Source organism: Pseudomonas sp. UBA4194 (assembly GCF_002379585.1).
In the GTDB taxonomy this organism is placed as follows: Bacteria; Pseudomonadota; Gammaproteobacteria; order Pseudomonadales; family Pseudomonadaceae; genus Aquipseudomonas.
This window is the reverse complement of record NZ_DFUE01000016.1, coordinates 68,316-124,298: the sequence shown is the minus strand read 5'-3', so window position 1 is coordinate 124,298 and position 55,983 is coordinate 68,316. Positions and strand designations below refer to the sequence as shown.

The window sequence follows — 55,983 nt, the reverse complement described above, 5'->3', positions numbered from 1 at the left end:
AGGTCTCGATCAGGTCGTTCAGTACCTTAATGGTTTCTTTATGAACATCAGTCATTTCAGTTCTCCATAGGGTCGGCCCGGCTCAGGCCCAAGAGGCAGCCATATCGTTGCGTGAAATTCGTACGCAGGTTTTAGGTGGCGTTGGAGGACCGAAGGTTCACATTTTCGACGATAAAGTCGTAACAGACCGTGGCGGCGAACAACGCGATCCTCCCCCAAGCCCCGTATTGCGGCCATCTCAGGGCCGTTCTTTGATATCGAATGCCAGATCATTGAACGTCATGCTGCTTGCTTCGACCGCCTTGATGGTTGTGGAGGCGTCTTTCCACAGGGAGTCGGAAACCGAATCGGAGAAAATCTCCAGGACGTAATCCCCCTCATAGCCTGTCTCCACGACTCGACGCAATATTTCCAGCAGAGGGATCTTGCCGTCGCCCAACGCGCGCCGGTCGTGCAGTGACCGCGGCCGGCGCCAGTCGGCGAGCTGCACGAGAAACAGTTTCTCTGCCGATATGGACGTCAGCAGGCCTGGGTCCTGCCAACTGTTGTACAGATCCAGGCACAGGCCGAAGCACGCTCGGTCTACGCTGCTGGCCAACTCTTGTGCCTGGCTGTAGGCAAACAGAATGGAATTCTTGTTCATCAGGGACGGCCCCAGTGCCTCCAGGGCAATCTTCATGTTTCGCTGCTGCGCGTGTTCGGCCAATGTCCGGTAATGCGCGACGCAGCCCTCCCACACTTTATGCTCGTTGCCCTGGGCATCCGCTCCGGTGTTGGACACCAGCGGGATATCCGTCCAGTACTCACTGAACAGGTCCACTGAGGCGATCAGATTCTCCAACCGTGCTTCAGGGCATTCGGGTTTCGGCGCCGACTCGGATGGGAAGATCGTCAGGGTTTTCGGCTGGATGGAGGTGATGCGCACGCCGCTGTCTTTGATGGAAGCCAGCTGATCGCGTGCTTCACTGGGATCGGCAGAAAGTTTTTTCTCGGCGATTTCCAATGCGCAACCGAGCCGCTTGCACAGCGATAGATCTTCTTCGAGGGTCAGTGGGGTGGTGGTGATCTGACTGATAGCCAAGCTTTGCATTACGACCTCTGGGCTGTCGGTTTGGATATGGGCATTCAAAAGCGCTGTTGGTATCTCTGATCAGCACCCTGCAGCTGAGGTTCAGATGGATCGAGATGAGCCAAACCGTTGATCTAGAGCTGCGCCGGCCAAGGGGGCGAGGCAAACTTCGTTGAAAGCTGGGGAGGGGGGGTATGCAGGCAGGAGAGGGGGCGTTTACCGAAGGCGCTAGGGCGCGATGCCCTAGCGGCCAGCACTTCTTACTTCTTCTTTTTCGCAGGCTTGTCAGCCTTCTCGGCCTTGTCTGATTTCTTGGCCTTTTCTGGCTTGCTGTCAGCTTTCTTCAGCGATTTCTTTGGCTCGGCATCTTTCTTCTTGTCCTTCTTGTCGGAGGACTTGGAAAGAGCCGAAGCAGCGGCGGATTTTTTCTCCGGCGATGCTTTCTTGTCTTTCATATCCTTGCTGGCTTTCGAAGCTGCGCCCTTGTCTTTCTTGTCGTCTTTAGCCACGTTGACCACCTCATGATAGATGCCGTTATTGGCAAGTCGCCCGTGGAAATATCCACACGCTGATCATTAGGTGAGCGCCGATGAAGGCGGTTCAGATTTTTTTGTGGGCACAGACAAGCGTGAGCTATTGCGTGACGGGCCTGAAGACTGGGCGAGCCCAGTCTGGCCTTTGAGCCGGCTTTGCGATCAAGCCCTATACGGTGGGTAGTCGATATAGCCCTGGCCATCACCGCCGTAATAGGTCTCGCGATTCGGGACGGTCAGCGGCCAGCCGTTTTTCAGCCTGGCGACCAGATCCGGGTTGCCGATGAACGGCTGACCGAACGCGGCCAGGTCTATCAGGTTCGCCTCCAGCAATTCCTCAGCCCGCTCCCGGGTCATGTCGCCAGCCAGAATGAGCGCCGTGTCACCCAGTTCGGCCTTGCATTGCTCAAGCAACGCGCGCAATGCCTGCTCCTGAGCTGCCGAGCTTTCGCCCGCCATGAAGAAGTGGGTCTGATCCATCACATGCACATACGCGATGCCCCGTTGGCGCATGCCCGCGCAGAGCGCCGCATAGGTTTCATCGATCTGTGGGTAGATCGGCATATCGAACAACTGGCCATATGGAGAGATGCGAATGCCGACGCGGTCAGCACCGATACTGGCGCAGGCCGCGTCCACCACTTCAAACACAAAACGCAGCCGGTCCTGGAGAGTGGACGCGCCATAGCGGTCGCTACGGTCGTTGACCAGAGGGTTGAGGAACTGCTCGAGCAGATAGCCGTTGGCGCCGTGAATTTCCACACCGTCAAAACCGGCATCCACTGCATTTTGCGCCGCCTGGGCGAAGTCCTCGACGACACGGGCAACTTCCTCGGTGGTCAATGGACGGGGTACTGAGGTCGGTACGAAACCTGGCTCGCCGTTCTCGCCATAGGCGAACGCCACCGCACCCTGGGCGGCTTTGCTGGTGGCGCTGACCGGGGCCTTGCCGTCGGTCTGGATCGAGGTATGAGACACCCGGCCCACATGCCACAGCTGGGCAAACATACGCCCGCCAACACTGCGTACCGAATCGGTCACGCGCTTCCAGCCCTGGATCTGCTCCGGGGTGTAGATGCCGGGGTTGAACAGGTAGCCCTGGCCTTCGCGGGAGATCGGCGTGCCTTCCGAGACGATCAGGCCAGCGGTAGCACGTTGGGTGTAATGCAGGGCAATCTGGTCGGTGGCGATGTCATCCGGGGCGCGGGAGCGGGTCATGGGTGCCATGACGATGCGGTTGCTCAGGTGTGTCTCGCCGAGTTTGAATTCGTTGAATAGCGTCAAGAGAGTGCTCCTGTAGTGGGAATCGAGGACGGGCAGCGCGCTTGCAACGCCGCTGCCCAGGTCGTTACGGGCGACGCATCAGCAGCAGCGCGACGATCACCGCCAGTGCCGCGATGAGGGTGGCGATGACGCCGATCGAGCCCAGACCAAAGTGGCCAATGCCGATGCCGCCGAGGATGGCCCCCAGGCCGATGCCGGCGTTGGCCGCAGAGATGTTCATGGTCGCGGCCAGAGACTGAGCCTGCGGACCGGCCTGCATCACGCGCACCTGGCACACCACGAACAGCGCGGTATAGCCGATGCCCCACGCCACCAGGGCGACGATCAAGCCAACAAGGTGACTGGCAAGCGGGACGGCGGCCAGCATGCCGGCACCGGCCAGCACCAGGAACAGCACCATCGCGGCCAGCGGCTTGCGGTCGACCATGCTGCCGCCCAGGTGGTTACCGACCATGCCGATGGCACCAAAGCCCATCAGCCACCAGCCCACCTGGCCTGCAGGAATACCGCCCAGACGCTCGAGAATGTCGGCCAGGTAGGTGTAGGCCGTGAACAACGAGGTAAACGTCAGAATCGACAGCAGCAGGTGAGCGAGGAAGCGCGGTTGGCGCAGGATCGCGGTTTGCTTCTGATCAGGGTGCGAGCTGGCGGACACCGGCAGCTTGGGCATGACCAGGTGCATCAGCACACCGATGAAGAAGGAGATCCCGGCCAGGATCCAGAAGCTCCCACGCCAGCCCACCGAATCGGCCGCCAGGGTGCCCAGTGGCACACCGAACACCAGCGCGGCAGTGATACCCAGGTAGACCCGGCCCACGGCCTTGCCGGATTGTCCCGGACCTGCCAGCTGACCCGCCGTTTCGCTGGCAGTACCCCAGAACACCGGCAATGCCAAGGCTGGGATGAAGCGTGCCAATGCCAGCACCCAGATATTGGTCGACACAGCCGCCAGCACGTTGGAGGCTGCGAATACCATCAAGATCCAGGTGAACAGTTTCTTGCGTTCGACGTGCGCCAGTTTGGCGGTGAGTATCGGCCCGAACAGCATGACCGTGAAGGCGAACAGGGTAACCACCTGGCCTGCCAGGGCGATCGAAATGTTCAGCTCACGCGACAAGGCCGGCAGCAGGCCGACAATCAGAAACTCGGTAGTTACGATGATGAAGGCCGCAACGGCCATGATCAGGATCTGAAGCCCTGAACCGGCGATTGCAGGGGAGGCCAATGGGGCACTGGCCGTAGATGGGGACTGCATGGTGCTTAACTCCAAACGGGTTTTGGCATAGCCTATTGGAGAAATCCTGTTTTATCTTGGCTCGTTCCGACCGAGTGAATGGAACCAGATTCATCAATTGGAGTGCCGATGTTTTCTTCAGAACGCCTCAAAGGGATCGACGTGTTCGTGATCGTTGCCGACATGGGCAGCTTTACGGCTGCGGCCGAACGTCTGAACCTGACCAACTCCGCCGTGAGCAAGAGCATCGCGCGGTTGGAAGCGCGCTTGGGCGTTCGGCTGTTCCAGCGCACCACCCGGCGCTTGTCCCTTACCGAAGCGGGCGAAACGTTCTACCGCACCTGCACCACCGTGCTGTCGGATCTGGAAGAGGTCGAGATTGCTCTGACCTCCACCCAGACCGAGCCCCAGGGCAAAGTGCGCATCGATCTGCCCGCGTCCTATGGGCGTCTGCATGTGCTGCCGCTGATTCTGGAGTTCATGAAACAGCATCCGCGGCTGTCCCCCCATGTGTCGTTTTCGGATCGCTATGTGGACCCGGTGCACGAGAACATCGACATCGTGGTGCGCATCGGCGGATCGGATGCTTGGCCGGCCTCTATAGGGCACCGCTACTTCGGCACCCAGAAACTGATTTTCTGCGCCGCGCCCGACTATCTTGAGCGCTATGGTCAGCCGGCTTCGGAAGCCGACCTGGACCGGCACCTGTGCGTGGGTTATGGCCTGAACGACGGCATGGCCATCCCCTGGTATTTCAAGGGCCGGCAGGGCGACAGGGAGCGTCGAATCATCCACCCCCACATTGCTGTGGGGGATGGCGAAGGGGAGGTGATGGCGGCGCTGGCGGGAATGGGTATTGCACAATTGCCGACCTGGTTGGTGCAGGTGCATCTGAACAGCGGCAGGTTGGTGGAGGTTCTGCCTCATCGGGCCACCGACGGTCTGCCCATGAATCTCATCTGGCTCAAGAGCCGCGAGGGGCAGCCCAAGGTCAGTGCCCTGGTGGAATATCTGGGAGCCAACCTGACCACTGCGGGGCGCCGCTAGCGAAGCCCCAGACTCGCGCCGCGCTATGCGGCGGTTACGGCGAAGTGCGGTAGAACATGCTCCTGAAGCTCATCGATGAGTTCCAGGGCGGGACGCCGGGTCGGCTTGAGATTGAGCGCGACATGATTGATACCAGCCTCCCGTTGACGCATCAGAAAGTCCTTCATGGCATGCCGCCCGCCGCGAAGAATCCGTCCCGTTTGCAGCGGCGCATTGGCATCGACATCCAGATCGAACATCGCCCCGTAGCCGAATGGAACGAACCCTCGCGAAGCGGTCACCTCACGCCAGTGTGGCACTACCTCCCCCATGCGCTGTGCATCGCCATGCCAGATCCATGCATCGACATGCTGCGCCAACCACTCGAGGGTTTGCCCGGCCCGCCCGATGGCCACGATGGGGATATGCGGCGCTGCTGGCTTGGGCACCAGATCGATATCGCCACGCAGTTCACCGAAGTGCTGGGTCTTCAGCCGTGGGAATGAGGTGGAGGTGAGCGTCTTGAGCAGCGTCACCGCTTCCTGGTAGCGCTCTACCCGTGTCCCGAAATCGACACCGAAAGCGGGGTATTCGGTCGGGCGATCGCCTGACGCCATGCCCGCCAGGAACCGACCGGCCAACAGCTGATCGGCCGTGGCGATCTGCTTGGCTGTGATCACCGGCTCGCGCAGTGGCGTCACGATGCCCGCCGTGCCAATGGCGATCCTGCTGGTCAGCGCCGACAGCCACCCGGCATAGACCATCGGGTCCAGCACCTGGCCGGTGTCGCCAAATGACGGATCGTAGAAGGGCACATCGCGCAGCCACAGCGCTGCGGCGTCGCTCCGGTCGAGGCGCTGAACGATCTCCGCCTGATCGGCCAGGCTGGGAAACGGGCTGTCGGGGTAGCCACGTGCGGGGGAAATGAAGCCAATGGTCAATTGGCCTTCCTGAAAGGTCTGGTTGAACGTGGTGTGGTTCGTCAGGTCGTGGGATGGATTGTCCTGCGTCATCGTTCGGGCACCGGTGTGGAAAGCGGGCTGTTCAGTCTAATGGTGAACCGGCGGCTGATCGCTGATCTTTCGGATCATCAATGTGGAAAAAAATTCTCGAGTCGGGATGTGGCCCACCACGCTGCGTCTGTTTCGCGCCCAAGGTTGAGATCACTTGCCTCAACGGACATGCCCCCAGCGATACCCACCAACTTACCCCAACTGCGCCTTGTTCGAATTCAAGCGTTGCCAGCGCTTGGGCGTCACCCCGACCAGCTTGCTGAACATCCGGCTGAAATGCGACTGGTCGGCGAAGCCGCATTCCTGACTGATCTGCGCCAGCGGTAGGTGATCCGCCTTCAAGCATTCCTGGGCTTTGCGGATACGCACGTCCAATGCCCACTCTTGAGGTGACATGCCTGTGGTTTTCTTGAAGGCACGGGAGAAGTGGCTGCGCGACATGGCGCACTGCCTGGCGACGTCGGCTATGAACAGCCTGGTACACAGGCTGCCAGCGAGCATGGCTTTGGCCTTGCGCTCCTGCCACGGCGTCAACGCAACACTTGGCCGCGGGGAAGGCAGCGCGGGGTCTTCTGAATCGGCAGCGCAGGGGAGGAGGGGGGGAAGGCCTGAATGACTTCGACAGCATTGACGATCAGCTCGCGCCTCACCTGCCGCGCATGGATCGAGTCGCCAAAAAACAGCGCGTTCGGGCTCGAGCCTGTCCAATGAGATCCAGATATTTCCTGACTGAATCATAAAACGCACTCGCCGGTAATTAATCATTAACTACTGAAGCGATGATCGCGTTATCGGGCGCGCGGGCCTACCGCCGATTGGGGGCGTACACCGCCAAATTGCGGCGCAAAACGGACAGATCAGCCAAATTGATGCCGATACTGAGACGGGCTGAGTCCCAAACGCTCGCTGAACAGCATCCGCATGCAGCGTTCATTGCGAAAGCCACTGCGGTAAGCCACGGTCTTGAGCGGTAGCTCGCTGTTTTCCAGCAGGCTGCGCGCTTGGTCCAGGCGTGCGCTGTGGACGAAAGCCATGGGCGTCATGCCGATGTCGCGTGCGAACACGCGTGAGAAGTGCCGAGTACTCATGCCCGCCACCGCAGCGAGATTTTCGACGCTCAGATCCTCGGTAAGATGCGCGAGCACGTGCTGCTGAGCGCGGGCAATCGGTGAATCTTCATTGGCCACTTCGGCCAGCAGCGGGCTGAATTGCGATTGGCCACCCTGACGCTTGGTGGCGACCAGCAGCACTTTGGCCACGGATACGGCGATCTTCTTACCGTGGTCCTGGGCGAGCATTTCCAGCGCCATGTCGATGCCGGCGGTAATGCCTCCTGAGGTAAACAGCGTGTCGTCCTGAATGTAGATCCGCTCGCTGCTGACTTTGGCCGCCGGAAAGCGCCGCGACAGTTGTTCGATATAGCCCCAATGAGTGGTGACCTGGCGGCCATCGAGCAGTCCGGCCTCCCCCAGGATGAACGCGCCTGTGCAGATCGAACCATAGCGTCGTGACGCCCTGACTGCCTCTTGCAACCACGGCTTGAGCGCCTCGTGCTTTTCATTGTAGGCACCGGGGCCGCCGGGAATCAGCAGCAGATCGAAGGCCTTCGGGGCGTCGCTCAACAGGTGGTCTGCCAACAGCCGCGTGCCGTTGGAAGTCCGTACATCGTGAGCCGTCGTGCTGATCGTCAGCAGCTGATAGCGGTCGTCGGCCTCCAGGTAGCGGTTGGCCATGGAGAACACCTCGAGCGGCCCGGCCACGTCCAGCATCAGTACATCCGGATACACCAGTATCGCTACGGTTCTCATGTCTGCGGTTGCGCCAATGGGAGGGAAGAGGTGAAGAATAGCAACTATTCCCATTTTGCATCGCTGAGTTCATGTCGCAGCCAGGGCCTCCATAGCTGCAGGAGGCCCGGTGCGAGTCAGGCCTTGATGAAGGCCAGCAGGTCTTCGTTGATAACCTCCGGATGCGTGGTGCACATCCCATGCGGATACCCCTTGTAGATCTTCAGGGTGCCATCGGCAACCAGCTTGATCGACAGCTCGGCCGAGTCGCCGATGGGGACTATCTGGTCATCGTCGCCGTGCAGGATCAGCACAGGCACGGCGATTTCTTTCAAGTCCTCGGTAAAGTCGGTTTCCGAGAAGGCCTCGATGCAGTCGTAATGGGCCTTGGCCCCGCCCATCATGCCTTGACGCCACCAATTCTCGGTCACGCCTTCCGAGATTTTCGCATCCGTACGGTTGTACCCATAGAACGGAATGGCGACTTCCTTGTAGAACTGCGCGCGGTTTGCGCTCAGTGCCGCCCGAAAGCCATCGAAGACCTGGATGGGCAATCCACCTGGGTTGCTTGCAGACTGGACCATGATGGGTGGAACCGCGCCGATCAATACCGCCTTGGACACTCGACCCTGGTCGGATCGAGCCACGTAGCGGGCTACCTCACCGCCGCCCGTGGAGTGGCCGACATGCACGGCATCCTTCAAGTCCAGGTGCGTAGCCAGGGCGATGACGTCCGCAACGTAGGTGTCCATGTCATTGCCATGGGCGGTCTGGGTCGAGCGCCCATGGCCGCGGCGATCATGCGCGATCACGCGGTAGCCCTTGGCGACGAAGAACAGCAGTTGTGCGTCCCAGTCGTCCGAGCTCAATGGCCAACCATGGTGAAAGACGATGGGCTGACCGCTGCCCCAGTCCTTGTAGAAAATCTCGGTACCGTCGTCAGTAGTAAAATAGGGCATTGGATCAGTCCTTATGAATGGTCGGGGCGCCGTAGCTGTTCATCAGATTGCGATAGTCAGGAATGGGCCGTGTTCAAGCGATTGCATTTTGGAGCGGTCATGGGTGTATCCCTATGCGATGGGCGAGTTGACGTGAAAGAGCATCAAAAGGCGAAGCAGGAGCAGCCGAATGCGCCCCAGAAACCCTGGAAATCACTGATGGGTGCATTGGACAGGCGGGCTTTCTCATGACCGTGGGCGTGCACCGCGCAGGGCCCGCTGCACTGGTGCACCTGGGCAAGCATCGGTGAGGCAGGCTTCCAATGCCCCGGCACCTTGGCCACCGGCGACCAGTCCGGCAGCACGGGGACCCGTTTGGGCGCCAGCGGCTCGAAATCATCCGCGCCGTACACCACCTTGCCATCCACTACCGTCAGCACCGACTCGATCCACTTGATCGCCTCGGCATCCACGCTGAAGAAATCCGCCGACAATGCCGTCAGGTCCGCCAACTGACCCACCTTGATCTGTCCCTTCTTGCCCTGTTCGGAAGAGAACCAGGCGCTGCCGTGGGTAAACAGTTCCAGCGCCGTAGCCCTGGGCAGCCCTTCCGGGTACAGCTCCAGCCCGCCCACCGTACGTCCACTGACCATCCAGTACAGCGAAGTCCACGGGTTGTAGCTCGACACCCGCGTGGCATCGGTACCGGCCCCCACGGGCACACCTTCGGCGAGCATGCGCTTGATCGGCGGGGTCGCCTCGGCGGCCTTGGCGCCGTAGCGCTCGACGAAGTATTCACCCTGGAACGCCATGCGATCCTGGATCGCGATACCGCCGCCCAGCGCCCGTACCCGCTCGATATTGCGCGGCGTAATGGTTTCGCAGTGGTCGAAGAACCACGGCAAGCCGTTGAACGGAATATCCCGATCGACCTTCTCGAAGACATCGAGCATGCGGCTGATGGACTCGTCGTAGGTGGCGTGCAAGCGGAACGGCCAGCGCTGCTCTACCAGGTGACGCACCACCGGCTCCAGGTCGTTTTCCATCGCGCCGGGCAGGTCCGGGCGCGGCTCGCGGAAGTCTTCGAAGTCGGCGGCGGAGAAGGTAAGCATCTCGCCGGCGCCGTTGTGGCGCAGAAAATCATTACCCTGATGCAGCTTCACTGAGCGGGTCCAGTTCTCGAAATCCGCCAGCTCTTCCTTGGGTTTCTGGGTGAACAGGTTGTAGGCAATGCGCACGGTCAACTGGTTTTCCTGGTTCAGTTGCTCGATCACCGCATAGTCATCCGGGTAGTTCTGGAAGCCGCCACCGGCATCGATGCAACTGGTGATGCCCAGCCGGTTCAGCTCACGCATGAACTGACGGGTCGAGTTGACCTGATATTCCAGCGGCAGCTTTGGCCCCTTGGCCAGGGTCGCGTAAAGAATCATGGCGTTGGGCTTGGCCACCAGCATGCCCGTGGGATTGCCATTGGCATCGCGCACGATCTCGCCGCCAGGCGGGTTTGGCGTATCCCGGGTATAGCCTGCCACCCGCAGCGCGGCGCGGTTGAGCAGGGCCCGGTCATACAGGTGCAACAGGAACACCGGCGTGTCCGGCGCCGCCTGGTTGATCTCTTCCAGGGTGGGCATGCGCTTCTCGGCAAACTGGAACTCGTTCCAGCCACCCACTACCCGCACCCACTGCGGCGTCGGCGTGCGATCGGCTTGGTCCTTGAGCATGCGCAGGGCATCGGCCAGTGACGGTACACCTTCCCAGCGCAACTCCAGGTTGTAGTTCAAACCGCCACGGATCAAGTGCAGGTGCGAGTCGTTGAGGCCGGGAATCACGCAGCGACCCTTGAGGTCGATGATCTGTGTGCGGTCACCGCGCAGTGCCATCGCCTGGGCATCGGTACCCACCGCCACAAAGCGCCCGTCCTTGATCGCCACGGCACTGGCGCGGGGGTTCTCGCGGTCGACGGTATGCAGTTGCCCATTGAACAGGATGAGATCGGCGTTCATTGATGTTCCTTCCGGATCTATAGCAGCGAAGGACAGGCGAGGGAGCAGGGTGGCCGCCGCGGTCAGCAGCGAACCTTTGGCCAACAGCCGCCTCCGCTCCGGGTCAGTGTGATCATCGTGCGTCGCCATGGTTTTCACCTCTCGCCTGTCATCGAGTGATTCTGGAGTGGCTGACACTGGGAATATTGAACCGATGTGCTCAATGCTGAGGTGCGCGCGGAAACAACTCGACTCACAGCCAGATGGGCAAAAAACACAACTGGAGTACCTGCAGCGCGAAGCCATGGAGCCTGCCCCGTTCCTTTCGCCTATCGGGCCAGCCTTCAGCGGCCCTCTACCAATGAACTGAACGCTTGTCGCGGGCCTCACTCCAACGCTTACCCAGGCGATTTGCATCAGCTTGTCGCCTACGGGACTGTTCGAATTCTCTGCCTAATCAAGGAACGCTCATGACCGATCCACGTAACGTCGCCCACGACAAGAAAGTGCAGCAGGAGAAAAAGAATCATGGCGAAGAAATCGCCCCCAATGCCGAGCACGCTCCGCAGCCTGGGTTGAAGCCTGCGCTCAAGCACAACGATGATGAGCAAGACGAGCAGGCTTGAGCCTTTACCGGCCCATCCTGAAATTGCCATTCAGCGGCGTTGGCGCCAGCCAGCGGCCGCTTGGTGCACGTTTCCTATAATGCCCCTCACCTGTTGACCGGCTGGCTCACCGCTGAGTAGCCGCGTTGTCCCCACGCCGCTCCAGCAATGTCGAGATCGCCTTGATGGCCAGCGGATACCCCTGCGCACCGAGCCCACAGATCACCGCATCGACCGCGCCCGACATGATCGAATGACGGTGAAGTTCATCCCGCGCGTGGATGTTTGATAGATGCAGTTCGATCAACGGGCTATCGATGAGCTTCAAGGCATCCAGCACCGGAATCGAATGGAAGGATAAGCCTGCTGGGTTGATGATCAGCGCGGCATTATGCTCATACGCTTCCTGAATCCAGTCGACCATCACGCCTTCGTGGTTGGTCTGGCGAAAGTCACAGTCCAGGCCCTCGGCATCAGACGTCTTCAGGCAGGCCTGCCGAATCTGTTCCAGCGTGGTGTGGCCATAGATATGGGGCTCACGACGGCCCAGCAAATTCAAATTGGGGCCGTTGAGTATGAAAACTGTGGGCATCATGGGTGTCCTGTGACGTTATTTGATGAGCAGGGCCGAAGGTACGGTTTCGGGCGAGGAGGGCGCGGCGACGGCGTTCAAGTCCACGCCACGGGTCTCCGGACCAATGACGATCATGGCCAGCGACACCAGATTGATTGCTGCGCACAGGGAAACCAGCGGCCAGGGCGAATTACCCGATTGGCTCATCAACCAGACAGCGATCATCGGCATCGGACCGCCTACCAGCAGATTGGCGCCGGTGTAGGCCAGTGCGGAGCCGGAGTAGCGGACCTGAGTCGGAAAAGCCTCCGCAAATGCGACCGGCTGGATGCCGCTCTGGAACTGAGTGAAGCCGAGGAACAGCCCCATGATGGCCATGATCGCAGCGACGTTTTGCGTGTTGAGAATCGGGAAGTACACCGTCAGGATCAGCAGGGTCATGCACGATCCCAGCATGAGCGCTTTCTTGCGGCCCCAGCGATCGGAGAGATAGCCGCCGGCCAGAGCGCCGAAGATTGCGCAGACATTGGCCACCATCAACGACATGAAGCCTGTGGATTGGCTCATGCCCAACTGTTTGGTGAGGTAGCTCAGAGAGAAGATGACGATCAGATAAAACAGCGCGGCGGGTGAACAGAAGAACAGCATCAGCCTGAGGATGGTCCGGTGATGGCTGCGCACCGCTGATTTCAGTGGACTCTTTGGTTGTACCACGGGCGCTTTTTTCAAGGCGATGAACGCTGGGGTCTCATCGACCTTGAGGCGGATGAAGATGGCCACGATCACCAGAACGAAGCTCATGATGAAGGGGATTCGCCAGCCGAAGCTTTCGAACTGCTGGGTCGACAGCACTGCCGCCAGCCCCAGCAGCACCCCGTTGGCGAGGATCTGGCTCAGTGGCGAGCACAGCCCCAGAAGGCCGGAGTAGCGGCCGCGGCGATCGGGCGCCGCGTGCTCCAATGCCATCAGTTGCGCGCCAGTGGACTCTCCGCCCAGGGCAAAGCCCTGAATGATGCGCAGCAGTACAAGCAGGATAGGCGCCCAGATGCCGATCTGTGCGTAGGTGGGTAGCAGGCCCATGAGCACCGAGGCCAGTCCCATCATGGTGACGGTTGCCAACATCAGGTTACGTCGCCCTAGCTTGTCCCCCAGATAGCCGCAGGTGATCGCGCCCAGCGGGCGCGCGGCCAGACCAACGCCAAATGTGGCCAGGGAGGCGAGCAGGCCCGCCGTGGGCTCCATGGCAGGGAAAAACAGTTTCGGCAGAATGGTCGCCGAGATAGCGCCATACAGGGTGAAGTCGAACCATTCCAGGGCCGTGCCGATGGTGGCAGCTGTGACGGCCTTGCGCGGCATGCGCAGATCATCGCCGGCGGTGTCTATCGTGCTCATGGGGACGCTCGTCATTGTTGTTATGGTGAATGAGGTCTCCGCAGATCTGCTATATAACGGCTTGCCGGTTCGCGGGACTGAGTAGACGTTAGCCCATTGCGAACTCGAAATAATTATCCAGAATTGCACGAATGCATAAGCTGAACTTATAGAAGGCCACTATGGAACTGCGACACCTGCGAGCGTTTGTGGTGGCGGCTGAGTTGCAGAGTTTCAGTCGTGCCGCCCAAACGCTGGGGATTGCCCAGTCTGCCCTCAGCCAGTTGATGCGCACGCTGGAGTCGGAGCTTGGCATGCCCCTGTTCAGGCGCGCGAACCGCAGTGTGGCACTGACCGCCGCCGGCCTCGCGTTCCTGCCGCATGCGCGCCAATCGGTCAGCGCCAGCGAACTCGCCGCATCGGCCGCCCGGCGCGCCAGACGCGGAGAAGCGGGCGAGATCAATATCGGCTATCACTCTGCGTTGTTCGAGGCGAACCTGCCGCTGCTGCTGCGCCATTACTTCAGTACGTTTCCCGAAGTGAAGCTGACGCTGGTGGATGCAGGCATCCGTGCGCAACTCGACATGCTGCTGGAACACAAGCTCGATCTGGCCTTCGCCAGGGTGTTCAAGGATCATCTTCCGGAGCGCCTGCGCACCCATCATTTCAGCCAGTCCCGGCTTGTCCTGTTGATGCCGGACAATCACCCGCTGGCCGTCCAGTTCACCGGTGATCTTGGCTCATTACGTCACGAAACCTTTGTGTTCCTGCAGGACCCGGCAGGTATCGGATTGACCTCGCACACCCTGCACGTGTGCCGGCAGCATCAGTTGCATCCCGAAAACATCATGCACGTGCCATCGTTGATGAGCATTCCCGGCTTGGTCGCAGCGGGTATCGGGCTCAGCATCGTGCCTGAGCCGCTGGCGAGATTGTCCATGCCGGGGCTGCGGGTGATACCCCTCGCCCAACCGGAAATGCTCAGCGAGCTGTCATTGATTTCCCGCATCGACGAACGCTCCACCGCCGTGTTGCACTTCATCGAGGAGGCCAGAGACTGGTGTTGAGGGGTATGTATTTGCACTGAGTTCGATTGGCCACACAGAGCACTGCCTTCAACGAAGCCTAGAGCCAGTGCGCGTCATGGTTGAACTCAGTCAAGCCGGGCCCTGGACCGGCAAAGTAACGTTCGGCACCTGAGCCGCCATCACCTCCACCACCCAATCCATGAACACCCGCAACTTGCGGCTCACATGACGATTCGGCGCATAAGCCAGATACAACGGCATCGGCGCAATCGCCCAATCGTCGAACAACTTCACCAGTTCGCTGCCAATCGGCGAGTCGGTCACCATGAACCTGGGTAGCCAGAGTATCCCCAGCCCCGCCTGACCGGCTGCCAGGTAGGCGTTGCCATCGTCCACCGCCAGCTTGTAGCGACCCTGTACACGCAAAGCCTCGCCTGCACGGTTCATGGCATAGGGCAGGGCCTTGCCCGTCCGCGCCCAACGAAATGCCACCACATGGTGATCGCCGTCCTGCAGCTCACGCGGGTGCGCCGGGATGCCGTAGCGGGCCAGATAGCTGGGCGCTGCGTACACTCCCAACGGCAAGTCAGCGATGTGGCGGGCTATCAGCGACGTATCGGTGATCTCGCCACCTCGAATCACGCAGTCGACGCTCTCGTCGATGATGCTCACCGGGCGATCACTGACGCCCAGGTCGAGCTGGATATCGGGATAGCGTTCCTGGAATTGCGGCAGGGCCGGAATCAGCAGCAGCCGCGCCAATGGGCTGGGCACGTCTACCCGCAGGCGTCCACGTGGCGTTGCGGCGGCACTTGACAGGGCCGTGTCGGCATCGTCCAACGCCGCCAGCAGCAGCTGGACGCGTTCGTAGTACGCAGCGCCATCGGCCGTGACATTGACCTTGCGCGTGGTACGGTTGAGCAGCTTGACGCGCAAGCGAGCTTCCAACTGCTGTACCAGTTGGCTGACCGTGGTCTTGCTCATGTGCAGGGTGAGAGCGGCCTGGGTGAAACTGCCGGTTTCCACCACCCGCGCGAAGGCTTGCATGGCATCGAAGCGGTCCATCAGGCTCTCCATTGTTTGGGAATCACGCACAATCAGGGTCAGCATTGCCTGTTTATCCGGGGCCGGCAAGCGCCCTACAGTGACACGGTCGCTTTCCAACCTCTGGAGTTTCGAAATGAACCAACGTGATGTGGTATTCCCCGCAGGCCGTCAGGCGCTTTATGAGCGCAACCGTTACTCGGCAGCCGTGCGCGCCGACGGCTTGCTGTTCGTCTCGGGCCAGGTCGGAAGCCGTGAGGACGGCTCGCCCGAGCCGGAACTCAAGGCCCAGGTTCGTCGCGCTTTCGACAACCTCAACGCCGTGCTCGCGGCGGCCGGTTGCACGTTCGACGATGTGCAGGACGTGACCGTGTTCATGGTCGAGCCGCAGAAGATCTTCGAAGAGGTCTGGGAGGTGGTGCCGGAGTACTGGGGACAGGCGCCGTACCCCTCGCTGACGGCGGTTGGCGTGACCTGGTTGTACGGCTTCGATGTGGAGATCAAGGTCGTTGCCAAACTGCCCCAGCGCGAGGATCGCTAGCCAGGGCAGGGCAGAGGGCGTTTTTGGATGAGCGGCCCTACTCGCTGGCGGTGACCGCCTCGGTATTGGCTTCGGCAGCCAGTTTCAGACGGTCAGCCTTGCTGATGTAAGGATTCCTGTTGGCCGGGGCCAGTTTGGCGTTGGCCTTCTTGGCCTTGGCCTTGAATAGCTGCTGGAGTTTCTTCTGGCGATTCATGGGGTGCTACTCCACGGGTAGATGCCGCCATGATACCAGCTTGAATGCCAGTGGCTGAGCCGCACGTCATGCCCGGCTGGTCGATACCAAGGCTGTCGAGCATCCTCTGCGCTTCCATGGGTCTGCCCAGTAGAAAACCCTGCAAGACGTTACAACCCAGGTCGGTCAACATCTCCTGTTGCTCGGCGGTTTCCACGCCTTCGGCAACGATCCTCAGCCCCAGCGTCTTGCCCAGTGCCACGATCGCCGACACGATGGCAGCGTCATCGTTGCCCTGGGCCAGTTCGGTGATGAAGCCGCGGTCGATCTTCAGTTCATTGGCGGGCAGGCGTTTGAGGTAGAGCAGGCTCGAGTATCCGGTACCAAAGTCGTCGATGGAAATACTGACCCCCAATGCGGCCAGTTGGTCGAGCACGATCAGCGCTGCTTCGGCATCACGCATGGCCGTGGATTCGGTCACCTCCAGGGTGAGGCAATGCGCTGGCAGGCCATTGCTGTGCAAGGCCGTTCGCACCACCTCGACCAGCCCCGAATGGGCCAGTTGGACTGTAGACAGGTTGACCGCAATGCTCCATTCGCCACGCCCCTGCCCGTGCCATTCGGCCATCTGCCGGCAGGCTTCGTTGATCACCCAATTGCCGATCGGCACGATCAGCCCGGTGCGCTCGGCCAGCGGCAGGAAGCGGTCCGGAGGTATCAGGCCCACGTCTGGCTTGTTCCAGCGCAACAAGGCTTCGACGCCGGTCATGGGGCCATTGGGCGCGACCATCTTGGGCTGGAAGTGCAGGATGAACTCATTCTGCTCCAGGGCGGTACGCAGATCCTGTTGCAGCTGAAACTGCTGGTGGGCGTTGGTGTTCATGGCTTTTTCGAAGAAACAGTAGCCGTCGCGGCCCTGTTCCTTGGCGTGGTACATGGCAGCGTCGGAATTGACCATCAGCTCATGGCTGCTGCGGCCGTCGTCGGGGAAGATGGCAATGCCGACGCTGGTGGACACGTGTACGGTCTGGCGGCCCAGCACATAGGGCGCCTTGATGCTTTCCACCAGACGCTGCGCCAGCGCGGCCGCATCTTCCGGTTCGCCCGGATCGATCAGCAGAACGAACTCGTCGCCGCCCAGGCGCGCCACGGTGTCTTCGCCCCGCTTGGCTTCATTGATGCGTCGTGCCACTTCCACCAACAGCTGGTCGCCGGTGTGATGGCCGTAGGTATCGTTGACCGCCTTGAAGCCGTCCAGGTCCATGAACAGCACAGCGAAGTGGCTTTGCTGCCGGGTGGCTTTCTGGATGGCCTGTTCAAGCCGGTCGTTGAGCAGGATGCGGTTGGGCAGGCCGGTGAGGTTGTCTTGCAGGGCCAACTGCACCAATGCGCTGTTGGCATGATCCAGCGAGTTGGCCAGCAGGCTGGTGCGGACGTCGAGCATCGAAACGATCAGGGCGATGGCGCAGACGGCCAGGGTCACCAGGATCACCAGCACCACCAGCCATTTGCTGTCGATGCCGCTGTTGACCGCGCCGCACACGCTGCCCTCTGGAAACTGCGCGGCCGCCATGCCGGTGTAGTGCATGCCGACAATGGCGCAGCCCATTACCAGTGAGGCGCCGAAGCGAGCGCGATTGATGTATTTACCCTCGCCGCGCAGGCGAAAGGCGATCCACAGCGCCGCACCGGACGCAACGACGGCGATCACCACCGAGGCTGCGAACAGCGAAGGGATGTACTGCACCGATGGGTTCATCAGCAGCGCGGCCATGCCGGTGTAGTGCATGGCGGCGATGCCCATGCCCAACAGCACCGCGCCCAGCAGCAGCCGTACCAGCGGCATTTCTTCCTGGCACACCAGCCATAGGGCGAAGGCCGAGGAGGCGATGGCGATCAGCAGCGACAGGCCGGTGAGGGTCAGGTCGTACCCCAGCTCGATAGGCAACTGGAACGCCAGCATGCCGATGAAATGCATCGACCAGATGCCGATGCCCATGGCAAACGAACCGCCAGCCAACCAGAGCGCCGAGGCCATGCCGTGGGTACGCGAGACCCGGCCGGCCATGTTCAGTGCGGTGTAGGACGCCAGGATCGCGACGATCAGAGAAAACATCACGTACAGGCTGTTATAGGAACTTGCGAGCATCGACACTCCGAGGTGCACAGGTAATTCGACTCCACAGGCTATCGGCTCGGCGCATGCTTTCTTAAGTGCCAGCGGTCCATGCGCGCCTCGCCTTGCGGCGTTTGGCCATGATTGACACCCGACCTTCATAAAAGCGTAACAAAAGAGGTGCAGAGTGCCGTAGCCCGCCAATACAAGGAGTCATTTTAATGAAAAAGTTGATGAAGTCCGCTGCGCTCGCCGTCACGCTTTCCCTGTGCGCCACCTCAGTGGCCTTCGCTGCTGAAAACGTCCGTCTGACCGGCTCTGGCGCCAGCTTTCCAGCGCCCATCTACCTGACCTGGTTCAAGGATTTCAGCAAGAAAAGCGACGGCGTCACCGTTGACTACCAGTCCAAGGGGAGTGGTGCCGGTGTCCAGGACTTCCTGAACAAAACCGTCGATTTTGCGGCCAGCGACTCGGCCATGAAAGACGAAGACATTGCCAAGGTGGCCGAAGGCGCGCAACTGCTGCCGATGACCGCGGGCGAAATCGTGCTGGCGTACAACCTGCCAGGCAGCCCCAAGGGCCTGAAACTGCCACGCGATGTGTACTCCAACATCTTCCTGGGCAAGATCACCCAGTGGAACGATCCTCAGATCGTTGCCGCCAACCCAGAGCTGAAACTGCCAGCGACCCCGATCACTGTCGTGGTACGTGCGGACTCCAGCGGCACTACCGCGGTATTCACCAAGCACCTGTCGGCCATCAACCCGGCGTTCAAGCAAGACCTGGGCGAAGGCAACACCGTCAACTGGCCTGCTACCGACAAGTTCATCAAGTCGCCCAAGAATGACGGCGTGACCGCTACCGTACGCCAGACTCCAGGCGCTATCGGTTACATCGAATACGGCTTCGCCAAACTGGCCAAGGTTGACTTCGCTGTGCTGCAGAACAAGGCCGGCCAATACGTAGTGCCTAACGCTGAAAGCGGTGCTGAAGCACTGGCCGCCGTGAAGATGCCAGACAGCCTGGTGGCCTGGCTGCCCGATCCGGACGGCGCCAAGTCGTACCCGATCACTTCCTACACCTGGATGATCTTCCGCAAGGACAACGGCAACCCGGCCAAGGCCAAGGCCATGCGTGACATGGTCGAGTACAGCCTGACCGAAGGTCAGAAGATCGCTGACTCCATGGGCTACATCCCATTGCCTCAGTCGGTTGTCGATCAGGTTCGCAAAGCGTCCGCCAACATCCAGTAATGCCCGCGAAGCCTCGATCGGTGCGCACTGACCGCTGCGCCTGTCGGGGCTTGCCTCCACGCCCCGGAATGAACCCATGAACAGCCCTTTCGTTGTACCGGATAACCCGGATTCAGCCTGCAAACCTCCTTCGACGAAGGATTTTCTGGTTGATCGTGCCTTCCGTGCGCTTGCGCGTGTGGGAGTGGTTCTGATCCTGGCGGTGGTATTTGCACTTGTATTCGAAGTAGGTCGCAAAGCCCTTCCAGGCATGGAAAAGCATGGCTTTGATGTTCTTCTCGGTTCGGTATGGGACGTCAACCAGGGCAAGTACGGCATTCTGCCGGCCATCTGGGGGACGCTCTACAGTGCCTTGATCGCGCTGCTGATCGCCGGTGTGTTCGGTGTCAGCATGGCGATCTTCCTGACTCAGGATTTCCTTCCGGCCAAGCTCGCGGCGGTGTTTCGTACCATCGTCGAATTGCTGGCAGCCATTCCCAGCGTTGTGTACGGGCTGTGGGGGATCTATGTGGTGATCCCCGCCATCCGTCCGCTGACCGCATGGCTGAACAGCGAGCTGGGCTGGATACCTTTCTTCGGCACCTCGCTGAGTGGCCCGGGGCTGCTGCCTGCAGCACTGGTATTGGCCATCATGATTTTGCCGACCATTGCCGCGGTGTCCCAGGACGCCTTGACCGCCGTGCCCATGAAGACCAAACAGGCTGCCTACGGCATGGGGACCACCCACTGGGAAGCGATTCTCAAGGTCATGGTGCCTTCGGCTGCCACCGGTATCTTCGGTTCACTGGTGCTGGGCCTGGGCCGCGCACTGGGCGAAACCATGGCCCTGGCCATGCTGGTGGGCAACGCCAACAACATTTCGCTCTCGCTGTTTGCGCCGGCCAATACCCTGGCTGCGCTGTTGGCGCTGAACTTCCCCGAAGCCGGCCCCAGTGAAATCGAAGTGTTGATGTATGCCGCGCTGGTGTTGATGTTGATCACCCTGATCGTGAACGTCATCGGTTCCATGATCATGGTCTATGCCCAGCGGGGTACCAAGTGATGACCAATCTTTCCTCCCCAGGTATCGCTCTGCCAAGCCTGCAGCGCAAGTTCGAAGGCCGCGCGCTGCGCAGCCTGGTGCTGACCACGCTGGTGTGGGCGGGCGCACTGATCGCCAGTGTGCCGTTGATTTCGGTGCTCTACATGCTGATCACCCGGGGTGGTGCCCGGCTCAGTCTGGAGGTCTTCACCGAACTGCCGCCGACCGGTTTCGAAACCGGGGGTGGTTTCGGCAATGCCATGGCCGGTACGTTCGTCATGGTCGGTATCGCTGCGGCAATCGCCGTACCGGTCGGCATCTTGGCGGCCATCTTCCTGTCTGAATTGGGCCCGGACAGCAAACTGGCCAACGCCTCGCGCTTTGCCGCCAAGATGCTCACTGGCCTGCCGTCGATTCTGGCCGGTGTGTTTGCCTACGCGCTGGTGGTGATGACCACGGGTACCTACTCGGCACCTGCGGGCGGCGTGGCACTGGCGGTACTGATGTTGCCCATCGTGGTACTTACGGCTGAAGAGTCGATGAAGATGGTGCCCAAGATCATGAAGGATGCCGCCTATGGCATGGGCTGCACCCGCTCCCAGGTCATCTGGAAAATCGTGCTGCCTACCGGCCTGCCGGCGATCCTCACCGGCGTCATGCTGGCCGTGGCCCGTGCCGCCGGTGAAACCGCGCCGCTGTTGTTCACCGCGCTGTTCAGCAACTACTGGATCTACCACAACGGCGATCTGGCCGTGATGAACCCGACTGCCTCGCTGGCCGTGCTGATCTACAACTTTTCCGGCATGCCCTTCGACAACCAGCTCGAGCTCGCCTGGGCGGCCTCGCTGGTGTTGGTGATGATCGTGCTAATCGTGAATATCGTCAGCCGAATCTTCGGCAAGCCCAAGTTTTGAGAACGGAGCACCTCAATCGTGAATCAGCTATCAGCGCAAAAAGTCGCCCCGCTCCAGACCCAGTCGCCAGTGGTCATGGACTGCAAGCTGGACAAGATTTTCTACGGCAATTTCCTGGCCGTGCGTGACAGCCATGTGCCGATCGAAAAGAACAAGATCACCGGTTTCATCGGCCCGTCCGGTTGTGGCAAGAGTACCGTGCTGCGCAGCCTCAACCGCATGAACGACCTGGTCAAGGGCTTCCGTTTCGAAGGCCATGTGCACTTTCTTGGCCAGGATGTCTACGGCAAGGGTGTGGACCCGGTCGTGGTACGCCGCTACATCGGCATGGTGTTCCAGCAGCCCAACCCGTTCTCGATGAGCATTTTCGACAACGTGGCTTTCGGCCTGCGCCTGAATCGCTACAAGGGCGACCTGGGCGACCGCGTCAAGCACGCCCTGCAAGGCGCCGCGCTGTGGGATGAAGTGAAGGACAAGCTCAAGGTCAGCGGCCTGTCGCTTTCCGGTGGTCAGCAGCAACGGCTGTGCATCGCCCGCGCCATCGCGACCGAGCCGGAAGTGCTGTTGCTCGACGAGCCCTGCTCGGCGCTCGACCCGATCGCTACACGCCGGGTGGAAGAGCTGATGGTGGAGCTGAAGAAGGACTACACCATCGCCCTGGTGACCCACAACATGCAGCAGGCCATTCGTGTCGCCGACACCACAGCATTCTTCTCGGTGGACATTTCCCAGGGCACACGCACGGGCTATCTGGTGGAGATGGGCCCTACCACCCAGATCTTCGAGAACCCGCGTGAACAGATGACCGGTGATTACATCAGCGGAAAGTTCAGCTAGCCTTTGCGCCGCCCGCCAAGGCTGCCGACCCTGACGGGTCGAGCGGCCTTTGGGCTTTTTTTGTGCCTTGTCACATTCCTGTAACCTCGAGAAGCTAATGTCCGCAAAGCGTCGCCTCGATCTGCCTGCGATAGAGCGAGCCCTGGTTGAAGTACAGGGCCGATTTGCCGAGCTCAGCCGGCATTTCACCGAGCAGCGCGATCCCTTCACCGACGAAGTGTTACAGAACATGCTGGCAGGCTATGCGTTGATCGACGACTACGTGGCACAGGGTGTCGACCTGTTCGATCTGCAGCAGCTGGACCTGATGCTCGAGATCAATGCCACCGTATTGTGTGGCCAGGACCCGGCACGCAGGGTCGAGTTCGCGCAGCACCTGAAAGCAACCGAAGCGCACTTTTTCAACAACGTCGAAGGCGGGATCAAGGACTTGTTCAACTGGTACTGCGCGCACCGTAACGAATCCGTATGGAAACGAGCGGCTGGCGTGTATGTGCGCATCCTGAGCAAGCCGCAGCTGTTCATCGAGGGTAACAATCGCAGTGGGTCGCTGATCGTCAGCTACCTGCTGATGCGCGAAGGGAAGCCCCCGTTCGTGCTGGCGCTGGACAATGCCGAGGGCTATTACAACCCGTCCTCGGTGATACGCAACTCAGCCAAACACGGTGTCAAGGCCTTGTACGAATTGCCCAAGATCAAGAAGAAGTACGCAGCGTTTCTGGAGGACCATGCTCCGGACCCGAAGCAGTTCTTCCTGAGCGCGAAGCAATCGGCGGCCTGCCAAGGGATAGCCCGATGAAAAAGTTCGCCATGCTCAATGCCTGCCGCCTGCTTCGAAAGCAGCTGGAGCAAGTCGTCCAGGCCGTGGTGCCGATGACCCGCTTCAAGCGTCAGCGCATTCGTATCTCGTTCGATATCGATGACACCCTGGCTTGCCTGCCGCACCACAGTGCCGCCGAGCACAGCCGCCTGCCGGCGTTCGTGCATCGCTGGCTGGGCGAGCCGCTGCGCGTGGGCACTCGGTCGCTGACCCGCGAGCTGCGTCGCCAGGGCTGCAGCGTGTGGGTCTATACCTCGTCCGGCCGCACCCCGGCCTACATTCGCCGCTGGCTGATGCTGTACGGCATTCACGTCGACGGTGTGGTCAACAGCGTGGTGCACAATCAGATTCTGGCCGAGCGTGGGTTGGCCAATGCGCCATCCAAACTGCCTTCGGCCTTCGATATCGACCTGCACGTGGATGACTCCGAGGGCGTCAAGAGCGAAGGCCATGACCACGGCTTTCGCGTGGTAGTGGTGCGTCCGGACGACGAGAACTGGGCACAACGCGTGCTCGATGCCGCCGCACACGTACAAGCCCAGGTGGCACGCCAGCAGCCTCACCGCTTCCCGCAAACGGCCCGCCTGTCCACCCCGTCGGTAACCTACTGAGGCCCGCGCTCGGCATAACGCCGCCCCCTGTAGGAGCGGCGTAAAGCCGCGAAGAAGCCATCACAGCGACAAACATTACTACCTTCTATATCCGCGCCAGCTATATCCGCCCCAACGCCTGCGCCAGGTCGGCGCGCAGGTCCTCAAGCGCCTCCACACCCACCGACAACCGCACCAACCCATCGCCGATGCCCAGCTGCGCACGAATGTCCGCGGGGATGCTGGCGTGGGTCATGATCGCCGGATGCTCGATCAGGCTTTCCACGCCGCCCAGGCTTTCGGCGAGGGCGAACAGCTGCACCGTTTCGAGAAAGCGCCGTGCGCCGGCGAGGTCGGTATTCAGGTCGACGGAGATCATCCCGCCGAAGCCACGCATCTGCCGCTGCGCCAGTGCGTGCTGCGGGTGGGACGGCAGGCCCGGGTAATGCACGCGGGCGACCTGGGGCTGCTGCTCCAGCCACTGCGCCAGCGCCAAGGCATTGCTGCAGTGGCGCTCCATGCGCAGGGCCAGGGTCTTGATGCCGCGCAGGGTAAGGAAGGCATCGAAGGGCCCGGCGATGGCACCTACCGAGTTCTGCAGAAACCCCAGGCGTTCGGCCAACTCAGGATTCTGCCCGACCACAGCGATGCCGCCGATGACGTCGGAGTGTCCATTCAGGTATTTGGTGGTGGAGTGCACCACGATGTCGAAACCCAGCTCCAGCGGGCGCTGGATCCACGGGCTGGCGAAGGTGTTGTCGGCCACGCAGAGGATGCCGCGCGCGCGGCACAGCTGGGCGATGGCGCTCAGGTCCGCCAGGCTCAGCAGGGGGTTGCTGGGCGTTTCCACCCACACCATGCGGGTGTCCGGTTGCAAAGAAGCTTCGAAGGCATTGATATCTGCCAGGTCGACGTAGCTGAAGCGATGCCCGGCACTGCGTTGGCGCACCTTGTCGAACAGGCGAAAGGTACCGCCGTACACGTCGTTGCCCGAGACAATATGGCTGCCGGCGTCGAGCAGTTCGAGCACCGTCGAGATGGCCGCCAGCCCCGAGGCGAAGGCAAAGGCCTGCGTACCACCTTCCAGGTCGGCGACGCAGCGCTCCAGCGCGAAGCGGGTGGGGTTGTGGGAACGGCCGTAGTCCAGGCCCTTGTGCACGCCGGGGCTCTCCTGCAGATAGGTCGAGTTGGCGTAGATCGGCGGCATGAGCGCGCCGGTGGATGGGTCCGGGGACTGCCCGGCATGGATCACGCGGGTGGCGAAGTCGTCTTTATCGTGGCGGCTCATGCCTGGGATCTCCGTAGATGGTTGAGCAGGTCGACGCGGGTGATCAGGCCATGAAAGCCTGATTCATCGGCAATGATTGCCACCAGGCCACGGTCCAGTTCAGCCTGCAACTGCGCCAGGCTGGCGGTAGGCGGCAGCGTTTGCAGGTGGGTGGTCATGGCGCTGCCGACCGTGGTGTGGAAGTGGGCGGGGTCGTGCTGCATGCCCAGCAGGATGTCTGACTCGTCGATCACCCCCATCAGCTTCTGGCCCTGGAGTACCGGGAGTTGCGAGACGTCGGTCAGGCGCATGCGCTGGAAGGCTGTCAGCAAGGTATCGTCGGGCCCGACGCTGATCACCCGGCCATCCTCGAAGCGCCGGGCGATCAGGTCGCGCAGGTCGTTGTAGTGCTTGTATTGCAGCAGGCCCTGGTCGTTCATCCATTGGTCGTTATAGACCTTGGACAGGTAGCGGGTGCCGGTGTCGCAGACGAACGTCACCACGCGCTTGGGCTCGGTCTGTTCCCGGCAATAGCGTAGCGCCGCGGCCAGCAGCGTGCCGGTGGACGAGCCCCCCAGGATGCCCTCTGCGCGCAGCAGTTGCCGGGCGTGATCGAAGCTTTCTTCATCACTGATGGAGTAGGCCTGGCGTACGCTGGAGAGGTCGGCAATCGATGGAATGAAATCTTCGCCGATGCCTTCCACGGCCCATGAGCCCGGCGTGCCGAGGGTGCCGCTGCGGCTGTACTCGGCCATCACCGAGCCTTCGGGGTCCGCCAGCACCATGGCCAGGTCCGGCTGGACGCGTTTGAAGAAGCGGGTCAGACCGGTCAAGGTGCCTGCCGAGCCGACGCCCACCACGATCGCATCCAGATCGTGCTGAGTCTGGGCCCAGATCTCCGGGCCAGTGCTGGTCTCGTGAGCCAGAGGGTTAGCAGGGTTGTTGAACTGGTCGGCGAAGAATGCATCGGGAATGTCCTCGGCGATGCGCGCGGCCATGTCCTGGTAGTACTCGGGGTGGCCCTTGCCGACGTCCGAGCGGGTGGTGTGCACCTCGGCGCCCATGGCCTTGAGGTGCAGGACCTTCTCGGTGGACATCTTGTCCGGCACCACCAGCACCACCCGATAGCCCTTGGCCCGACCCACCAGCGCCAGGCCCAGGCCAGTATTGCCTGCGGTGGCCTCGATGATGGTGCCACCGGGCCGCAATCGACCGTCACGTTCGGCCGCATCGATCATGGCCAGGCCAATGCGATCCTTGATCGAACCGCCGGGGTTCTGCGATTCGAGTTTGAGAAACAGCGTGCACGGGCCGGTATCGAAGCGGCTGACACGCACCAGCGGCGTGTTGCCAATCAGCTCGAGTACGGCGGGGCGGGTGTTGTCGGTCATGGTCGCCACCTGGGTACGAAGGAATCGTATGCGGTGGACAGCAAACCAGGGCTGCCTGTTCACAGCCGGGTGTTTCGAGGCCCGGGAGGGTGTCGCCCATTTCCACCCGCTAACCCGGTGCCCGTGCCAGCAACTGCTGCGCGCGCAGCAAGACGGGCGCATCGACCATCTGCCCGTCGAGTTGAAAGGCGCCGGCGCCCTTGGCAGCGGCGCTGGCAGCGACCACGTTGCGTGCCCATTGCAGATCCTGCGGGCTGGGCAGCAATGCGTCGTGAATCACCGGCACTTGCCTGGGATGGATGCACAGCGCGCCGCCGTAGCCCATGTCATAGGCATGCCTGATCGCCTGGCGCAGGCCGTCCGGGTCGCCGATGGCAGGGTAGACGCCGTCCAGCGGCGGTAACAGACCGGCGCCACGGGAGTGGAGCTGCACGGCCATGCGCGCCTGATCGAGAAACATCAGGGCTGCAGCAGTGCCGGTGTTGAGGTTCAGATCCAGCGCCAGGTCGAGGCTGCCGAAGGACAAGCGCTGGACCCCTTGGGCATGGGCGATTTCTTCAAGCGCCAACAGGCCCCTCGCGCTCTCGATGATCGGCCAGACCGGTTTGCCGCCGCGCGATGCCGCCGCGACCTGAGCGGCGCTCTCGACTTTGGGCAGCAGCACGCCGGCCACGCCCGGCTGTTGGCTGCAGAATGTCAGGTCTGCGCCATGCTCCCCGTGCTCCGGGGCATTGACTCGCACCCATACCGAGCTGTGCGGGTGTTGCTGCAGAAACGCGGCGAGGTTATCGCGGGCCTTGCGCTTGAGCAGCTCCTCGACCGCATCCTCGAAGTCGACGATGACCACGTCCGCGCCTGCGGCCAAGGCTTTGGCGAAGCGCTCGGGGCGGCTGCCCGGTACGAATAACGCTGAACGAACGACAGGTTCGGCCATGGTGTGCACTTCCTTCAATGCAGATTTGAAAAGCCAGAGAGACGGTCAGACGACACCTGCGGCGAGCAACCGAGCCTGCTCATCGGTGGAATAGCCCAGCTCCTGAAGGATGCTCGCGGTGTGCTGACCCAGTCCCGGCACGCCCTCCATGCGCGGGGTGAAGGCCGCGTTGCTGGCCGGCGGCAACAGCGCCGGCAACTGGCCCGAGGGGCTGTCGACCTGCCGCCATCGGTCTCGCGCCTGGAGCTGCGGGTGATCCCATACGCCGGCCATGTCGTTGACGCGGGCATTGGCGATCTGGGCCTCCTCCAGACGCGCCAGCACTTGCCCGACCGACAGTGCGGCGAAACTGTCGACGATGATCTGGCGCAGCACCTCTCGGTTCTGCGAACGGTTGAAGTTGGCCGAGAAACGCTCGTCGGTGGCCAGGGCCGAATCCAGCAGCACCTTGTCGCAGAACAGCGCCCACTCCCGCTCGTTCTGCAAGCCCAGCATCACCGTGCCACCGCCACCGGTAGGAAAGGGGCCATAGGGGTAGATGGTCGAATGCGCCGCGCCTGCCCGCGCTGGTGGCGGGGCACCGTTGTAGGCGTAGTACAGCGGGTAGCCCATCCACTCCACCAGGCTTTCGAGCATCGATACGTCGATGCGGCTGCCGACGCCGGTCTTGTCGCGCAGCATCAGCGCCGAGAGGATGCCGGTGTAGGCGTACATTCCCGCAGCGATGTCGGCAATCGAGCAGCCGGCCTTGGCCATGTCGTCTTCACCCGGACCTCCCGTGACCGAGAGAAAACCGCCTTCGCTCTGGATCAGCAGGTCATAGGCCTTTTTCCTTTCGTAAGGTCCACCCTCGCCGTAGCCGGAAATATCACAGACGATCAGCCGCGGAAATCGCTCGTGCAGCGCTTCGAAGGACAGCCCCATGCGCGCTGCCGCCCCCGGTGCCAGGTTCTGCACCAGTACGTCGGCCTTGCCCAGCAGGGCTTCGAGGATAGCCTGCGCAGTGTCATGCTTGAGGTCCAGGGTCAGGCTTTCCTTGGAGCGGTTGGTCCATACGAAGTGGGACGCCAGGCCGTCGACGCGCTGGTCGTAGCCCCGGGCGAAGTCGCCGCTGCCGGGGCGCTCGACCTTCACCACGCGGGCACCCAGATCGGCCAGTTGTCGAGTGCAGAAAGGTGCGGCGATGGCGTGTTCCAGGCTGATCACGGTGATGCCGTCCAGTGGACGTGGGTTGAGCTGAGTCATGGCTGCTACCTTGTTCGTCAAGTCAGATCAGATCGGCCAGGCGTTGGGCGTCGCGCAGATGCCAGACCTTGTCGATCAGCGTCTTGCCTTGTTCAACCGTGCGCGCACCGGAGAACGCCAGCAGCCGCTGGAACTTGGCTTCCAGCTCCGGCCGCGACAGGGTGTTGCCGGGATCGCCCTTGGGTTCGTCGATGGCCGCGCTCAACGTGCGCCCGTCGGTGGTCGTGACGATCACGCGGCCCAGCCAGCGGGAGGGGTATGCCGCATCGACTTCGGGGTCCAGCGCCATGCTGACCTTCTCGCGAAAGGCATCGACGTCGCTGTCGGTCAGCGCCAGGTCACGAAACTCGATCAACTGGGCGCTGCCGTGCACGGCGATCAGGCCCAATACGGTGCCCATGGAAAATTTCGCCTGGTGCACGGTGCTGGGTTTGCTCACTCGGCCCAAGACGTCGATAGCCCCTTGGTGGACACGGGTGATGACTGTTGCAATCTGCCCATGGTGCAGCCCTTCGCGTTGCATCAGATGCAGTAGCGCATCGGCAGCGGGGTGGGTGTGCCGACAGGACGCATGAAATTTGAACGAGGTTTCCACCAGCGCCCAGCGCGTGCCCAGGCGGTCCGATAGTTTGCTGGGGTCGGCGTCGCTGGACATCCCGGCGGCCATGCCCTGATCGCCTTCGAGGATATTGCGTGCCCCGGTCAGGCCGTCCGCCGTCATGTAGGCGGCGAGCAAGCCGTCGGCGGCAGCCTTGGCGGTGTGCAGCTGTTTGGAATCGGCGGCGTCGCGCAGAAACTCCCAGAGCCCCGCCGCCTGAGTGCCGGCGTTACCCAGTAGATGAATGAATTGATCCTGGTTGAACGCCAGCAACTTGCCGACCGCGACGGCGGCGGCGAGGGTGCCGACGGTAGCGGTGGTATGGAAGATGCGGTAGTGGGAGCGGCCAAGGAATTCGCCGATGCGGATGCCCGCCTCGTAGCCGGCCACCGACGCCAACAGTAAATCCTTGCCGGACTTGTCCAGGTCCTGCGCTGCCGCCAGAACGGCCGAGAACACCACGGTAGCGGGGTGCAGCACGGAGCTGTTGTGCAAATCATCCTGCTCGACCAGGTGTGACGAAGCGCCGTTGACCAAGGCGGCGAAGTAGGGCGAGGTACTGCGGCCACTGACCAGAATTTTCGCCGGGCCGTCGCGGGGGCCCATGCGCTCGGCGTAGCGCTCGAACAAGGGTATGGGGCGCGCACCTTGGCTGGCCAGTGCCGAGCCGATCCAGTCCAGAAACAGGTCCTCGGTGCGATCCAGCACAAGGGCCGGGATCTGCTCGTAGTGCAGGTCAGCCAGAAAGGCCGACAACGCTTGGGTGTGGCTCATGGACAGCCCCTCAGAAACTGCGCGGCAGTTCGAGCAGATGCTCGGCGACGTAGGAAAGAATCAGGTTGGTGGAGATGGGCGCCACCTGGTACAGGCGGGTTTCGCGAAACTTGCGCTCCACGTCGTATTCACAGGCAAAGCCGAAGCCGCCATGGGTCTGCAGGCAGGCATTGGCCGCTTCCCAGGACGCCTTGGCCGCCAGGTACTTGGCCATGTTGGCGCTGGCCCCGGCATTCTGCCCGCTGTCGTATTCCTGGCAGGCGCGCCAGCGCATCAGGTCGGCGGCTTCGATTTCGATATGCGCCTCGGCAATGGGGAACTGCACACCCTGGTTCTGCCCGATGGGCCGCCCGAACACCACCCGGTCGCGGGCATAGGCACTGGCCTTTGCGATGAACCAGCGGCCGTCACCGATGCACTCGGCGGCGATCAGCGTGCGCTCGGCATTGAGCCCATCGAGGATGTAGCGAAAGCCTTTGCCTTCCTCGCCGATCAGGCTGTCGGCGGGCAGTTCCAGGTTGTCGAAGAACAGCTCGTTGGTTTCATGGTTGACCATATTGGCGATGGGCTGGACCGTCAGACCCTTGCCGATGGCCTCGCGCAGGTCGACCAGGAAAATCGACATGCCTTCGGACTTCTTCGTCACCTCGGCCAACGGCGTGGTGCGGGCCAGCAGGATCATCAGGTCCGAGTGCTGGACCCGCGAGATCCATACCTTCTGACCATTGATGACGTACTTGTCGCCCTGACGCACGGCGGTGGTCTTGATCTTGGTGGTGTCGGTGCCCGTGGTGGGCTCGGTGACGGCCATCGATTGCAAACGCAATTCGCCGCTGGCGAGCTTGGGCAGGTAGTGGCGTTTCTGTGCCTCGCTGCCGTGGCGAAGGAGGGTGAACATGTTGTACATCTGCCCGTGAACCGTGCCTGAATTGCCACCGCAGGCGTTCACCTCTTCAAGAATGACCGAGGCTTCAGCCAACCCCAGGCCCGAGCCGCCGTATTCGGTAGGGATCATCGCCGACAGCCAGCCGGCGTCGGTCAGCGACTTGACGAAGGCTTCCGGAAAGCCCTTCTGTTCGTCGATCCGGCGCCAGTAGGCGGCGTCGAATTCGGCGCACAGGGCGCGCACGCCTTCGCGGATGGCATTGAGGTCTTCGTCGTCATACGGGTTCATGGTGGTGGTCTCGGGATCAAGCGGTGGCGATCGAGCGCAAGGCTCGGCAACAAGTACATCAATCGAAAAGCACTTCGCCGTGCTGGGCGATGCCGGCGTCATTGCTGGCCCATATCTGCGCCGTGCCGTTGTCGCGCAACCGGCCGCCCACCTGGAAAGGCGTCGGCACGGCCAGGGGGCGAACGCCGCGGTAGTTGAACTGGCGGATGCGTTTATCGGGATGGGCGCGACTGAACGCGCGCAAGCTTAGGGTGGCGATCAGCGGTCCGTGCACTACCAGGCCGGGATAGCCCTCGGTGTCGGTCACGTAGGGGTAGTCGTAGTGAATGCGATGGCCGTTGAAGGTCACGGCCGAGTAGCGGAACAGCAGGGTAGGGGTGGGTGTGATGGTTTCGCTCCATTCGCCGTCGTGGGGCGCCTGGTCGCTGGTCAGCTTTGGCGGGTTTGGCTCTCGGTAAACGATGTCCTGCTCCTCACGTAGGCAGAGTCGACCGTCTTGCAGGTAGTCGTGGCGCACGGTAACGAACAGCAGGGCGCCGGTGCGGCCGTGTTTCTCCTCGATGTGAACGAGGGTGGAGAGGCGCTCAGCCGCTGCGCCGACCAACAGCGGCTCGATGAACTGGACCCGGCCCCCTGCCCACATGCGATTGCGGTTGTCGGCAGGAGGCAGGAAGCCGCCGCGCGCGGGGTGGCCGTCTTCGCCCAGTTGGCACTCGGGCACTGGGTCCTGGAAGAAGCACCACTGCCACAGCGGCGGCAGTGCCTGACCGACAGCGGGCGTGGGTTCTGCAAAGGTCGCCGCAATGCGCTTGATCAGGTTGTGACTGAGCACATCCTGTGAGGCTTCGGTGCGGCCAATCCAGGCGGTGTAATTGGTGGAGAAATCTGCAGCACTCATGACCCAGCGGCCTCGGCTCGTATTGTTATGGGCCGATCATGGGAGGCGCCTGGCATTCTGTGAATTTGCATTTGCGTAAGCCAGCGTTCATCTATGCTGAACGCACTGGCACTCTCTGGACACCCCCATGCATTTTGATCTGGCTGACTTGCGTCTCTTCATTCATATCGGCGAATCCCCTAGCCTGACCCAGGGTGCGCGCCGGGCCTTTCTGTCGCCGGCCGCCGCCAGTGCTCGGATCAAGGCACTGGAGAATCAGCTCGATACCCGCCTGCTGTACCGCGACAGCCGTGGAGTGGAATTGACGCCTGCCGGGCAGAAGCTGCTGATGCACGCGCGGTTGATCATGCGTCAGGTGGATTATCTCAAGGCCGAGTTCACTCATTTCGGGACGGATTCGTCGGGTCATATCCGCATCTTCGCCAACACCACGGCGGTGACCGAGTTCCTGCCTGAAGTGCTGGCCGGATTTCTGGCCGGGCGACCTGGGGTGTCGGTGGATCTGCAAGAGCGGCTGTCTCGGGACATCGTCCGCGGGGTGCTCGATGGCAGCAGCGACATGGGCATCATCGCCGGCCCGGTGGAGGCGGCGGGACTGCAGGTGATGCACTTCAGCACGGATCGGCTGGTGCTGACGGTGCCTGCGGGCCATGCGCTGGCCGGCTGTGGCAAAGTCAGCCTCAAGCAGACGCTGGCCTTCCAGCACATTGGCCTGCATGAGGGCAGTACCTTGCTCAGCTTCCTGCGTGAGCATGTCGAGCGTATGGGGCAGAATTTGTCGCTGCGCATTCAGGTCTCCAGCTTCGAAGCCATCTGCCGGATGGTGGAAGCGGGCGTGGGCATCGGCATCCTTCCCGAGTCGGCGGCCGGGCGTCACAGCCGGACCATGCAGTTGGTAACCATCGAACTGGACGAGCCATGGGCCGTGCGCGAACGCAGCATCCTGGTCCGCGAACTGGATGCCTTGCCCGGCACCGTCCGCGCCCTCATCGCCACCCTGATGCCCCCCGGCACCCCACCATCCCCGTAAGGCGCCCGCCCAATCGCCGCAAATTTCGAGATGTGTGCCAGCCATACCACAGATGTACGTGATCCCTGTAGGAGCGGCGTAAAGCCGCGAAGGCGCCCGCCCAATCGCCACAAAATTCGAAATGCGTGCCAGCCATACCGGCCCCTTCGCGGCTGCACGCCGCTCCTACGGGGGTACGCGTGGGCATTGGGGCGATCACCATCGAATTTGGGATTTGTGCCAGCAATACCGGCCCCTTCGCTACAGATGTACGCGATCCCTGTAGGAGCGGCGTGAAGCCGCGAAGGCGTCAGCCGCATCAGCGTTGCACTCAGCCAATCCACCCTAGCGTCAGGGCTACCAGCACCAGATACCGAAAGCCCTTGGCTATCGTCACCACCAGCACAAAACTCCATAACGGCTCGCGGAGCACGCCGGCGACCAAGGTGATCGGGTCGCCAATGATCGGTACCCAACTGAGCAGCAACGCCCAGCGCCCGTGGCGTCGATAGGCTCTCTGGGCTGTGTCCAGATGACGCTCGCTGACCGGAAACCAGCGGCGATGTCGAAAGCGCTCGATGGACCTGCCCAGATACCAATTCACCACCGAGCCCAGCACATTGCCGGTGGTTGCCACTGCTAACAGCATCACAGCGACGTAGCGCTCCGATAACAGCATGCCCACCAGTACGGCTTCCGATTGCAACGGCAGCAAGGTGGCCGCGCCGAAGGCGGCGAGGAACAAGCCTAGGTAGCTGGAGAGTTCGAACATTTGGAGTTTCCGCCGAGTAGGTGGCGGACTATACCGACTTGTCAGGCATGGGACTCAGTCGCTCTGACGACAGCATGCGGTGCCACAGCCGAACATGACCGCCTCGACCCGGCATCCGCCTCTGCATGTGCAGGGCGGGCCGGGTTGGCATCTTCTCAGGAGGGGCAGCCGATCAACGTGCCGACAGGGCCGAGTAGCTGTTCATCAGGTTGCGGTAGTTGGGAATGCGCTGGGACAGCAGGTTACCCAGGCCTTCGATGTCGTTGCGCCAGTCGCGGTGCAGCTCACAGGCCACCGAGAACCAGTTCATCAATTGCGCACCGGCCGCGCTCATCCGGGCCCAGGCCGCCTGTTGCACAGTGGTGTTGAAGGTGCCGGAGGCGTCGGTGACCACGAACACGTCAAAACCTTCAGCCAGCGCCGACAGGGTAGGGAAGGCGACACAAACATCGGTCACCACGCCGGCGATGATGATCTGCTTGCGGCCCGTGGCCTTGATCGCCTTGACGAAATCTTCGTTGTCCCAGGCATTGATCTGGCCAGGGCGGGCGATGTAGGGCGCGTCCGGGAACATCTCCTTGAGCTCCGGAACCAGTGGGCCGTTGGGGCCCTGCTCGAAGCTGGTAGTGAGGATGGTCGGCAGCTCGAAGAACTTAGCCAGGTCGGCCAGCGCCAATACATTGTTCTTGAACTCGTTGGGGGTGAAGTCCTGTACCAGCGAAATCAGGCCGGTCTGGTGGTCTACCAGCAGAACTACGGCGTCGTCTTTGTTCAGGCGATTGTAAGTGGCGTTGGTCATGGTGAAGTCCTTTATCGTGTGAGGGGTGGGTAGTTGCGGTTGCAACGTGAGACTAGGTTAGGCTGGGCGCGGCGGCGGATAAATAAGGTGAATGGTGTATGACTGTCGCTTTGAAGTGGACAATGACCACGGCCCGAGCGCCTTCGAAACTTCCCCCTAAAGCACCACGAGGCCATGCCGATACAAGGGGGCAGGGGGGCATCGCCCATCCAGACCATCACTCCCCGGGCCTGCGAAAAGCGCACCCCCGCGGTTACAATTCATCCCTGACCTCACACCAGGAATACCGGCAGTCTATGGCGCTCGACCCGTTGACCATGCTTACCATCACCATCGCCCTGGCAGCCGCCGCTGCGCTCTACCTGGCGATCGAGTGGCGGACCGTGCGCGAGGCCTCGTTGCTGTTCTGGAGTGCTGGGTTCGCCACTATCAGCATCGGCTCGACGCTGGCACTGCTGCGTGCCAGCGGACTGTTGCTGATCGGCATCTGGTTTGCCAACGGCCTGCTGGTGACCGCGCATTTTCTGTTCCTGCTGGGGGTCGCCCGCTTCACCGAAACCCGATTATCGCGTGGCTGGTACCTGATCTTCCTGGGATGGCTGGCGCTCTTGCTTTTGCCTGCCGGCGAATCGTGGTCCAAGGTCATGCTGGTGGCCAACTCGCTGTCGGTGTCGCTGCTTACCCTACGCGCCAGCTTTCTGCTGCGGCCCCATGGCAAGTCGCTGAGCGTGGGCGCAGTGCAGTTGCGTTACGTGCTGCTGGTGCACGGCGTGTTCTACTTCGCCAAGGCGGTCACTGCGGTGGTACCGGGCACGTTGATCGACCTGGCGGCTTTTCGTGGGGAGATCATTCAGGTATCGCTGGTGGAAGGGGCCATGGCGATCATGCTGATCGCGTTGTCGATGACCGGCACTGAACGCTACCGACGCGAAAAGCGTATCGCCCGCCTGGCCGCCCGCGATCCGCTGACAGCGCTGTATAACCGGCGGGCCCTCGAGGTGCGTGCCCCGCGTCTGCTGGATAACGTTTCCACTGCCCAACCCGGGGCTTTGCTGCTGATCGACATCGACAATTTCAAGCTGGTGAATGATCTGCACGGGCATGCCGCGGGTGACCAGTTACTGGTCGCATTGAGCGAGATGATCCGCATCGTGCTTCCCCAGGGCGCACTGGCCGCTCGCCTGGGCGGCGACGAGTTCGTCATCCTGCTGGGCGATGCTTCGATCGAGCGTGTCGTCGCGTTGAGCAGCACGCTGCGCGGCCGCTTCCAGCAAGTCGCCGAGCAGAGGTTCGCGACTCCCGAGGCGGTCACGCTGAGTATCGGCGCTACGGTGATCAACCAGCCACCGGCAAGCCTGACCGCGCTGATCGAGCAGGGTGATGTGGCGTTGTACCAATCCAAGCGCGGTGGCCGCGACAGCCTGCAACTGGTCGACCAGACCCGCGCTTCCCGGGGGTAGCGCCCGCCGCTCGATGTCGGCTGCTGACGTCCCGCTCATCTGATATAACATGCGCACTTCGCTCAGTTATTCAATCAGGGAGCCCCATGGCCAACCACGACATCACCTTCCTTCCCGACCCGGATGCCGAATCCATTTCTTCCGACGTCGCCGGCTTCGGCGGCCTGCTGGTGTCCACGCAGATTCCGACCCGAGAAGATGGCAGTCTGGAGCTGGGCGGCATCGTCGAGCAGAGCGAGTGCACCTTGCAGGCCCTCAAGGTGGCACTCGAGCGCGCCGGCAGTTCCATGGACCGGGTGCTGCACCTGACCATCTACCTCACCGACATGGCTGATCGTGCCGCATTCAACGAAGTGTACCAGCGCTTCTTTGCCAAGCCCTGGCCGGTGCGTGCGGCGGTAGGCGTGGCGGCGTTGGCGGTCGAAGGCATGCGCGTGGAAGTCACCGCCATGGCGGCCAAGGCCTGAACCATGATCGAAGTCACCGAAGTGTCCATCGCGGACCTGCGCACCGCCCTTGAAACCGGGCAAACCACCTCGGTCCAGTTGGTAGAAGCCTACCTGGCGCGGATCGATGCCTACGACGGCGCCGATACTGCCACGGCGTTGAACGCCGTGGTGGTACGCAACCCCGACGCCCTGGCCGAGGCCGCCGCCTCGGATGCCCGCCGGGCCAGCGGGCAATGCCTGGGCCCGCTGGACGGCATTCCCTACACCGCCAAGGACAGCTACCTGGTCAAGGGGCTGACAGCGGCGTCCGGCAGCCCGGCCTTCGCCAGCCTGGTAGCGCAACGTGATGCGTTCACCATCGAGCGTCTACGTGGCGGCGGTGCGGTATGCCTGGGCAAGACCAATATGCCGCCGATGGCCAATGGTGGCATGCAGCGCGGCGTCTACGGGCGGGCAGAAAGCCCCTATAACGCAGCCTACCTGACGGCCCCCTTTGCTTCGGGTTCGTCCAATGGTGCGGGCACGGCCACGGCCGCCAGCTTTGCCGCTTTCGGCCTGGCCGAGGAAACCTGGTCGAGCGGCCGGGGGCCTGCGTCCAACAATGGCTTGTGTGCCTATACGCCCTCGCGGGGGGTGATTTCGGTGCGAGGCAACTGGCCCCTGACACCGACCATGGACGTGGTGGTGCCTTTCGCCCGAACCATGGCCGACCTGTTGGAAGTGCTGGATGTGGTGGTCGCGCCCGATGCCGACACGCGGGGCGATTTGTGGCGGTTGCAGCCCTGGGTGCCCATCCCCGCGGTCGAGCAGGTACGGCCAGCTTCTTACCCTGCGCTGGCCACAGGTGTGCAAGGCCTGGTGGGTAAGCGCTTCGGCGTGCCGCGGATGTACATCAATGCCGACCCCCAGGCAGGTACCGCCGACCAGCCGGGTATCGGCGGCCCCACCGGGCAGCGCATTGTCACTCGGGCGTCGGTCATCGCGCTGTGGCAGCAGGCCAGTCGTGCATTGCAGGCCGCGGGCGCCGAAGTGATCGAGGTGGACTTTCCGCTGGTATCCAACTGCGAAGGCGACCGGCCGGGCGCGCCGACGGTGTTCAATCGCGGCATCGTCTCCAAGGAATTTCTGCACCATGAGCTGTGGGATCTGACGGCCTGGGCCTTCGATGATTTCCTGCAGGCCAATGGCGACCCGGCGTTGAACCGTCTGGTCGACGTCGACGGACCGCTGATCTTCCCTCACGATCCGGGCACCCTGCCCAACAGGGAAGGGGACCTCGCCGCAGGCATGGACGAATACGTGAAAATGGCCGAGCGCGGCATTACCCCCTGGGACCAGATCAGTACCCTGCCCGATGGCCTGCGCGGTCTGGAACACACGCGCAAGATCGACCTCGAAGACTGGATGGATAAACTGAGGCTGGACGCTGTGCTGTTCCCCACGGTTGCCGATGTGGGCCCGGCGAACGCCGATGTCGATCCGCAAGCGGCGGACATCGCCTGGAGCAATGGTGTGTGGGTGGCCAACGGCAACCTGGCGATTCGGCACCTCGGTGTACCGACCGTTACCGTGCCCATGGGCGTGATGGCGGATATCGGCATGCCGGTGGGGCTTACCTTTGCCGGACGTGCCTATGACGATACCAACCTGCTCGGTTTCGCGGCTGCGTTCGAGGCTACCGGCAGCAAACGCCAGATACCTCCGCGCACCCCTCCCTTGGCCCATCAGCCCGAATAGGGCCCAACCAGCAGGTTACTCATGCGTGCACTCGCTCTGACCCTATGTTTTGCGGTGTTCCCACTCAACCTGCTGGCCGCGCCGATCGAACCGGCTGCGGCGCAGGCGGAAAGCAAGGCCCAGGTGCTGGAAGAAAAGGCAGCCAATAACGAGACGGCTTCTCCCGTGGCCAAGGCGCAAACCATCACCAAGACCGAAGTGCAGGCGGTCGATCCGGCCGGCAAGGAATCGGTGGACGATGCGCTGACGTGCCTGTCCCGGACCATCTACTGGGAAGCCAAGGGCGGGGCTGCGGCGGATATGGAAGCCGTGGCCGAAGTGGTGCTCAACCGGGTCGGCCATAACGGCTTTCCAGACACCATCTGCGGGGTCGTCAAACAGGGTTCGGAGCACAAGAGCTGCCAGTTTTCCTGGTGGTGTGATGGGCGTGCCGATCAGGTGCAGGAGGAGGATCGCTACGTGGTGTCCAAGGAAATCGCCCGCCGGGCGCTGAATCAGCAGCTCAAGGATCGGACCCAGGGGGCGCTCTATTTTCACGACCGTGATGTTTCGCCCAGTTGGGTGAAAACGTTGATCAAGACGGGGGAGACGGCGGAGTTCAAGTTTTATCGGCCGCGGGGGGATTGATGGGGGATTGGGGATGGTTTGAGATCGGCGGTGAATGGTCCCCTCACCCCAGCCCTCTCCCTGAGGGAGAGGGAGCCGTAAGGTGGTGTTGCGGCTATGGGCGATCCGCTTTTAGCGCCCTCTCCCTGAGGGAGAGGGAGCCGTACGGCGGTGTTGCGGCTATCGGCGATCCGCTTTTAGCCCCCTCTCCCTGAGGGAGAGGGAGCCGTACGGCGGTGTTGCGGCTATCGGCGATCCGCTTTTAGCTCCCTCTCCCTCAGGGAGAGGGCTGGGGTGAGGGGACCATTCACCACCGATCCCAAGCCAGCCGACCCCACCTACCAGCCCCCAAGCCCACCCCCATCAACTACGCCAAACCACCCTCAAACCTTCATCCAGCGCCCAATGCGCTTCCCCGCCTCGGATACACACCCCTCCCACCCACCGCTCTGGCGCACCGTGATCGGGCCAGTACGCCGCGCCTCGCAGCACCTGCTCACCTAGTTCAGTCAGTCGCAGTGGTCGCTTGGGCCAGTCGAGATCCAACCCACTTTCGCTCAGCAAAGGTTCGGGCCCATCGATCAGCGGCCGCAGGATCCCGCGAAACATCATGTCGCCCAGATACGGCAACGGCTCCCGTCGGCTCATCAATTCGGAAAATACCTGTTCGCCCGTGGCCTGCGTAAATGCCTGCAGGCACTGCAAAGTCAGCCGTTCGGTCAGTGACAAGCCATCGCTCAGGCCGGGCAGTTCCTGCAACTGACGAAGGAGGGCAGGCGCCAGCAGCGGCAGTTCGGGGTTAACGCCATGGGCAATCTCGGCCAGTGCTAGCGGCGAGTCGCTGCAATAGGCGGCCCATGCGCGGCGCGCCAGCGCCAGGGCGGCGGGGGTTACCTGACGGCGTTGCGGCCACAGCCAGGCCAGTACATCGGGCGCCAGCTGACCGATACCGATAAAGCGATCGACCCCGGGAATGCGATCGACCTGGATCAGCTCGACATGATCGGCATCGGCTGGAAGGGTTGCTAGCACGCGGATCAGAAACAGCTGGTCATAGGCATCCGCTTCGCACCACAGGACCACGGGCGTGCCATCTTTGAGGGTTTCCAGCCCGGCGTGCTCCTCCCAGGCCCGGCGCTGCATATCCGCCAGCGGCAAGCCGAACGACTGGCTGATGAACTGACTGCGCTCGGCCAAATATTCAGCCACTGGCAGGTCACGCACCGGGCCCATACACAGTGGATCCGCGAGCATATGGAAGCGGCCCTTGAACCCGGCGAGCTTGAGACTGTGGGCGATGTCGTTGCCACAGCGCCAGTGCGCAGTGCCGGGTTCGTCGCAGCGGGCGAAGTCGGGATGGCGGGCGGCGAAGTCGATGGCATCGACGTGTGCCTTGAGCTTGGGCCAACTGCTGAAGCCCAGTTGCTTGGCGATTTGCCATTGGGCGTCGGACAGGGTGGGCAGGTCGCTGCCGGTGGCCTGGGCTTTCAAGTGACGCAGCAATTCCTTCGCGCGTTTGCGTTGTTGTTCGAGGTTGAGACGGCCATCACGGGACGAGGGTAGGGCAGTGGCGGACATACGAGCTCCTTGGCAAACCTTGTCCGCTGGAAGGTTGGGAGTCGTAGAAGACAGTGTGCATTGCCAGGTCCTGGGCGCAGCCCTTTCCGCGGATGGAGGCGTGGAGAGCGCCTGGCGGGGACTATAAGTGCAGTGATGGGACGCTGGCAAGAAGGGCGCCCGGTCGCTCCACAATTTCCGCCACACCGCCGCTCTTCGTAGGAGCGGCGTGCAGCCGCGAAGGGGCCGGACCTGCTTGCCACAACCCCGCTGCCCTCAACCCCGCTGCCCTTAATCTCGGTGAAACACCAACGCCTTCAAACCACTCTGCGGGTCGATATCAGCGAACTCTGGCGGGTTTTCCAGCCGCTCGACAAAGCGCAATCCAGGTGCTTCGCGGTGCAGCTCCTCGACCAGGTACTCGGGGCCCAAGGCCGGATCGTTCATGCACGCCAGCACCACGCCACGCGGCGTCAGCAACTCCGGCAGGCGCCGCAGCACCCGCTGATAATCCTTGGTCAGCAGAAAACTGCCTTTCTGAAACGAGGGCGGGTCGATGATCACCAGGTCATAAGGCCCGCTGCGCGTCACCTTGGCCCACGACTTGAACAGGTCGTGCCCCAGAAAGCTGACCTTGCCCAGATCGTGGCCATTGAGATGATGGTTTTCCCGTCCACGGGTGAGGGCTGCGCGGGACATGTCCAGGTTCACCACATGCTCGGCACCCCCCGCGATCGCCGCCACGGAAAAGCCGCAGGTATAGGCAAACAGATTCAACACCTGTTTGCCCTGGGCATTGGCGCGCACCCAGTCGCGCCCGTAGCGCATGTCCAGGAACAGCCCGTTGTTCTGCTTGCGGCCCAGATCGATGCGATAGCGCAAACCGCTTTCGATCAGCGTGCACTGCTCCACGGGCGCCCCGGTTAGCCACTGCACGTCACTGTCGGGCAGATACCGGTGTTGCAGGGCCAGGGCCGTGGCACCGCTTTGTGTCCAAGTCGGGCTGGCAGCGAGGTCCTCCAGCAATTGCCGCAGCGTTGCCTGCTCCTCGGCCTGGGGTTCCTTGAACAGCGACACCAGCACCACGCCCTGCAACCAGTCCACCGTCAGTTGCTCCAGGCCTGGCCAGCGTCGGCCACGGCCGTGGAACAGACGCCGGGTTTCGGCGGGCGGGGTGGCGAGGGCAGTCAGCAGGTGGTGATGCAATACAGCGAGAGCTTGGGTGTTCATCGGGCGGGTCGCGGCGTTTGAAAGGCCGGCATTGTACGTCAGTGCGGCAGGCCTGGGTGCATGGCCGTTGGGCGGCTCGTGCCATGCACGGCGACCGCCGCAACCGATCGCTCGCCGTGGCCAGGGCTCAGACCGTGAGGTACTTCTTGAACCAGCCCAGGGTCCGCTCCCAGGCAAGGTCGGCGGCTGCCTTGTCGTAGCGAGGGGTGGAATCGTTGTGGAAGCCGTGATTGGCGCCTGGATAGATGTACGCCTCATAGGTTTTGCCGGCCGCCTTCAGTGCAGCCTCGTAGGCCGGCCACCCTTCGTTGACCCGGGTATCCAGCTCGCCGTAATGCAGCAGCAGCGGAGCCTTGATCTGAGGCACATCCTTGGCGTCGGCCTGGCGACCGTAGAACGGCACCGCGCACGCCAGCTCCGGGTAGGCCACGGCCGCTGCGTTGGAGACACCGCCGCCGTAGCAGAAACCGGTGATGCCGACCTTGCCGGTGCTCGCCTGGTGTTTACCCAACCACTCGATGGCGGCAAAAAAGTCGTTCATCAATTTGGTCGGGTCGACGGTGGCCTGCAATTCCCGGCCCTTGTCGTCGTTGCCGGGGTAGCCGCCGACCGAACTGAGCCCGTCCGGTGCGAAGGCCAGGTAGCCGGCTTTGGCCACGCGCCGGGCCACATCTTCGATGTAGGGGTTCAGGCCGCGGTTTTCGTGCACCACGACAACACCCGGCACCTTGCCGGCAACCTTGGTGGGTCGCACCAGGTAACCGCGGACCTGGCCATGGCCGTTGGGCGAGGGGTAGGTCACATACTCGGCGAGGATATCCGGGTCGGTGAACTCGATCTGCTGGGCCATGGCGTAGTTGGGGCTGAGGCTGGCCAGCAGCGCCGAGGCGGTCAGGCCGCCGAAGGTAAACAGCGCCGCGCGGTCGAGAAACTCGCGGCGATTGATCTTGCCGTGTGCGTAGAAATCGTAGAGCTCGAGCAGCTCGGGGGAGAAATCCTTGGCGGTCAGACGTTCCATCGGGCACTCCTGCAAAAGGGTTATCGGGCTGAAGTGAGTAAAGCAGCGATTGTGGCCAGGGCCAACAATCGCTGCATTGGCTTACTGCAATCTGAACGCGATGACGCTGTCACCCAGGGTCGTGCCCAGCGAGCCGTGGCCGCCTGCGGCGATGACGACGTATTGCTTGCCGTCGTTGCCCATGTAGGTCGAAGGCGTAGCCTGTGCTCCGGCCGGCAGTTCTTTCTCCCAGAGAATCTCGCCGGTGTCGACGTCATAGGCACGGATGAAGTTGTCCGCCGTCGCGCCATGGAAGACCACGCCGCCGGCGGTGATCAAAGGCCCGCCGTGGGCGACCATGCCCATGGGGAAACCGATCGGGAAACGGCCCGGCAGGAAGCTGGTCTTGAGATTCTTGGTCGTGCCGATCCGGCGCATCCATTCGGTCTTGCCGGTGTTCAGGTCCACGCCCACCAGGCGACCCCACGGCGGCGCGATGCAGGGAATGCCCAGGTTGGAGGCAAACTGCTGGATGTGCACGGCATAGTCGCCCTGGAAGTTCTCGTTCCAGTAGGGCTGGCCGTCCTGGCTGAACAGGCGCTTGTCGGCGGTTTCCGGCGTGCGTTTGATCAACCTGTACTTATAAGCCAGGCGTACCGGTGCACCGATCAGAATCTGGCGCTGCGGATCGACGGCCACCGAGCCCCAGTTGAAGGCACCGATGTTGCCGGGAAAGATCAGCGAGCCGCTTTCCGTGGCAGGTGTCCAGGGATTGCCGTCGTAGCGCAGCCTGTTGAAATCGATGCGGCAGGCCATCTGGTCGAAAGGCGTCAGGCCCCACATGGACGCTTCGCTCAGCGGCTGCGGAATGAAGTTCAACGTGGACACAGGTTGCGAAGCCGAGAAGCGCTCACCGGCCACACCACCCTGGGTCGACACCGGCACTTGCTGCACGGGGGTGATCGGCTCGCCGGTCAGGCGATTGAGCACGAACAGGTTACCGACCTTGGTCGGCAGTACCAGCGCGGGCTGTCGATTGCCGTCGGTACCGATGTCCAGCAGCGAAGGTTGCGAAGGGTTGTCGCGGTCCCACAGGTCGTTATAGGAACTCTGGAATCGCCATTTGAATGCACCGGTCTGTAGATCCAGGGCAACGATGGCGTCACGGAATTTCTCGGTGTTGCTGTTGGGGTCCCGGCCCGAACCGGTCTCGTCCGGCGAGGCATTGCCGAAGGGCACGTAGACCAGACCGTTCTGCAGGTCGGCGCTCAGGGTGGTCCAGGCCACGGGGGTGTCCTGGGGGTAGGTCTGGTCGGCGGCGATGGGTTGGGTCTGCTCCGGGTTGGCCGGATCGAAATTCCACACCAGCTTGCCGCTGAGCGCATCGTAGGCGCGGATGACACCCGACGGGTTGCCGGCGTTGTAGCCGTTGTCCATCACCGAACCACCGACCACGATCAGGTTGCCGGCCACCAGCGGTGCGGCTGTCTGCATCAGGGCGTGAGGGCGCAGTTGACCCATGTTGGCCTTCAGGTCGACGACGCCGTTGTCACCGAAGCCGGTGCAGGCTTTGCCGGTGTCGGCGTCCAGCGCCACCAGGCGAGCGTCGGCCGTGGCGGTGATGATGCGCTTGCTGCACAGTGCCGGGCTGGCCGGCGTATCGTTCTGGGCAACGCTGCCATCGATAGGCGCTGCGTAGTAGCTGACACCACGGCAGGTCTGGTGCTGCTGCAGGTAGGAGCGGTTCTTTTCCGGCGTGTACTTCCAGGCCAATTCGCCGGTCTGCGGGTTGAGCGCGTGCACCTCGTTGTGTGCGGTGCACAGATAGACCCGGTCGTTGACCTTCAATGGCGTCGCTTCGAAGGTGTATTCGCTGGCGTCCTTGGCCGGGTCGCGCAGATCGCCGGTGTGGTATTCCCAGGCCACGCTGAGTTTGCTGGCGTTGCCAGCGTCGATCTGCTTGAGGCTGGAGAAGCGTTGGCCAGCCTGAGTGCCACCGTAGGCGGCCCAATCGTCGGCGGGCGCGTCGGCGGCCGGCGCCGACACCGTGTTGGCCAGTTTGCCGGCCTGGGGGTAGGGGTCGTAGAACATCAGCGCAACCACGACGGCCATCATCGCAATCACGGTAGAGCCCAGAAAGGGGTGGAAACGGCGGCTGGCATTGCCCTTGGCACGGTTCAGCGGCCCTGCGATCCACGGCAAGGCCAGCCACAGGCCGACCAGGGCGAACAGATCGCCGCGAGGGATCCACTGCCATTTATCGAAGCCCACTTCGTAGATGATCCAGGCCAGGATGGCCCACATCAACAGGGCGTACACGGTGAGGGCCGCGCGTTTGCGCAGGAACAGCAGAACGGCGGTGAGCAGCACGCCGACGCCGATGGCGGCATAGGCCGGCGAGCCGCCGCTGACCAGCAGCGTGCCGCCCATCCAGAGAAGGGCGAGGGCGAAAATCGCCAGGACGATGCTTGTGATTCTTATCATGGTGTATGCGCGCAGAACCCTGTGGGAGCGGGCTCTGCCCGCGATGAGGCCGGCCGAGCCAACCGATGACCCGAGCTCATGCAGTGAGTTAATGTAGACCACCACGTTTTCAGGAGTCTTTCATGCGTGCACTGTCGTTCTCCGTCGCTGTCGCCAGCCTGATGCTGGCCAGCCACGCCCACGCTGCCGACGCGCCTGAGTTGGTCCAGGCCATCAATGCCTACCGTGGCCAGATGCAAAGCTGCCAAGGTCAGGCTTACGCCGAGCTGCCGCCGCTGGCCAGCGATCCGCGGCTGAACCAGTCCGCCGGCCGTGCCGGTGACCTGCAGCAAACCCTCGCTCAGGCTAACTACCCCATGGTCAGCGTACGGGCGATCACCCTGTCCGGCCCCCGCGACGCGGCGTCGGCCATGACCGCCGTGCGTGAAAGCTTTTGCCAGGTGGTGCTCGACCCCCAGTTCGTCGATATCGGCGTCAGCCGTGAAGGCCGCGACTGGCGCGTGCTGCTGGCGCGGCCGCTGATGACCGCGCGTCTGGGCGACTGGCAGGCCGAAGGTCAGCGCCTGCTGGAAATGGTCAACAGCGCCCGCAGCCAACCCCACCAATGCGGAGCCCAGGCGTTCGCAGCGACCACGCCGCTGGCCTGGAATGCCCTGCTGGGGACGGCCGCCGAAGGCCACAGCCGGGCCATGGCCAACCAGAATTTCTTCGACCACAAGGACCGCGATGGCCACACCCCGGGCGACCGCGCCGAGCTGGCCGGCTACGTCGGCCAGGCGATAGGCGAGAATATCGCCGCCGGGCAGGATGATCCGCGCAAGGTGGTGGACGGCTGGCTGGCCAGCCCAGGCCATTGTGCCAATCTGATGAATCCGCAGTACCGCGAGCTGGGCGCAGGCTATGCCGTGGACCCGAAAAGCGATGCCGGGATCTATTGGACCGGCATGTTCGGCGCGCAGTGATGCTCAGTGATGGCTTGCAGCATCATGAGGCATCGATTCGTGGTGCATCTGTTGATGCTCGGTGTGCCCCGATGCCGGCGTCGAATGCTGCATCCCGCCGTGCCCGCCCGGCCAGGGAAACGTCCACAGCCCGAACAGGATGACGATCACCGCGCCGGTGGTGCGCACGCTGCGCCTACGCAGCAGCGCCGTACCGCGCTGGGCCGCGAGGCCGGTCAGAATCAGCACCGGCCAGGTGCCGATGCCAAACGCCAGCATCAGCACTGCGCTGGTGCCCGCGTTGCCTTGGCTGGCGGCCCACAGCAAAGTGCTGTAGACCAGCCCGCAGGGCAACCAGCCCCATAGCGCGCCCAACAACAGGGCCCGAGGCAGGCTAGTCACTGGCAGCAATCGGGTGGCCAGCGGCTGAATGTGCCGCCACAGGCCACGCCCCAACCCTTCGATACGGGTCAGGCCGTGCCACCAGCCACCCAGGTACAAACCCATGGCCACCAGCAGCGACGCAGCGATCATGCGCATCACCATCAACCCCGGGCTGTTGCCGAGCGCCCAGCCTGCCAGACCCAGGATCAGCCCGGCGCTGGCATAGCTCAGTACCCGGCCCAGGTTATAGGCCAGCAACAGACCCATGCGCCGTTGTTTGTGCTCGGCGGGAATGGCCAGGGTCAGCGCCCCCATCAGACCACCGCACATGCCCAGGCAATGCCCGCCGCCGAGCAGTCCCAGCACCAGCGCTGACGCCAGCAGTGGCAGCAGATCAAGCATGGGGCGGCTCCTGTCGCTCACTGACCTTGCCCGCCGCCTCATCGACCCCGGCGTGATGGCTGGGGTCCTGATCGTCGAACAAGATGCTATGGCTCGGGCTGTCGAGGTCATCGTACTGGCCGGTGTCCACCGCCCAGAAGAACACATACACGGCCACACCCACTACCAGCAGCGCGGCGGGGATCATCACGTACAGGGCCGGCATGGGACCTCCTTCAGGCGGGTCAGGCGGAGCGCGTTGAGCACCACGGTCAGCGAGCTCAGGGACATGCCGATGGCGGCCCATACGGGCGTGACCCAGCCAAGCGCGGCGAACGGCAGCATCAGCCCGTTGTAGAGGCAGGCCCATATCAGGTTCTGGCGGATCACCACGCGGGTGCGGGCGGCCAGGGCAAAGGCCTGCACCAGATTGCCCAGACGGTTGCACAGCAGCACTGCGTCGGCGCTGGTCTTGGCCAGGTCGGTGCCGCTGCCCATGGCGATGCCGATATCAGCGGCGGCCAGCAGTGGGGCATCGTTGACACCGTCGCCCAGCACCAGCACCCGGCGTCCCTGGCCCTGCAATTGCTGCAACAGGGCCAGCTTGTCTTCAGGTTGCAGACCGCCGTGGTGTTCGTCGATGTCCAGTATTTGAGCCACCGTGGCGACCATGGGCGAGCTGTCCCCAGACAACAGCAGCGTACGCCAGCCGCGGGCTCGGCAATCTTGCAGCAGCAGCGCTGCGTCCTGGCGAATGGCGTCGTCGAGCTGCAACCAGGCCAGGGGTGCCTGCTCGTCGCCGAGCAGTAGCCACTGCCCTGACCCTGGAGGCATCGGTGGGGGAGCCTGGCCGCTGAGCGCGGCAACGAAGCGTGCCTCGCCGATGCGCAGCTGACGGCCGTGCAGCCACCCTTGCAGGCCTTGACCGGGGAAGCTGCAGACGTCTGTGGCCGGCTGCGTCGACCTACCGAAGGCCCGGGCGATCGGGTGTTCGGAGTGCATTTCCAGTGCCGCCGCCAGGTTGAGGCAGGCGTCGGCATCCAATTGCTGCAAGGGGTGCACAGTGCGCAGCGTCAGCTGGCCTTCGGTGAGGGTGCCGGTTTTATCGAACACCACCGTGTCGATGGTCGGCAGGCTTTCCAGTACGTGGCCGCGAGTCAGCAGCAGGCCCAGAGTGTGCAGGCTGCCGGTGGCGGCGGTCAGGGCGGTGGGCGTGGCCAGGGACAGCGCACACGGGCAGGTGGCGACCAGCATGGCCAGCACGACCCACAGTGCGCGAGAGGGTTGCAGCTGCCACCACAGCAAGCCGATCACCACGGCCGCCACCAGCGATGCCAGGACAAAGGCTCTGGCGGCACGGTCGGCGATCTCGGCCAGTCGCGGTTTGTGGTTCTGCGCGCGTTGCAGCAGGCGGGCGATGGCCGACAACCGCGTGGCGTCGCCCAATGCCTGGACGCGCACGGTCAACGGGCTGTCGACGTTCAAGGTGCCCGCCGCCACTTCGTCTCCCACGCTGCGCGGCTGAGGCAGGTACTCACCGGTGAGCAGTGATTCATCGACCTGCGACACGCCGGCAACGATGCAGCCGTCGGCAGGCACCACGGCACCGGGGGCGACCAGCACCCGGTCGCCCCGTTGCAATTCGCGCAGCAGCACCCGCTGGGCGTTGCCCTCAGCGTCCAGGCGCAGGCAGGAGGCCGGCAGCAGGTTGACCAGCTGTGCAGTCGCCAGCGCGGTGCGCTCGCGGGCGCGGCGCTCGAGGTAGCGGCCGCTGAGCAGGAACAGCGCGAACATGCCGACCGCATCCAGGTACAGCTCGCCCTGGCCGCTGATCGCGGTCCAGACGCCTGCCAGGTACGCGCCACCGATGGCCAGCGCCACCGAGACGTCCATGCCCAGGTGGCGGCTGCGCAGGTCGCGGATGGCTGCGGCGAAGATCGGTGCGCAGCTGTAGAACACGATTGGCGTGGTCAGGAACAAGGCGACCCAGCGCAGGATGGTGTGCAGCTCGGGGCTCAGGTCCAGGTTAAATTCTGGCCAGGTGGCCATGGTTGCCATCATGGCCTGGAACCATAACAGCCCGGCCACGCCGAGGCGACGCAGGGCCTGGCGGTTTTCCTTGGCCAGTTGTTGGGCGGCGTGGTCGGCCTGGTAGGGGTGGGCGACGTAGCCGATATGCCGCAGTTCGCTGAACACCTGGCTCAACGCAAGCTGCTGATCGTCCCAACGCAGGTGCAGGCGGTGGTTGCTCAGGTTCAGGCGCGCTTCACTGACACCCGGCAGGGCGAGCAGGTGTTTTTCGATCAGCCAGCCGCAGGCTGCGCAGGTGATACCTTCGACCAGCAGGGTGGTTTCGGCGAGGTTGTTGTGGTGCTGGACGAAGCCGGCGTTGACGTCGGGGCGGTCGTACAGCGCCAGTTCGTCCGGTAGCTGGCGGGGTAGGGTGGCGGGATGGGTGGAGCTGTGGTCGCGGTGCTGGTAATAGTGCTGCAGACCGCTGGCAACGATGGTTTCGGCCACGGCCTGGCAGCCCGGGCAGCAGAAGGATCTGAGTGCTCCCAGCACCGACGCTTCGAATCCCGGCCCCGGTGGGGTGGGGAGGCCGCAGTGGTAGCAGGGGGTCAGCATGCTTCGCGGCGCCCCTGCCGGCCCCATCGCGGGCAGAGCCCGCTCCCACAGGGGATCGAGGTGAACCCAACTTCAAGGTCAACCCCGCCCCCGTAAAAACGGGCTCTGCCCGCGAAGGCGCCGGCCCCGCCCAACCACACCCCCCGATCCACCCCAAATCCCCTGTGGGAGCGGGCTCTGCCCGCGATGGCGCCGGCCCTGCCGAGCCACAATCCCCCATCCACCGCAAATCCCCTGTAGGAGCGGGCTCTGCCCGCGATGGGGCCGGCCCGGTCGATCCAGACCTTTGGGCTGTCACTCATTGCCCATGCTCCTCGGCGGCCTGCAAAGGTTCATCACCCAGTTGCAGCGCACGCTCGGCGCCCACCTGTTCTTCCTCGAACAAACGCCAGGTACTACCCTCGTGCTCGCCGAGCAACTCCACGAAACGCCGCCCCTGCACGCTATCATCCAGCTGTCCGACATACCGCCCGGGCTCGCTGGCGCTGCGCTTGAGCTGGACCTGACGATCCTTGCCCGGTTGAGTCGGGGAAATCAGGTTCAGGGTCAGGCCAGCAGGCTGACTGTCGCCACTGAGTCGCACGTCCACCTCGCCGGTCAACTCGTCCAGACGCACCTCGGCGCGCAGTTGCAGCGCCTGAGCCAGCAGCTCGCGATCCAGAGAACGATTGATGCCCTTGCCGGCCTCGTAATAGTTGTCGCTCACCAAGGTGTCGGGATGCTTCACCGCAATGGTCACCATGGCCAGACTTAAACCGACCGAGCAAGCCAGCAGGGTGATGATGATCCACGGCCAGCGATGCCTGTACCAGGCTTCGACTTCACGATTCATGGACGCACCCCCGAACCGGCCGGGCCATTGAAGCGGCTTTGCACCTCGACCCGTTCCTGCGCGTCATCAGCCGTGGTCAGTATGAAGCTGACCTCATTGCTGCTGGCCGGCAGCTCCTCGGGCGGCACCGACAGACGCACTACACGGTTGACGATTTCCCCCGGCCCTACGTGAATCTCGCCCCCGCCATGCAGGTGCAAGCCCGCCAGCCCTTGCGCCTGCAAAACGTACAGGTGCTCACGTTGGTCCTTGTTGATCACTTTCAGGCTGTACACGTTCTCGATGTGCCCCTGGCTGTTCTCGCGATACAGCGCTCGGTCCTTGCTGACATCCAGTGCCAGCAGCGGCCGGGTCATGAAACCGCCCACCAACACCCCCAGCAAGACCAGCAACACGGCCCCATAGGCTATCAGGCGAGGGCGCAACGGCCGGGTCTTCAGGCCCGCCAGGTTGTGCTCCGTGGTGTAGCTGATCAAGCCGCGTGGGTAGGCCATCTTGTCCATCACGCTGTCGCACGCATCCACACACGCCGCGCAGCCTATGCATTCGATCTGCAAGCCATCGCGGATGTCGATACCGGTAGGGCATACCTGCACGCACATAGTGCAGTCGATGCAGTCTCCCAGCCCGACCGCTTTGGGATCGGTTTCCTTGCGCCGCGGGCCGCGCTGTTCGCCACGCTGCGGGTCGTACGACACGATCAGCGTGTCCTTGTCGAACATCACGCTTTGAAAGCGCGCGTAGGGGCACATGTGGATGCACACCTGCTCGCGCAGCCAGCCGGCGTTGGCGTAGGTTGCCACAGTGAGCAAAGCCACCCAGAAATACGCCCAGCCATCCGCTTGCCCGGTGAGCAGCTCGCCCGTCAGTGGCCGAATCGGAGTGAAGTAGCCGACGAAAGTCAGCCCCGTGGCCAGGGCGATCACGATCCACAGGCCATGCTTGGCCGCCTTGCGCAGCAGCTTTTGCCCGCTGAAGGGGGCCTGATCGAGCTTGATGCGCTGGTTGCGGTCACCTTCGGTAACTTTCTCGCACCACATGAACAGCCAGGTCCAGACACTCTGCGGGCAGCTGTAGCCGCACCACACTCGCCCGGCGTAGACGGTCACGAAGAACAGGCCGAACGCTGCCACGATCAGCAGGCCCGACAGCAGGATGAAATCCTGCGGCCAGAACGTTGCGCCAAAAATGTAGAACTTGCGTTCCGGCAGGTTCCACCACACCGCCTGATGCCCGCCCCAGTTGACCCATGCGGTGGCGAAATACAGCAGCATCAGTACGCCGCCCACAATCCTGCGCAGGTTGCGAAACAGGCCGCTGAAGGCACGGGTGTAGATATGCCGTCGCGGCGCATAGAGGTGCACCTCGGCGCCAGGCGCCGGGGTAATGTCGATGACCTCTATGGGTTTGTGCATGGGGGCTGATCCGCTGGGACTTCAGAAAACTGCTGATGATACCCGCACGCTCACGGCGCTGGGGCGTCTGCCTGGGGCTTGTCCGCGTCTTGCTGGGACAGGCTGTATACATAGGCCGCGAGCAGGTGGACCCGATCGTTGCCCTGCATCACCTGCTGTGCGGGCATCTGGCCTTGACGGCCGACACGAATGGTCTGCTGCAGCTGCGCCAGGCTCGAGCCATAGATAAACGCTTCAGGATGTGTCAGGTCGGGGGCGCCCAACAGCGGGTTACCCTTGCCCTGAGGTCCGTGGCAGGCGATGCAGGTGGTCGCGAACAGCTTCGCGCCGTTGGTCGGGTCGGCCCGGGTGCCGGCCGGCAACGAGCGACCGCCCAGCACGGTGATCACATACGCCGATACATCGGTCACGCCCTGGTCGCCCAGCACGGGTCCCCAGCCGGGCATCACGCCCATGCGGCCGTTGAGAATGCTGGTCTTGATGGCCTGCGGATCACCGCCCCACCGCCATACATCGTCGGTCAGGTTGGGGTAGCCATAGGCGCCCTTGGCATCGGAGCCATGACACACCGAACAATTGGAGGCGAACAGCCTCGCACCCATCTTCAGTGCCTGTGGGTCCTTGGCCACCTCTTCGATAGGCAGGGCGGCAAACCGGGCAAATATCGGTCCGAAACGCGCCTCGCTCTGCTGCATTTCCTTTTCCCACTCATGCACCGCGGTCCAACCCTGCTGGCCATCGGTAAAGGGGGTCTGCGTGGCTTCGTCCAGGTATTTATAGCCGGGCACCAGGCCGGCGAAATTACCCAGGCCAGGGTACAAGGCCAGGTAACCGAGGGCGAAGACGATGGTGGCAATGAACAGCATGAACCACCAGCGCGGCAGGGGATTGTCGTATTCCTCGATGCCGTCGAAGGTATGGCCTACGGTCTGTTCGGTGGTGTCCTGACGCTGGCCCTTGCGGGTGGACAGCAACAGCCAGGTCATGGCGATCAGCGTGCCCAGGGTCAGGACGCTGATATACAGGCTCCAGAAGGTACTCATTGGGCGGTGCTCCGGTCCGGCTTTTCTTGTTGTTGTGCGTGAACCCGTGCGGCGGCTTCGGGGTCGTCGGCGAACGGCAACAGGGTGGCCTCATCGAAGTCCGGCTTGCGCCTGGCGCTGAACACCCACAATGCCAGACCGATGAACGCCACCATCACCACCACGGTACCCAGGCCACGAATCGTTTGAATGTCCATGGCTCACCGCTTGCTCTTGATCAAGGTGCCCAGACCTTGCAGATAGGCCACCAGGGCGTCCATTTCGGTCTTGCCCTTGACCGCCGCTTCGGCACCGGCAATGTCGGCATCGCTGTAGGGCACGCCCAGGCGGCGCAAGGTCTGCATCTTCCTGGCCGTTTGCGTGGCATCGATGGGCCGCTCCATCAGGAACGGGTAGCCCGGCATGATCGACTCCGGCACCAGATCGCGGGGGTTGATCAGGTGCGCGCGATGCCAGTCATCCGAGTAGCGCCCGCCGACGCGGGCCAGGTCCGGGCCGGTACGTTTGGAGCCCCACAGGAACGGGTGATCCCAGACGCTTTCACCGGCCACCGAGTAGTGGCCATAGCGCTCGGTTTCGGCACGAAACGGCCGGATCATCTGCGAGTGGCAACCCACGCAGCCGTTGGCGATGTACACGTCGCGACCTTCGAGTTCCAGCGCGCTGCGCGGCTTCATGCCTTCGATGGGCTGAGTGGTGACGTCCTGGAAGAACAGGGGGACGATCTGGGTCAGGCCGCCAACGCTGACCGCCAGCACCATGAACAGAGCCATCAGGCCGATGTTCTTTTCTACGATCTGATGTTTCATCAGTGCGCCCTCGCAACAGCGATACGGGCCGCGGCGTCAGCCTCGGCAGGATCGGCGCTGCGCACCGTACGCCAGACGTTCCAGGCCATCACCAGCATGCCGCTGGCGAAGCAGGCACCGCCGACCACCCGCACGAAGTAACCGGGACGGCTGGCCACCAGGGCCTCGACGAAGGAGTAGGTGAGGGTGCCGTCATCGTTGATGGCGCGCCACATCAGGCCTTGGGTGATGCCATTGACCCACATTGCGGCGATGTACAGTACGGTCCCCACCGTAGCCAGCCAGAAGTGCGCGTTGACCAACCCGATGCTGTGCATCTGCGGGCGGCCGAACACCTTGGGAATCATGTGATAGGTGGCTCCGATGGTGATCATTGCGACCCAGCCCAAGGCACCGGCGTGCACGTGGCCGATGGTCCAGTCGGTGTAGTGGGACAGGGAGTTGACGGTCTTGATGGCCATCATCGGGCCTTCGAAGGTGGACATGCCGTAGAACGCCAGGGACACCACCAGAAAGCGCAGGATCGGGTCGCTGCGCAGCTTATGCCAGGCGCCCGAAAGGGTCATCATGCCATTGATCATGCCGCCCCAGCTGGGTACCAGCAGAATGATCGACATCACCATGCCCAGGCTCTGGGCCCAGTCGGGCAGGGCGGTATAGTGCAGGTGATGGGGGCCGGCCCAGATGTACAGGGTGATCAGTGCCCAGAAATGCACGATCGACAGGCGATAGGAGTACACCGGGCGTTCGGCCTGCTTGGGCACGAAGTAGTACATCATGCCGAGAAAACCGGTGGTGAGGAAAAAGCCGACGGCGTTATGGCCGTACCACCACTGGATCATCGCGTCGGTGGCGCCAGAGTAGGCCGAGTAGGATTTGAACAGGCCGACCGGCAGCGAGGCATGGTTGACCACATGCAGCATCAGCGTGACCACGATGAAGGCGCCGTAGAACCAGTTGGCAACGTAGATATGGCGGGTGTTGCGCTTGACGATGGTGCCGAAGAACACCACCGCGTAGGCAATCCATACCACTGCCAGCAGAATCGCGATGGGCCATTCCAGCTCGGCGTATTCCTTGGTGGTGGTGTAGCCCAGCGGCAGGCTGACGATGGCGCCGAGGATCACCGCCTGCCAGCCCCAGAAGGTGAAGGCCGCAAGGCGATCGCTGACCAGGCGCGCCTGACAGGTGCGCTGCACCACGTAGTAGGAGGTGCCAAACAGGGCGCAGCCGCCGAAGGCAAAGATCACCAGGTTGGTGTGCAGGGGGCGCAGGCGGCCGAAGGAGGTCCACGGCAGGTCGAAGTTCAGTGCCGGCCAGACCAGTTGGGCGGCGATGAACACGCCCACGGCCATGCCGACGATCCCCCAGACCACCGTCATGATGGCAAACTGGCGGACCACCTTGTAGTTGTAAGCGGTCGGGGTGATGGCTGTGCTCATGCAGGACTTCCACGGTTCAGATTGTAGTTATTGGAATTCGATCATTGCGGGGCAATGGCTCGCTGACGCGGTGGAATCATAGGCGTAGAGGGCCTGCCATTGTCAATAAAAAGCTGATCGATCGGTCAGTAATTTGCGCTGGTTGGATTCATTGAATTGTCTTGTAACTATTGGGCTAGACGGTCTGATGGGCTGCGGCGCAGGGTCGTCAAAAGTCTATCGAAGCGGGCGAGTCTACCTGTGTTCATCGGTGTTAATCGACTATGGAAATGGCATGAACGACGATCAGTGGCTGCAACGCATGCAAGACAACCGGTGGTTGTGGAATCCGGCGCAGGAGGCCAGCGAAGCACCGTGCCTGATCCTGGCCCATGGCGCAGGAGCGCCGATGGACAGCGCGTTCATGGAAGACATGGCGCAACGCCTGGCGGCCGGGGGCGTGAGCGTGGTGCGATTCGAGTTTCCGTACATGGCTCAGCGACGCGAAGGCGGTGGCAAGCGCCCGCCCAATCCCCAGGCCGTGCTGCTGGAAAGCTGGCGACAGGTGTACGCGCTGGTGCGGCCTTTGGTCGCTGGCAAGCTGGCCATCGGCGGCAAATCCATGGGGGGACGCATGGCCAGCCTCTTGGCGGATGAACTGGGCGCCGATGCGCTGGTGTGCCTGGGGTATCCCTTCTATGCGGCCGGCAAGCCGGAAAAACCCCGGGTCGAGCACTTGGCGGACCTGCGCACACCGACCTTGATCATCCAGGGCGAGCGGGATGCCCTGGGCAACAGCGAGACGGTGGCGGGGTATGAGTTGTCCAGTGAGATCGAGCTGTATTGGTTGACCGCGGCCGATCATGACCTCAAACCGCTGAAGGCCTCGGGGTTTACCCACGACCAGCATCTGGAGACGGCGGCGGATCGGGTGGCGGCGTTTTTGTCGTGATGTGGGGTGTCAGGGCGGGCCTCATCGCGGGTAGAACCCGC

General features: G+C 62.8%; 53 protein-coding genes and 1 pseudogene (1 of these 54 cut by a window edge). 17 read left to right on the top strand and 37 right to left on the bottom strand.

The window, feature by feature from the left end:
* The 5 genes from B3397_RS04305 to B3397_RS04285 form a co-directional block, all read right to left on the bottom strand.
* On the bottom strand, nucleotides 1-55 hold the 5' end (the start) of the coding sequence (locus B3397_RS04305) for a PA2169 family four-helix-bundle protein (RefSeq protein ID WP_296247595.1). 407 nt of this gene lie to the left of the window's left edge; only the first 55 of its 462 coding nucleotides appear in the window; the start codon lies at nucleotides 53-55; its stop codon lies off the left edge, out of view.
* Between the two features lie 183 nt (nucleotides 56-238).
* Nucleotides 239-1,090 carry a sugar phosphate isomerase/epimerase family protein gene (locus B3397_RS04300; RefSeq protein WP_296247592.1) on the bottom strand — a complete coding sequence of 284 codons (852 nt, stop codon included), beginning with the start codon at nucleotides 1,088-1,090 and terminating at the stop codon, nucleotides 239-241.
* A gap of 239 nt (nucleotides 1,091-1,329) precedes the next feature.
* On the bottom strand, nucleotides 1,330-1,587 hold the full coding sequence (locus tag B3397_RS04295) for a hypothetical protein (RefSeq protein ID WP_296247591.1): 258 nt from the start codon (nucleotides 1,585-1,587) through the stop codon (nucleotides 1,330-1,332).
* A gap of 177 nt (nucleotides 1,588-1,764) precedes the next feature.
* Nucleotides 1,765-2,886, bottom strand: coding sequence for an alkene reductase (locus B3397_RS04290; RefSeq protein WP_296247590.1), 1,122 nt, complete (start codon nucleotides 2,884-2,886; stop codon nucleotides 1,765-1,767).
* 64 nt (nucleotides 2,887-2,950) lie between these two features.
* Nucleotides 2,951-4,141 carry an MFS transporter gene (locus B3397_RS04285; RefSeq protein WP_296247589.1) on the bottom strand — a complete coding sequence of 397 codons (1,191 nt, stop codon included), beginning with the start codon at nucleotides 4,139-4,141 and terminating at the stop codon, nucleotides 2,951-2,953.
* 108 nt (nucleotides 4,142-4,249) lie between these two features.
* Here B3397_RS04285 and B3397_RS04280 point away from each other — a divergent pair, with 108 nt between their 5' ends.
* On the top strand, nucleotides 4,250-5,167 hold the full coding sequence (locus tag B3397_RS04280) for a LysR family transcriptional regulator (protein WP_296247587.1): 918 nt from the start codon (nucleotides 4,250-4,252) through the stop codon (nucleotides 5,165-5,167).
* Nucleotides 5,168-5,190: 23 nt separating this feature from the next.
* On the opposite strand, the gene B3397_RS04275 is transcribed toward B3397_RS04280, so the two are convergent.
* The 5 genes from B3397_RS04275 to B3397_RS04255 all read right to left on the bottom strand — a co-directional run bounded on the left by B3397_RS04275 (nucleotide 5,191) and on the right by B3397_RS04255 (nucleotide 10,887).
* Complete coding sequence (locus B3397_RS04275; RefSeq protein WP_296247585.1) at nucleotides 5,191-6,159, bottom strand: LLM class oxidoreductase; 969 nt, start codon at nucleotides 6,157-6,159, stop codon at nucleotides 5,191-5,193.
* A 192-nt stretch (nucleotides 6,160-6,351) separates the two neighbouring features.
* The gene (locus B3397_RS04270; RefSeq protein ID WP_296247583.1) at nucleotides 6,352-6,693 is read right to left on the bottom strand and encodes a helix-turn-helix domain-containing protein; all 342 of its coding nucleotides are present in this window, start codon (nucleotides 6,691-6,693) and stop codon (nucleotides 6,352-6,354) included.
* A 323-nt stretch (nucleotides 6,694-7,016) separates the two neighbouring features.
* Nucleotides 7,017-7,967, bottom strand: a complete 951-nt coding sequence (locus B3397_RS04265; RefSeq protein ID WP_296247581.1) for a GlxA family transcriptional regulator — start codon at nucleotides 7,965-7,967, stop codon at nucleotides 7,017-7,019.
* Between the two features lie 116 nt (nucleotides 7,968-8,083).
* The gene (locus B3397_RS04260) at nucleotides 8,084-8,905 is read right to left on the bottom strand and encodes an alpha/beta fold hydrolase (protein ID WP_296247580.1); all 822 of its coding nucleotides are present in this window, start codon (nucleotides 8,903-8,905) and stop codon (nucleotides 8,084-8,086) included.
* 143 nt (nucleotides 8,906-9,048) lie between these two features.
* Nucleotides 9,049-10,887, bottom strand: coding sequence for an amidohydrolase (locus B3397_RS04255; RefSeq protein WP_296247577.1), 1,839 nt, complete (start codon nucleotides 10,885-10,887; stop codon nucleotides 9,049-9,051).
* Nucleotides 10,888-11,336: 449 nt separating this feature from the next.
* Between B3397_RS04255 and B3397_RS04250 the strand changes: the two genes are divergently transcribed.
* Nucleotides 11,337-11,492 carry a hypothetical protein gene (locus B3397_RS04250; protein ID WP_296247575.1) on the top strand — a complete coding sequence of 52 codons (156 nt, stop codon included), beginning with the start codon at nucleotides 11,337-11,339 and terminating at the stop codon, nucleotides 11,490-11,492.
* 106 nt (nucleotides 11,493-11,598) lie between these two features.
* Here the strand turns inward: B3397_RS04250 and B3397_RS04245 are convergent, their stop codons facing one another.
* Nucleotides 11,599-12,066 (bottom strand): type II 3-dehydroquinate dehydratase, encoded by a 468-nt coding sequence (locus B3397_RS04245; RefSeq protein WP_296247573.1) that lies wholly within the window; start codon nucleotides 12,064-12,066, stop codon nucleotides 11,599-11,601.
* 15 nt (nucleotides 12,067-12,081) lie between these two features.
* Entirely contained in the window at nucleotides 12,082-13,437 is a 1,356-nt protein-coding gene (locus B3397_RS04240) for an MFS transporter (RefSeq protein WP_296247572.1), read from the bottom strand.
* A 161-nt stretch (nucleotides 13,438-13,598) separates the two neighbouring features.
* Here B3397_RS04240 and B3397_RS04235 point away from each other — a divergent pair, with 161 nt between their 5' ends.
* On the top strand, nucleotides 13,599-14,483 hold the full coding sequence (locus B3397_RS04235) for a LysR family transcriptional regulator (protein WP_296247571.1): 885 nt from the start codon (nucleotides 13,599-13,601) through the stop codon (nucleotides 14,481-14,483).
* A gap of 90 nt (nucleotides 14,484-14,573) precedes the next feature.
* Here B3397_RS04235 and B3397_RS04230 read toward each other — a convergent pair whose 3' ends face one another.
* Nucleotides 14,574-15,509, bottom strand: a complete 936-nt coding sequence (locus B3397_RS04230) for a LysR family transcriptional regulator (protein ID WP_296247654.1) — start codon at nucleotides 15,507-15,509, stop codon at nucleotides 14,574-14,576.
* Between the two features lie 115 nt (nucleotides 15,510-15,624).
* Here B3397_RS04230 and B3397_RS04225 point away from each other — a divergent pair, with 115 nt between their 5' ends.
* A complete protein-coding gene (locus B3397_RS04225) occupies nucleotides 15,625-16,029 on the top strand; it encodes a RidA family protein (protein ID WP_296247569.1) in 405 nt (134 codons plus the stop codon).
* A gap of 37 nt (nucleotides 16,030-16,066) precedes the next feature.
* Here the strand turns inward: B3397_RS04225 and B3397_RS04220 are convergent.
* A pseudogene (locus B3397_RS04220) lies at nucleotides 16,067-16,165 on the bottom strand (DUF2986 domain-containing protein); the annotation flags it as partial.
* Nucleotides 16,122-18,353 carry a putative bifunctional diguanylate cyclase/phosphodiesterase gene (locus B3397_RS04215; protein WP_296247568.1) on the bottom strand — a complete coding sequence of 744 codons (2,232 nt, stop codon included), beginning with the start codon at nucleotides 18,351-18,353 and terminating at the stop codon, nucleotides 16,122-16,124. The gene B3397_RS04215 and the pseudogene B3397_RS04220, both read right to left, overlap by 44 nt.
* A gap of 188 nt (nucleotides 18,354-18,541) precedes the next feature.
* Between B3397_RS04215 and pstS the strand changes: the two genes are divergently transcribed.
* The 6 genes from pstS to B3397_RS04185 all read left to right on the top strand — a co-directional run bounded on the left by pstS (nucleotide 18,542) and on the right by B3397_RS04185 (nucleotide 23,776).
* Nucleotides 18,542-19,573: a phosphate ABC transporter substrate-binding protein PstS gene (gene pstS, locus B3397_RS04210; RefSeq protein ID WP_296247567.1), complete on the top strand. Its 1,032-nt coding sequence runs from the start codon at nucleotides 18,542-18,544 to the stop codon at nucleotides 19,571-19,573.
* 76 nt (nucleotides 19,574-19,649) lie between these two features.
* Nucleotides 19,650-20,615, top strand: coding sequence for a phosphate ABC transporter permease subunit PstC (gene pstC / locus B3397_RS04205; protein ID WP_296247565.1), 966 nt, complete (start codon nucleotides 19,650-19,652; stop codon nucleotides 20,613-20,615).
* Nucleotides 20,615-21,508, top strand: coding sequence for a phosphate ABC transporter permease PstA (gene pstA, locus B3397_RS04200; protein ID WP_296247563.1), 894 nt, complete (start codon nucleotides 20,615-20,617; stop codon nucleotides 21,506-21,508). Before pstC ends, pstA begins: the two co-directional genes overlap by 1 nt.
* 75 nt (nucleotides 21,509-21,583) lie before the next feature.
* Complete coding sequence (gene pstB, locus B3397_RS04195; protein WP_296247651.1) at nucleotides 21,584-22,345, top strand: phosphate ABC transporter ATP-binding protein PstB; 762 nt, start codon at nucleotides 21,584-21,586, stop codon at nucleotides 22,343-22,345.
* Nucleotides 22,346-22,442: 97 nt separating this feature from the next.
* Nucleotides 22,443-23,144, top strand: a complete 702-nt coding sequence (locus B3397_RS04190) for a hypothetical protein (protein ID WP_296247562.1) — start codon at nucleotides 22,443-22,445, stop codon at nucleotides 23,142-23,144.
* 74 nt (nucleotides 23,145-23,218) lie between these two features.
* Nucleotides 23,219-23,776 (top strand): hypothetical protein, encoded by a 558-nt coding sequence (locus tag B3397_RS04185; RefSeq protein ID WP_296247649.1) that lies wholly within the window; start codon nucleotides 23,219-23,221, stop codon nucleotides 23,774-23,776.
* 100 nt (nucleotides 23,777-23,876) lie between these two features.
* Here the strand turns inward: B3397_RS04185 and B3397_RS04180 are convergent, their stop codons facing one another.
* The 7 genes from B3397_RS04180 to B3397_RS04150 all read right to left on the bottom strand — a co-directional run bounded on the left by B3397_RS04180 (nucleotide 23,877) and on the right by B3397_RS04150 (nucleotide 32,036).
* Entirely contained in the window at nucleotides 23,877-25,043 is a 1,167-nt protein-coding gene (locus B3397_RS04180) for a cystathionine gamma-synthase (RefSeq protein WP_296247560.1), read from the bottom strand.
* Nucleotides 25,040-26,413, bottom strand: coding sequence for a cystathionine beta-synthase (locus tag B3397_RS04175; protein WP_296247558.1), 1,374 nt, complete (start codon nucleotides 26,411-26,413; stop codon nucleotides 25,040-25,042). Before B3397_RS04175 ends, B3397_RS04180 begins: the two co-directional genes overlap by 4 nt.
* Before the next feature lie 109 nt (nucleotides 26,414-26,522).
* The gene (locus B3397_RS04170; RefSeq protein ID WP_296247557.1) at nucleotides 26,523-27,347 is read right to left on the bottom strand and encodes an HpcH/HpaI aldolase/citrate lyase family protein; all 825 of its coding nucleotides are present in this window, start codon (nucleotides 27,345-27,347) and stop codon (nucleotides 26,523-26,525) included.
* A gap of 45 nt (nucleotides 27,348-27,392) precedes the next feature.
* Nucleotides 27,393-28,592: a CaiB/BaiF CoA transferase family protein gene (locus B3397_RS04165; RefSeq protein WP_296247556.1), complete on the bottom strand. Its 1,200-nt coding sequence runs from the start codon at nucleotides 28,590-28,592 to the stop codon at nucleotides 27,393-27,395.
* A 22-nt stretch (nucleotides 28,593-28,614) separates the two neighbouring features.
* Complete coding sequence (locus B3397_RS04160) at nucleotides 28,615-29,964, bottom strand: MmgE/PrpD family protein (protein WP_296247554.1); 1,350 nt, start codon at nucleotides 29,962-29,964, stop codon at nucleotides 28,615-28,617.
* Between the two features lie 10 nt (nucleotides 29,965-29,974).
* On the bottom strand, nucleotides 29,975-31,138 hold the full coding sequence (locus B3397_RS04155) for an acyl-CoA dehydrogenase family protein (RefSeq protein WP_296247552.1): 1,164 nt from the start codon (nucleotides 31,136-31,138) through the stop codon (nucleotides 29,975-29,977).
* 58 nt (nucleotides 31,139-31,196) lie between these two features.
* A complete protein-coding gene (locus B3397_RS04150; RefSeq protein WP_296247550.1) occupies nucleotides 31,197-32,036 on the bottom strand; it encodes an FAS1-like dehydratase domain-containing protein in 840 nt (279 codons plus the stop codon).
* Between the two features lie 127 nt (nucleotides 32,037-32,163).
* Here B3397_RS04150 and B3397_RS04145 point away from each other — a divergent pair, with 127 nt between their 5' ends.
* Nucleotides 32,164-33,066: a LysR family transcriptional regulator gene (locus B3397_RS04145; protein WP_296247548.1), complete on the top strand. Its 903-nt coding sequence runs from the start codon at nucleotides 32,164-32,166 to the stop codon at nucleotides 33,064-33,066.
* Between the two features lie 310 nt (nucleotides 33,067-33,376).
* Here B3397_RS04145 and B3397_RS04140 read toward each other — a convergent pair whose 3' ends face one another.
* Entirely contained in the window at nucleotides 33,377-33,817 is a 441-nt protein-coding gene (locus B3397_RS04140) for a YqaA family protein (protein ID WP_296247547.1), read from the bottom strand.
* Nucleotides 33,818-33,989: 172 nt separating this feature from the next.
* Entirely contained in the window at nucleotides 33,990-34,616 is a 627-nt protein-coding gene (ycaC, locus tag B3397_RS04135; protein ID WP_296247545.1) for an isochorismate family cysteine hydrolase YcaC, read from the bottom strand.
* Nucleotides 34,617-34,912: 296 nt separating this feature from the next.
* Between ycaC and B3397_RS04130 the strand changes: the two genes are divergently transcribed.
* The 4 genes from B3397_RS04130 to B3397_RS04115 all read left to right on the top strand — a co-directional run bounded on the left by B3397_RS04130 (nucleotide 34,913) and on the right by B3397_RS04115 (nucleotide 38,889).
* Complete coding sequence (locus B3397_RS04130; protein WP_296247544.1) at nucleotides 34,913-36,076, top strand: GGDEF domain-containing protein; 1,164 nt, start codon at nucleotides 34,913-34,915, stop codon at nucleotides 36,074-36,076.
* An 86-nt stretch (nucleotides 36,077-36,162) separates the two neighbouring features.
* Nucleotides 36,163-36,543, top strand: a complete 381-nt coding sequence (locus B3397_RS04125) for a RidA family protein (RefSeq protein ID WP_296247543.1) — start codon at nucleotides 36,163-36,165, stop codon at nucleotides 36,541-36,543.
* Nucleotides 36,544-36,546: 3 nt separating this feature from the next.
* Entirely contained in the window at nucleotides 36,547-38,262 is a 1,716-nt protein-coding gene (locus B3397_RS04120) for an amidase (RefSeq protein ID WP_296247542.1), read from the top strand.
* Between the two features lie 21 nt (nucleotides 38,263-38,283).
* Nucleotides 38,284-38,889, top strand: a complete 606-nt coding sequence (locus B3397_RS04115) for a cell wall hydrolase (RefSeq protein ID WP_296247540.1) — start codon at nucleotides 38,284-38,286, stop codon at nucleotides 38,887-38,889.
* Between the two features lie 342 nt (nucleotides 38,890-39,231).
* Here the strand turns inward: B3397_RS04115 and B3397_RS04110 are convergent, their stop codons facing one another.
* The 4 genes from B3397_RS04110 to B3397_RS04095 all read right to left on the bottom strand — a co-directional run bounded on the left by B3397_RS04110 (nucleotide 39,232) and on the right by B3397_RS04095 (nucleotide 45,136).
* The gene (locus tag B3397_RS04110; RefSeq protein WP_296247538.1) at nucleotides 39,232-40,446 is read right to left on the bottom strand and encodes a DUF1835 domain-containing protein; all 1,215 of its coding nucleotides are present in this window, start codon (nucleotides 40,444-40,446) and stop codon (nucleotides 39,232-39,234) included.
* Nucleotides 40,447-40,716: 270 nt separating this feature from the next.
* Nucleotides 40,717-41,655, bottom strand: a complete 939-nt coding sequence (locus B3397_RS04105; RefSeq protein ID WP_296247536.1) for a class I SAM-dependent methyltransferase — start codon at nucleotides 41,653-41,655, stop codon at nucleotides 40,717-40,719.
* Nucleotides 41,656-41,782: 127 nt separating this feature from the next.
* Nucleotides 41,783-42,673 (bottom strand): YghX family hydrolase, encoded by an 891-nt coding sequence (gene yghX / locus B3397_RS04100; protein ID WP_296247534.1) that lies wholly within the window; start codon nucleotides 42,671-42,673, stop codon nucleotides 41,783-41,785.
* 81 nt (nucleotides 42,674-42,754) lie between these two features.
* Nucleotides 42,755-45,136 carry a membrane-bound PQQ-dependent dehydrogenase, glucose/quinate/shikimate family gene (locus B3397_RS04095; protein ID WP_296247532.1) on the bottom strand — a complete coding sequence of 794 codons (2,382 nt, stop codon included), beginning with the start codon at nucleotides 45,134-45,136 and terminating at the stop codon, nucleotides 42,755-42,757.
* Nucleotides 45,137-45,258: 122 nt separating this feature from the next.
* Between B3397_RS04095 and B3397_RS04090 the strand changes: the two genes are divergently transcribed.
* Complete coding sequence (locus B3397_RS04090) at nucleotides 45,259-46,098, top strand: CAP domain-containing protein (RefSeq protein ID WP_296247530.1); 840 nt, start codon at nucleotides 45,259-45,261, stop codon at nucleotides 46,096-46,098.
* 3 nt (nucleotides 46,099-46,101) lie between these two features.
* Here the strand turns inward: B3397_RS04090 and B3397_RS04085 are convergent, their stop codons facing one another.
* From B3397_RS04085 to ccoN, 9 genes are all read right to left on the bottom strand, one after another.
* Entirely contained in the window at nucleotides 46,102-46,863 is a 762-nt protein-coding gene (locus B3397_RS04085; protein ID WP_296247528.1) for a sulfite exporter TauE/SafE family protein, read from the bottom strand.
* Complete coding sequence (gene ccoS / locus B3397_RS04080; protein ID WP_296247526.1) at nucleotides 46,856-47,068, bottom strand: cbb3-type cytochrome oxidase assembly protein CcoS; 213 nt, start codon at nucleotides 47,066-47,068, stop codon at nucleotides 46,856-46,858. The genes B3397_RS04085 and ccoS overlap by 8 nt, the downstream gene beginning before the upstream one ends.
* Nucleotides 47,050-49,470: a heavy metal translocating P-type ATPase gene (locus B3397_RS04075; protein WP_296247524.1), complete on the bottom strand. Its 2,421-nt coding sequence runs from the start codon at nucleotides 49,468-49,470 to the stop codon at nucleotides 47,050-47,052. The genes ccoS and B3397_RS04075 overlap by 19 nt, the downstream gene beginning before the upstream one ends.
* Nucleotides 49,471-49,768: 298 nt before the next feature.
* Nucleotides 49,769-50,302, bottom strand: a complete 534-nt coding sequence (locus B3397_RS04070) for a FixH family protein (protein ID WP_296247522.1) — start codon at nucleotides 50,300-50,302, stop codon at nucleotides 49,769-49,771.
* A complete protein-coding gene (ccoG, locus tag B3397_RS04065; protein WP_296247520.1) occupies nucleotides 50,299-51,717 on the bottom strand; it encodes a cytochrome c oxidase accessory protein CcoG in 1,419 nt (472 codons plus the stop codon). The genes B3397_RS04070 and ccoG overlap by 4 nt, the downstream gene beginning before the upstream one ends.
* Before the next feature lie 50 nt (nucleotides 51,718-51,767).
* Entirely contained in the window at nucleotides 51,768-52,760 is a 993-nt protein-coding gene (ccoP, locus tag B3397_RS04060) for a cytochrome-c oxidase, cbb3-type subunit III (RefSeq protein ID WP_296247518.1), read from the bottom strand.
* Complete coding sequence (locus B3397_RS04055) at nucleotides 52,757-52,957, bottom strand: cbb3-type cytochrome oxidase subunit 3 (RefSeq protein ID WP_296247516.1); 201 nt, start codon at nucleotides 52,955-52,957, stop codon at nucleotides 52,757-52,759. Before B3397_RS04055 ends, ccoP begins: the two co-directional genes overlap by 4 nt.
* Before the next feature lie 3 nt (nucleotides 52,958-52,960).
* Entirely contained in the window at nucleotides 52,961-53,569 is a 609-nt protein-coding gene (ccoO, locus tag B3397_RS04050) for a cytochrome-c oxidase, cbb3-type subunit II (protein ID WP_296247514.1), read from the bottom strand.
* A complete protein-coding gene (gene ccoN, locus B3397_RS04045; RefSeq protein ID WP_296247513.1) occupies nucleotides 53,569-55,011 on the bottom strand; it encodes a cytochrome-c oxidase, cbb3-type subunit I in 1,443 nt (480 codons plus the stop codon). Before ccoN ends, ccoO begins: the two co-directional genes overlap by 1 nt.
* Before the next feature lie 274 nt (nucleotides 55,012-55,285).
* Here ccoN and B3397_RS04040 point away from each other — a divergent pair, with 274 nt between their 5' ends.
* A complete protein-coding gene (locus tag B3397_RS04040; RefSeq protein ID WP_349679015.1) occupies nucleotides 55,286-55,942 on the top strand; it encodes an alpha/beta family hydrolase in 657 nt (218 codons plus the stop codon).
* Nucleotides 55,943-55,983: the final 41 nt, after the last annotated feature.

Bases quoted from the DNA above. Each gene is read 5' to 3' on its own strand.
- B3397_RS04300 (WP_296247592.1), bottom strand. From the start codon at position 1,090: ATGCAAAGCTTGGCTATCAGTCAGATCACCACCACCCCACTGACCCTC.
- B3397_RS04285 (WP_296247589.1), bottom strand. From the start codon at position 4,141: ATGCAGTCCCCATCTACGGCCAGTGCCCCATTGGCCTCCCCTGCAATC.
- B3397_RS04280 (WP_296247587.1), top strand. From the start codon at position 4,250: ATGTTTTCTTCAGAACGCCTCAAAGGGATCGACGTGTTCGTGATCGTT.
- B3397_RS04275 (WP_296247585.1), bottom strand. From the start codon at position 6,159: ATGACGCAGGACAATCCATCCCACGACCTGACGAACCACACCACGTTC.
- B3397_RS04265 (WP_296247581.1), bottom strand. From the start codon at position 7,967: ATGAGAACCGTAGCGATACTGGTGTATCCGGATGTACTGATGCTGGAC.
- B3397_RS04260 (WP_296247580.1), bottom strand. From the start codon at position 8,905: ATGCCCTATTTTACTACTGACGACGGTACCGAGATTTTCTACAAGGAC.
- B3397_RS04255 (WP_296247577.1), bottom strand. From the start codon at position 10,887: ATGAACGCCGATCTCATCCTGTTCAATGGGCAACTGCATACCGTCGAC.
- B3397_RS04250 (WP_296247575.1), top strand. From the start codon at position 11,337: ATGACCGATCCACGTAACGTCGCCCACGACAAGAAAGTGCAGCAGGAG.
- B3397_RS04245 (WP_296247573.1), bottom strand. From the start codon at position 12,066: ATGATGCCCACAGTTTTCATACTCAACGGCCCCAATTTGAATTTGCTG.
- B3397_RS04240 (WP_296247572.1), bottom strand. From the start codon at position 13,437: ATGAGCACGATAGACACCGCCGGCGATGATCTGCGCATGCCGCGCAAG.
- B3397_RS04235 (WP_296247571.1), top strand. From the start codon at position 13,599: ATGGAACTGCGACACCTGCGAGCGTTTGTGGTGGCGGCTGAGTTGCAG.
- B3397_RS04230 (WP_296247654.1), bottom strand. From the start codon at position 15,509: ATGGACCGCTTCGATGCCATGCAAGCCTTCGCGCGGGTGGTGGAAACC.
- B3397_RS04225 (WP_296247569.1), top strand. From the start codon at position 15,625: ATGAACCAACGTGATGTGGTATTCCCCGCAGGCCGTCAGGCGCTTTAT.
- B3397_RS04215 (WP_296247568.1), bottom strand. From the start codon at position 18,353: ATGCTCGCAAGTTCCTATAACAGCCTGTACGTGATGTTTTCTCTGATC.
- pstS (WP_296247567.1), top strand. From the start codon at position 18,542: ATGAAAAAGTTGATGAAGTCCGCTGCGCTCGCCGTCACGCTTTCCCTG.
- pstC (WP_296247565.1), top strand. From the start codon at position 19,650: ATGAACAGCCCTTTCGTTGTACCGGATAACCCGGATTCAGCCTGCAAA.
- pstA (WP_296247563.1), top strand. From the start codon at position 20,615: ATGACCAATCTTTCCTCCCCAGGTATCGCTCTGCCAAGCCTGCAGCGC.
- pstB (WP_296247651.1), top strand. From the start codon at position 21,584: ATGGACTGCAAGCTGGACAAGATTTTCTACGGCAATTTCCTGGCCGTG.
- B3397_RS04190 (WP_296247562.1), top strand. From the start codon at position 22,443: ATGTCCGCAAAGCGTCGCCTCGATCTGCCTGCGATAGAGCGAGCCCTG.
- B3397_RS04185 (WP_296247649.1), top strand. From the start codon at position 23,219: ATGACCCGCTTCAAGCGTCAGCGCATTCGTATCTCGTTCGATATCGAT.
- B3397_RS04180 (WP_296247560.1), bottom strand. From the start codon at position 25,043: ATGAGCCGCCACGATAAAGACGACTTCGCCACCCGCGTGATCCATGCC.
- B3397_RS04175 (WP_296247558.1), bottom strand. From the start codon at position 26,413: ATGACCGACAACACCCGCCCCGCCGTACTCGAGCTGATTGGCAACACG.
- B3397_RS04170 (WP_296247557.1), bottom strand. From the start codon at position 27,347: ATGGCCGAACCTGTCGTTCGTTCAGCGTTATTCGTACCGGGCAGCCGC.
- B3397_RS04165 (WP_296247556.1), bottom strand. From the start codon at position 28,592: ATGACTCAGCTCAACCCACGTCCACTGGACGGCATCACCGTGATCAGC.
- B3397_RS04160 (WP_296247554.1), bottom strand. From the start codon at position 29,964: ATGAGCCACACCCAAGCGTTGTCGGCCTTTCTGGCTGACCTGCACTAC.
- B3397_RS04155 (WP_296247552.1), bottom strand. From the start codon at position 31,138: ATGAACCCGTATGACGACGAAGACCTCAATGCCATCCGCGAAGGCGTG.
- B3397_RS04150 (WP_296247550.1), bottom strand. From the start codon at position 32,036: ATGAGTGCTGCAGATTTCTCCACCAATTACACCGCCTGGATTGGCCGC.
- B3397_RS04145 (WP_296247548.1), top strand. From the start codon at position 32,164: ATGCATTTTGATCTGGCTGACTTGCGTCTCTTCATTCATATCGGCGAA.
- B3397_RS04140 (WP_296247547.1), bottom strand. From the start codon at position 33,817: ATGTTCGAACTCTCCAGCTACCTAGGCTTGTTCCTCGCCGCCTTCGGC.
- ycaC (WP_296247545.1), bottom strand. From the start codon at position 34,616: ATGACCAACGCCACTTACAATCGCCTGAACAAAGACGACGCCGTAGTT.
- B3397_RS04130 (WP_296247544.1), top strand. From the start codon at position 34,913: ATGGCGCTCGACCCGTTGACCATGCTTACCATCACCATCGCCCTGGCA.
- B3397_RS04125 (WP_296247543.1), top strand. From the start codon at position 36,163: ATGGCCAACCACGACATCACCTTCCTTCCCGACCCGGATGCCGAATCC.
- B3397_RS04120 (WP_296247542.1), top strand. From the start codon at position 36,547: ATGATCGAAGTCACCGAAGTGTCCATCGCGGACCTGCGCACCGCCCTT.
- B3397_RS04115 (WP_296247540.1), top strand. From the start codon at position 38,284: ATGCGTGCACTCGCTCTGACCCTATGTTTTGCGGTGTTCCCACTCAAC.
- B3397_RS04110 (WP_296247538.1), bottom strand. From the start codon at position 40,446: ATGTCCGCCACTGCCCTACCCTCGTCCCGTGATGGCCGTCTCAACCTC.
- B3397_RS04105 (WP_296247536.1), bottom strand. From the start codon at position 41,655: ATGAACACCCAAGCTCTCGCTGTATTGCATCACCACCTGCTGACTGCC.
- yghX (WP_296247534.1), bottom strand. From the start codon at position 42,673: ATGGAACGTCTGACCGCCAAGGATTTCTCCCCCGAGCTGCTCGAGCTC.
- B3397_RS04095 (WP_296247532.1), bottom strand. From the start codon at position 45,136: ATGATAAGAATCACAAGCATCGTCCTGGCGATTTTCGCCCTCGCCCTT.
- B3397_RS04090 (WP_296247530.1), top strand. From the start codon at position 45,259: ATGCGTGCACTGTCGTTCTCCGTCGCTGTCGCCAGCCTGATGCTGGCC.
- B3397_RS04085 (WP_296247528.1), bottom strand. From the start codon at position 46,863: ATGCTTGATCTGCTGCCACTGCTGGCGTCAGCGCTGGTGCTGGGACTG.
- ccoS (WP_296247526.1), bottom strand. From the start codon at position 47,068: ATGCCGGCCCTGTACGTGATGATCCCCGCCGCGCTGCTGGTAGTGGGT.
- B3397_RS04075 (WP_296247524.1), bottom strand. From the start codon at position 49,470: ATGCTGACCCCCTGCTACCACTGCGGCCTCCCCACCCCACCGGGGCCG.
- B3397_RS04070 (WP_296247522.1), bottom strand. From the start codon at position 50,302: ATGAATCGTGAAGTCGAAGCCTGGTACAGGCATCGCTGGCCGTGGATC.
- ccoG (WP_296247520.1), bottom strand. From the start codon at position 51,717: ATGCACAAACCCATAGAGGTCATCGACATTACCCCGGCGCCTGGCGCC.
- ccoP (WP_296247518.1), bottom strand. From the start codon at position 52,760: ATGAGTACCTTCTGGAGCCTGTATATCAGCGTCCTGACCCTGGGCACG.
- B3397_RS04055 (WP_296247516.1), bottom strand. From the start codon at position 52,957: ATGGACATTCAAACGATTCGTGGCCTGGGTACCGTGGTGGTGATGGTG.
- ccoO (WP_296247514.1), bottom strand. From the start codon at position 53,569: ATGAAACATCAGATCGTAGAAAAGAACATCGGCCTGATGGCTCTGTTC.
- ccoN (WP_296247513.1), bottom strand. From the start codon at position 55,011: ATGAGCACAGCCATCACCCCGACCGCTTACAACTACAAGGTGGTCCGC.
- B3397_RS04040 (WP_349679015.1), top strand. From the start codon at position 55,286: ATGAACGACGATCAGTGGCTGCAACGCATGCAAGACAACCGGTGGTTG.